Annotated in this window: 50 protein-coding genes, 4 tRNA genes and 2 rRNA genes (2 of these 56 cut by a window edge); 33 read left to right on the top strand and 23 right to left on the bottom strand. The window is 51.0% G+C overall.

Translation table 11 applies throughout. The features are described 5' to 3' along the window. Both N8M53_RS12185 and rrf read left to right on the top strand, forming a co-directional pair. Positions 1–381: ribosomal RNA gene (locus N8M53_RS12185) — 23S ribosomal RNA — on the top strand (it extends 2,506 nt beyond the left edge of the window). Between the two features lie 115 nt (positions 382–496). Next, a 5S ribosomal RNA gene (rrf, locus tag N8M53_RS12180) occupies positions 497–612 on the top strand. 234 nt (positions 613–846) lie between these two features. Here the strand turns inward: rrf and N8M53_RS12175 are convergent. The 4 genes from N8M53_RS12175 to N8M53_RS12160 all read right to left on the bottom strand — a co-directional run bounded on the left by N8M53_RS12175 (position 847) and on the right by N8M53_RS12160 (position 6,134). Then, positions 847–3,432 (bottom strand): family 20 glycosylhydrolase, encoded by a 2,586-nt coding sequence (locus N8M53_RS12175; protein ID WP_269578958.1) that lies wholly within the window; start codon positions 3,430–3,432, stop codon positions 847–849. Positions 3,433–3,631: 199 nt separating this feature from the next. Further along, positions 3,632–4,276, bottom strand: coding sequence for a nicotinamidase (locus tag N8M53_RS12170; RefSeq protein WP_269578957.1), 645 nt, complete (start codon positions 4,274–4,276; stop codon positions 3,632–3,634). 11 nt (positions 4,277–4,287) lie between these two features. Next, complete coding sequence (gene pssA / locus N8M53_RS12165) at positions 4,288–5,637, bottom strand: CDP-diacylglycerol--serine O-phosphatidyltransferase (protein ID WP_077668536.1); 1,350 nt, start codon at positions 5,635–5,637, stop codon at positions 4,288–4,290. Between the two features lie 113 nt (positions 5,638–5,750). Then, the gene (locus N8M53_RS12160) at positions 5,751–6,134 is read right to left on the bottom strand and encodes a GNAT family N-acetyltransferase (RefSeq protein ID WP_332301567.1); all 384 of its coding nucleotides are present in this window, start codon (positions 6,132–6,134) and stop codon (positions 5,751–5,753) included. 124 nt (positions 6,135–6,258) lie between these two features. Here N8M53_RS12160 and murB point away from each other — a divergent pair, with 124 nt between their 5' ends. Further along, a complete protein-coding gene (gene murB, locus N8M53_RS12155) occupies positions 6,259–7,293 on the top strand; it encodes a UDP-N-acetylmuramate dehydrogenase (RefSeq protein WP_269578955.1) in 1,035 nt (344 codons plus the stop codon). Further along, positions 7,290–8,258, top strand: a complete 969-nt coding sequence (birA, locus tag N8M53_RS12150) for a bifunctional biotin--[acetyl-CoA-carboxylase] ligase/biotin operon repressor BirA (RefSeq protein ID WP_269578954.1) — start codon at positions 7,290–7,292, stop codon at positions 8,256–8,258. The genes murB and birA overlap by 4 nt, the downstream gene beginning before the upstream one ends. A 17-nt stretch (positions 8,259–8,275) precedes the next feature. Here the strand turns inward: birA and coaA are convergent, their stop codons facing one another. Beyond that, a complete protein-coding gene (gene coaA, locus N8M53_RS12145; RefSeq protein ID WP_269578953.1) occupies positions 8,276–9,214 on the bottom strand; it encodes a type I pantothenate kinase in 939 nt (312 codons plus the stop codon). A gap of 209 nt (positions 9,215–9,423) precedes the next feature. Here coaA and N8M53_RS12140 point away from each other — a divergent pair. From N8M53_RS12140 to rpoC, 13 genes are all read left to right on the top strand, one after another. Further along, positions 9,424–9,499: transfer RNA gene (locus tag N8M53_RS12140), tRNA-Thr, on the top strand. A gap of 7 nt (positions 9,500–9,506) precedes the next feature. After that, positions 9,507–9,591: transfer RNA gene (locus N8M53_RS12135), tRNA-Tyr, on the top strand. Between the two features lie 37 nt (positions 9,592–9,628). After that, positions 9,629–9,703: transfer RNA gene (locus N8M53_RS12130), tRNA-Gly, on the top strand. A 13-nt stretch (positions 9,704–9,716) separates the two neighbouring features. Further along, a tRNA-Thr gene (locus N8M53_RS12125) sits at positions 9,717–9,792 on the top strand. A gap of 104 nt (positions 9,793–9,896) precedes the next feature. Continuing rightward, on the top strand, positions 9,897–11,081 hold the full coding sequence (tuf, locus tag N8M53_RS12120; protein WP_046074508.1) for an elongation factor Tu: 1,185 nt from the start codon (positions 9,897–9,899) through the stop codon (positions 11,079–11,081). Between the two features lie 226 nt (positions 11,082–11,307). Further along, positions 11,308–11,679 (top strand): preprotein translocase subunit SecE, encoded by a 372-nt coding sequence (gene secE, locus N8M53_RS12115; RefSeq protein ID WP_025674747.1) that lies wholly within the window; start codon positions 11,308–11,310, stop codon positions 11,677–11,679. A gap of 11 nt (positions 11,680–11,690) precedes the next feature. Beyond that, positions 11,691–12,236, top strand: a complete 546-nt coding sequence (nusG, locus tag N8M53_RS12110; protein WP_077668540.1) for a transcription termination/antitermination protein NusG — start codon at positions 11,691–11,693, stop codon at positions 12,234–12,236. A 122-nt stretch (positions 12,237–12,358) separates the two neighbouring features. Then, on the top strand, positions 12,359–12,787 hold the full coding sequence (gene rplK, locus N8M53_RS12105) for a 50S ribosomal protein L11 (RefSeq protein ID WP_046074509.1): 429 nt from the start codon (positions 12,359–12,361) through the stop codon (positions 12,785–12,787). 4 nt (positions 12,788–12,791) lie between these two features. Continuing rightward, positions 12,792–13,496 (top strand): 50S ribosomal protein L1, encoded by a 705-nt coding sequence (rplA, locus tag N8M53_RS12100; RefSeq protein WP_046074510.1) that lies wholly within the window; start codon positions 12,792–12,794, stop codon positions 13,494–13,496. 229 nt (positions 13,497–13,725) lie between these two features. Beyond that, positions 13,726–14,214 carry a 50S ribosomal protein L10 gene (gene rplJ, locus N8M53_RS12095; RefSeq protein WP_046074511.1) on the top strand — a complete coding sequence of 163 codons (489 nt, stop codon included), beginning with the start codon at positions 13,726–13,728 and terminating at the stop codon, positions 14,212–14,214. Positions 14,215–14,271: 57 nt separating this feature from the next. After that, entirely contained in the window at positions 14,272–14,640 is a 369-nt protein-coding gene (gene rplL, locus N8M53_RS12090) for a 50S ribosomal protein L7/L12 (RefSeq protein ID WP_046074512.1), read from the top strand. A gap of 229 nt (positions 14,641–14,869) precedes the next feature. Further along, complete coding sequence (gene rpoB, locus N8M53_RS12085; protein ID WP_269578952.1) at positions 14,870–18,895, top strand: DNA-directed RNA polymerase subunit beta; 4,026 nt, start codon at positions 14,870–14,872, stop codon at positions 18,893–18,895. A gap of 83 nt (positions 18,896–18,978) precedes the next feature. Next, positions 18,979–23,193: a DNA-directed RNA polymerase subunit beta' gene (gene rpoC, locus N8M53_RS12080; RefSeq protein WP_269578951.1), complete on the top strand. Its 4,215-nt coding sequence runs from the start codon at positions 18,979–18,981 to the stop codon at positions 23,191–23,193. Positions 23,194–23,350: 157 nt separating this feature from the next. Here rpoC and N8M53_RS12075 read toward each other — a convergent pair whose 3' ends face one another. Further along, on the bottom strand, positions 23,351–23,836 hold the full coding sequence (locus N8M53_RS12075) for an Rsd/AlgQ family anti-sigma factor (protein ID WP_077668542.1): 486 nt from the start codon (positions 23,834–23,836) through the stop codon (positions 23,351–23,353). A 144-nt stretch (positions 23,837–23,980) separates the two neighbouring features. Here N8M53_RS12075 and nudC point away from each other — a divergent pair, with 144 nt between their 5' ends. Together nudC and hemE are read left to right on the top strand one after the other, a co-directional pair. After that, positions 23,981–24,751 carry an NAD(+) diphosphatase gene (gene nudC / locus N8M53_RS12070; protein WP_269578950.1) on the top strand — a complete coding sequence of 257 codons (771 nt, stop codon included), beginning with the start codon at positions 23,981–23,983 and terminating at the stop codon, positions 24,749–24,751. Between the two features lie 217 nt (positions 24,752–24,968). Continuing rightward, positions 24,969–26,033, top strand: coding sequence for a uroporphyrinogen decarboxylase (gene hemE / locus N8M53_RS12065; protein WP_077668544.1), 1,065 nt, complete (start codon positions 24,969–24,971; stop codon positions 26,031–26,033). 41 nt (positions 26,034–26,074) lie between these two features. Here the strand turns inward: hemE and N8M53_RS12060 are convergent, their stop codons facing one another. Together N8M53_RS12060 and N8M53_RS12055 are read right to left on the bottom strand one after the other, a co-directional pair. Then, complete coding sequence (locus N8M53_RS12060; protein ID WP_269578949.1) at positions 26,075–26,662, bottom strand: uracil-DNA glycosylase family protein; 588 nt, start codon at positions 26,660–26,662, stop codon at positions 26,075–26,077. Then, positions 26,663–27,568, bottom strand: a complete 906-nt coding sequence (locus N8M53_RS12055; RefSeq protein WP_077668546.1) for a D-2-hydroxyacid dehydrogenase — start codon at positions 27,566–27,568, stop codon at positions 26,663–26,665. 91 nt (positions 27,569–27,659) lie between these two features. On the opposite strand from N8M53_RS12055, the gene N8M53_RS12050 reads away from it, so the two are divergent. Then, a complete protein-coding gene (locus tag N8M53_RS12050; RefSeq protein ID WP_077668547.1) occupies positions 27,660–28,250 on the top strand; it encodes a YjaG family protein in 591 nt (196 codons plus the stop codon). A gap of 45 nt (positions 28,251–28,295) precedes the next feature. On the opposite strand, the gene N8M53_RS12045 is transcribed toward N8M53_RS12050, so the two are convergent. After that, entirely contained in the window at positions 28,296–29,384 is a 1,089-nt protein-coding gene (locus N8M53_RS12045; protein WP_077668548.1) for a CNNM domain-containing protein, read from the bottom strand. A gap of 223 nt (positions 29,385–29,607) precedes the next feature. Here N8M53_RS12045 and hupA point away from each other — a divergent pair, with 223 nt between their 5' ends. Continuing rightward, on the top strand, positions 29,608–29,880 hold the full coding sequence (hupA, locus tag N8M53_RS12040; protein ID WP_046074522.1) for a nucleoid-associated protein HU-alpha: 273 nt from the start codon (positions 29,608–29,610) through the stop codon (positions 29,878–29,880). A gap of 59 nt (positions 29,881–29,939) precedes the next feature. Further along, on the top strand, positions 29,940–30,614 hold the full coding sequence (locus N8M53_RS12035; protein WP_269578948.1) for a DUF1481 domain-containing protein: 675 nt from the start codon (positions 29,940–29,942) through the stop codon (positions 30,612–30,614). 45 nt (positions 30,615–30,659) lie between these two features. Here the strand turns inward: N8M53_RS12035 and purD are convergent, their stop codons facing one another. Together purD and purH are read right to left on the bottom strand one after the other, a co-directional pair. Then, positions 30,660–31,946 carry a phosphoribosylamine--glycine ligase gene (purD, locus tag N8M53_RS12030; protein ID WP_269578947.1) on the bottom strand — a complete coding sequence of 429 codons (1,287 nt, stop codon included), beginning with the start codon at positions 31,944–31,946 and terminating at the stop codon, positions 30,660–30,662. A gap of 21 nt (positions 31,947–31,967) precedes the next feature. Further along, positions 31,968–33,557, bottom strand: a complete 1,590-nt coding sequence (gene purH, locus N8M53_RS12025) for a bifunctional phosphoribosylaminoimidazolecarboxamide formyltransferase/IMP cyclohydrolase (protein ID WP_269578946.1) — start codon at positions 33,555–33,557, stop codon at positions 31,968–31,970. Between the two features lie 270 nt (positions 33,558–33,827). Between purH and zntR the strand changes: the two genes are divergently transcribed. The 6 genes from zntR to N8M53_RS11995 all read left to right on the top strand — a co-directional run bounded on the left by zntR (position 33,828) and on the right by N8M53_RS11995 (position 37,983). After that, positions 33,828–34,247, top strand: coding sequence for a Zn(2+)-responsive transcriptional regulator (gene zntR / locus N8M53_RS12020; RefSeq protein ID WP_201247909.1), 420 nt, complete (start codon positions 33,828–33,830; stop codon positions 34,245–34,247). Positions 34,248–34,518: 271 nt separating this feature from the next. Continuing rightward, entirely contained in the window at positions 34,519–35,892 is a 1,374-nt protein-coding gene (locus tag N8M53_RS12015; protein WP_269578945.1) for a tyrosine-type recombinase/integrase, read from the top strand. Further along, entirely contained in the window at positions 35,892–36,449 is a 558-nt protein-coding gene (locus N8M53_RS12010) for a hypothetical protein (RefSeq protein ID WP_077774029.1), read from the top strand. Before N8M53_RS12015 ends, N8M53_RS12010 begins: the two co-directional genes overlap by 1 nt. A gap of 79 nt (positions 36,450–36,528) precedes the next feature. Further along, positions 36,529–36,726, top strand: coding sequence for a helix-turn-helix transcriptional regulator (locus N8M53_RS12005; protein WP_077774028.1), 198 nt, complete (start codon positions 36,529–36,531; stop codon positions 36,724–36,726). Between the two features lie 12 nt (positions 36,727–36,738). After that, positions 36,739–37,200 carry a hypothetical protein gene (locus N8M53_RS12000; RefSeq protein WP_269578944.1) on the top strand — a complete coding sequence of 154 codons (462 nt, stop codon included), beginning with the start codon at positions 36,739–36,741 and terminating at the stop codon, positions 37,198–37,200. A gap of 180 nt (positions 37,201–37,380) precedes the next feature. Further along, the gene (locus tag N8M53_RS11995; RefSeq protein ID WP_077774026.1) at positions 37,381–37,983 is read left to right on the top strand and encodes a YagK/YfjJ domain-containing protein; all 603 of its coding nucleotides are present in this window, start codon (positions 37,381–37,383) and stop codon (positions 37,981–37,983) included. 207 nt (positions 37,984–38,190) lie between these two features. On the opposite strand, the gene N8M53_RS11990 is transcribed toward N8M53_RS11995, so the two are convergent. Continuing rightward, positions 38,191–38,541, bottom strand: a complete 351-nt coding sequence (locus N8M53_RS11990) for a hypothetical protein (protein WP_077774025.1) — start codon at positions 38,539–38,541, stop codon at positions 38,191–38,193. Between the two features lie 66 nt (positions 38,542–38,607). Between N8M53_RS11990 and N8M53_RS15780 the strand changes: the two genes are divergently transcribed. Continuing rightward, on the top strand, positions 38,608–38,844 hold the full coding sequence (locus N8M53_RS15780; protein WP_077774024.1) for a helix-turn-helix domain-containing protein: 237 nt from the start codon (positions 38,608–38,610) through the stop codon (positions 38,842–38,844). Positions 38,845–38,958: 114 nt separating this feature from the next. On the opposite strand, the gene fis is transcribed toward N8M53_RS15780, so the two are convergent. The 3 genes from fis to prmA all read right to left on the bottom strand — a co-directional run bounded on the left by fis (position 38,959) and on the right by prmA (position 41,359). After that, entirely contained in the window at positions 38,959–39,255 is a 297-nt protein-coding gene (gene fis, locus N8M53_RS11985) for a DNA-binding transcriptional regulator Fis (RefSeq protein ID WP_021024113.1), read from the bottom strand. A gap of 22 nt (positions 39,256–39,277) precedes the next feature. Further along, on the bottom strand, positions 39,278–40,243 hold the full coding sequence (dusB, locus tag N8M53_RS11980; RefSeq protein WP_077668553.1) for a tRNA dihydrouridine synthase DusB: 966 nt from the start codon (positions 40,241–40,243) through the stop codon (positions 39,278–39,280). A 228-nt stretch (positions 40,244–40,471) separates the two neighbouring features. After that, a complete protein-coding gene (gene prmA / locus N8M53_RS11975; RefSeq protein WP_269578943.1) occupies positions 40,472–41,359 on the bottom strand; it encodes a 50S ribosomal protein L11 methyltransferase in 888 nt (295 codons plus the stop codon). Between the two features lie 241 nt (positions 41,360–41,600). Here prmA and N8M53_RS11970 point away from each other — a divergent pair, with 241 nt between their 5' ends. Then, positions 41,601–43,232 (top strand): methyl-accepting chemotaxis protein, encoded by a 1,632-nt coding sequence (locus N8M53_RS11970; protein WP_269578942.1) that lies wholly within the window; start codon positions 41,601–41,603, stop codon positions 43,230–43,232. Positions 43,233–43,340: 108 nt separating this feature from the next. Here the strand turns inward: N8M53_RS11970 and accC are convergent, their stop codons facing one another. From accC to N8M53_RS11940, 6 genes are all read right to left on the bottom strand, one after another. Continuing rightward, the gene (gene accC / locus N8M53_RS11965) at positions 43,341–44,684 is read right to left on the bottom strand and encodes an acetyl-CoA carboxylase biotin carboxylase subunit (RefSeq protein WP_269578941.1); all 1,344 of its coding nucleotides are present in this window, start codon (positions 44,682–44,684) and stop codon (positions 43,341–43,343) included. A gap of 10 nt (positions 44,685–44,694) precedes the next feature. Further along, the gene (gene accB / locus N8M53_RS11960) at positions 44,695–45,153 is read right to left on the bottom strand and encodes an acetyl-CoA carboxylase biotin carboxyl carrier protein (RefSeq protein WP_269578940.1); all 459 of its coding nucleotides are present in this window, start codon (positions 45,151–45,153) and stop codon (positions 44,695–44,697) included. A gap of 26 nt (positions 45,154–45,179) precedes the next feature. Further along, on the bottom strand, positions 45,180–45,635 hold the full coding sequence (aroQ, locus tag N8M53_RS11955; protein ID WP_269578939.1) for a type II 3-dehydroquinate dehydratase: 456 nt from the start codon (positions 45,633–45,635) through the stop codon (positions 45,180–45,182). A 340-nt stretch (positions 45,636–45,975) separates the two neighbouring features. After that, the gene (acs, locus tag N8M53_RS11950; RefSeq protein ID WP_269578938.1) at positions 45,976–47,925 is read right to left on the bottom strand and encodes an acetate--CoA ligase; all 1,950 of its coding nucleotides are present in this window, start codon (positions 47,923–47,925) and stop codon (positions 45,976–45,978) included. 243 nt (positions 47,926–48,168) lie between these two features. Next, a complete protein-coding gene (locus N8M53_RS11945) occupies positions 48,169–48,792 on the bottom strand; it encodes a 3'-5' exonuclease (RefSeq protein ID WP_269578937.1) in 624 nt (207 codons plus the stop codon). A 1-nt stretch (position 48,793) separates the two neighbouring features. Continuing rightward, complete coding sequence (locus N8M53_RS11940) at positions 48,794–50,590, bottom strand: DUF294 nucleotidyltransferase-like domain-containing protein (RefSeq protein ID WP_269578936.1); 1,797 nt, start codon at positions 50,588–50,590, stop codon at positions 48,794–48,796. 195 nt (positions 50,591–50,785) lie between these two features. On the opposite strand from N8M53_RS11940, the gene N8M53_RS11935 reads away from it, so the two are divergent. The 3 genes from N8M53_RS11935 (at position 50,786) to N8M53_RS11925 (ending at position 55,779) form a co-directional block, all read left to right on the top strand. Then, positions 50,786–51,961, top strand: a complete 1,176-nt coding sequence (locus tag N8M53_RS11935) for a 3-phenylpropionate MFS transporter (RefSeq protein WP_269578935.1) — start codon at positions 50,786–50,788, stop codon at positions 51,959–51,961. A 150-nt stretch (positions 51,962–52,111) separates the two neighbouring features. Continuing rightward, complete coding sequence (locus N8M53_RS11930) at positions 52,112–55,558, top strand: hybrid sensor histidine kinase/response regulator (RefSeq protein WP_269578934.1); 3,447 nt, start codon at positions 52,112–52,114, stop codon at positions 55,556–55,558. After that, on the top strand, positions 55,555–55,779 hold the full coding sequence (locus tag N8M53_RS11925) for a hypothetical protein (protein ID WP_269578933.1): 225 nt from the start codon (positions 55,555–55,557) through the stop codon (positions 55,777–55,779). Before N8M53_RS11930 ends, N8M53_RS11925 begins: the two co-directional genes overlap by 4 nt. A 17-nt stretch (positions 55,780–55,796) precedes the next feature. Here N8M53_RS11925 and N8M53_RS11920 read toward each other — a convergent pair whose 3' ends face one another. Both N8M53_RS11920 and N8M53_RS11915 read right to left on the bottom strand, forming a co-directional pair. Further along, positions 55,797–56,309, bottom strand: coding sequence for a hypothetical protein (locus tag N8M53_RS11920; RefSeq protein WP_269578932.1), 513 nt, complete (start codon positions 56,307–56,309; stop codon positions 55,797–55,799). Positions 56,310–56,378: 69 nt separating this feature from the next. Beyond that, positions 56,379–57,671, bottom strand: partial view of a sodium:solute symporter family protein gene (locus N8M53_RS11915; protein ID WP_269578931.1) — the 3' portion only. It continues 435 nt past the right edge of the window; 1,293 of the gene's 1,728 nt are visible here — the last part of the coding sequence; its start codon lies beyond the right edge, outside the window — the gene reads right to left on this strand; the stop codon is at positions 56,379–56,381.

The following is a 57,671-nucleotide window of genomic DNA, read 5'->3' as shown; positions in this document are numbered from 1 at the left end:
GGGCTGAAGTCGGTCCCAAGGGTATGGCTGTTCGCCATTTAAAGTGGTACGCGAGCTGGGTTTAGAACGTCGTGAGACAGTTCGGTCCCTATCTGCCGTGGGCGTTGGATGATTGAGGGGAGCTGCTCCTAGTACGAGAGGACCGGAGTGGACGAACCGCTGGTGTTCGGGTTGTGTCGCCAGACGCATTGCCCGGTAGCTAAGTTCGGCACAGATAAGCGCTGAAAGCATCTAAGCGCGAAGCTGGCCCCGAGATGAGTCATCCCTAGAGCTTCGAGCTCTCTAAAGGGTTGTCGTAGACGACGACGTTGATAGGCAGGGTGTGTAAGCGCTGTGAGGCGTTGAGCTAACCTGTACTAATTGCCCGTGAGGCTTAACCATACAACACCCAAGAGGTTTTGGGTTGGACTTGAAATAAGCCAGTTGATTGTGGCGAGAACAAACAGCTTTCTAGATTAAGTGTTTTGACTGAAAAGTGAAGACACACCAAATTTTGCTTGGCGACCATAGCGCTTTGGACCCACCTGACTCCATGCCGAACTCAGTAGTGAAACGAAGCAGCGCCGATGGTAGTGTGGGGTCTCCCCATGTGAGAGTAGGACATCGCCAGGCTTTGAATACAATTAATTAAAGCAGCTACATGTAAGACTTTAATTAGTAGAAACACCAAGCCCTGACCTTACGGTCAGGGCTTTTTTGTATCTTGAGGGTGTATCAGCCCTGAGCGCTTTGCTTTAGACTGCCTGCTAAATAGATAGCATTTCATTTTCTACCTACCCAAGATCTAATAAAAAGCCCCGTCTTGTCGACGGGGCTTTGTCTTTTCTAAGCGGTGTAATCACTCGATTATTGAATTTTACTGACTCGGCTCACACGGTCACCTGAAATGGTACGCAGCTGTACTGGGGCACTGACATGAGGAGCGTTCGCCGCATCATAGGTCTGCCAGCTTGCACCATTATCAGTTGAGTACTCAATGGTGAGTCCAGGGAATGGCGAGTTCGCTTTCAATGTACCACTTTCTATCACCCCACCCGGAACCGGTAAGCGGAAGCCAACACCCTGTTGCTCTAGTTGTGGGAACCAGTAGCTTGCTAACTGATTGGCAAAGAGGTTGTAATCCATGTTGCGCTTGGTTTGATTCGCCTCTTGTCCGGTTTGAGTGCTTGCTTCCCACTCGGCACGGTGCCAAGCTCGCTCAGCCATGGCGAAGAGGCGAGGGAAGGTCATTGATTCAAATTGGCCATCGGAGCGAATGGTTTCACTCCAAATAGAGGCCTGTAAACCGAGCACATTGTCTGGACGCGTCAGAGTTTTCACGGTGGCAGCGTCTAGTACCTCTTGTTTGGTGATAGGTGCACCATTGCGTTTTTCATCTGCGTTAGCGTAGAGGTCATCGGGCATAAAGCTAAACGTCTTACGGGTGTCGGTAAAACGGGGTGCCCAATAATAGCCACGCTCACTTGGGTCTGGCTCATAGGGATGGTCAAAATAGAGGTGTGTGGCTTGGTTATAGATAACCCCATAGCCATTGTTGGCGAGGTTATAGGCACGGTCGGCAACCCCCCACTCCCAGATATTTTGCCACGCGTTGCCATAGACGTGTTCATTGGCAAGTTGTGCGCGTGGATAGACTTTGTTGTTGTGCATGAGGCCATCTTCCCAACCACCGAGATCGAGTTGATGGCGTTGGGTAATATGCGAAATACGTTCGACAAAGTACTGACTCAGATCGTCGACACTGTTCACACCTGCATCGTTGTCTGCAATAAAGGACTGACAGACGGGCGACTCTTTCCAAGCACCTGCAATTTCATCACCGCCAAAGTGGAATGTATCGAGTGGCTGTATGTCTCGGTGAACATCGACTAACGCGGCAACCACTGTATCGACGAAGCGATAACTGGATTCCATACAGACATTCATCGCGTTGTCGGTGAACATTTGTACGGAGAGGTATTGGGTGTCGTCTTCAAAGTCCGTGAGCAAATATTCTTTCGCTTTTTCTTCATCGCCTTGTGCCATGAACTTGTGATAACGCGCTTCCATTGCTTTGATGGCCGCGTGCGCGTGACCTGGCATATCGACTTCAGGAATGACGGTGATATTGAGTGCTTCTGCCTTACGCAAGATCGCTTGATAATCTTCCGTGGTGTAGTACCCATTGGATGCTTCGGTGCCGTCAGGTCCTGCGCCTAAGAAGGGCAACACGCAGTTGGTCTCGGACAAGTCATGACAGCGTTTGCTCCCCACGTCCGCCAGTTCTGGCAGGGCTGGGATCTCAATGCGCCATGCTTCATCATCACTAAGGCGTAAATGGAGCTTGTTGAGCTTCAATGCGGCCATTTGGTCGAGTAACTTAAAGATGGCTTCTTTGCTGCGGAAGTTACGCGCGGCATCCACAGACAGGCCACGGTAAGCAAATCGCGGTGCATCGGTTAGCGTCACCGCCTTGATTGTGTCGCCAGCTTTGAGTTGTAGTAGGCTTTGTGCGGCGTATAAGGCACCCGCTTCATCAGGGGCGTCAATGTCAATACGCTGCTGCTCAGGTTGCACATCTAAGCGATAAGCTTCATGCCACTGGTCGCTTCCATCAAGGGTGACTTTTCCCCACCCCACATGAATGACTTTTTGGTTGGTGGATGCCCAGTCAGTGGCTGAAATGCCAAGCTGATCGGCTAGCCATTGAGCTTGTGCTTGATAGCCGTTGTCGTAGACCACGGTCCATTCGCTATCGAGAGTGACGTGGCCGTTTTTCTCAATGCGACTGGCAGGGGTGGGTAGCACTTGTCCTTGGGTGTCTACCAACGACAGATCGGCATTACGCACATAGCGTTGCTCGGCTGTGAATGGGTCATAATGGTCAGTCAATGCGCCGCCGTAGCGCTTCCACTGTGCGGGAGCGTCAAAGTCACCGACAAAGGTGAGCTCATCATCCGGCTTGGTGGGTACTTGGCCATTTTTGTGGTTACTGGTACTGGTAATCAATGCGGTATGCGTGCCAGTTTCATCGTCGGAGGCTAAATACCAATTCGGCATAATATCGGATTTAGCAACTTGCCAGTCAGAGGCATTGAAGCCAACCACTAACTGCTCACCGGGAGCAAGCGGAGCAAAGCTATCCGTGGGCTCGAGTTTGAAGAGATCCCCGTTGACGTGTGAGACTTTAAGTTGATCGGTATCGATCGAATTGATCATGCGAATGTGGCTGAAATAAATCGCCCAGCCCGTTTTAGGTAGCGTCTGAGCACTGTGGTTAGTAAACGCGACCTTGCCCGTAAAAGAGCGCCAGTCATCTTGCGTATTATCAAGCACTTGGTATTGGACATCGAGACCGTTTCCGAGTGCATCAAGCTGTGATGTAGGCATCGCCCAAGCGGTGCTACATAATGAAGCGCCGATCAGGAGACCCAGTGCGGTAGGTTTGAGCATGCTATCCTCCAAACTTATTTTTTATTGTGAAAATAGTTAACAGGACAGTAGAGGATAGTGCTCAATAAGCCTAGCAATCTTGCTAGTTAAAGCGTATTTATGTCTAAGGAGTCAAACTTATTGATGTGTATGGGCTGTGGGTTTCGCTAAAACAGCGAGGAAGATCGCAGAGGAAATTGGTGATCCACTGCGATACAAATTAACGCGGAAGTAAGCAGCTTAACGCGATTTGGCTATCCACCAGTCGAATCCCGACAGCGATCATTTCGTCACAAGCGGATGATACCGTGTCGGGGGTAATTCCGCGACACGCTGCGAGGTTAACGATGACGTCAAAGCGCCCGCGCTTTTTCAGCTGGATGGCGGTGGTTTTAACGCAATAATCGGTTGCCAGGCCACCGACAATCACGGTTTCAACCTCTTGGCTATGCAGCCACTCAATCAAGCCGGTGCTGAGTTTTTCTTCAATATCATGAAAGCAGGCACCGTAGGGGTGCAGATCAGGCTCGATCCCTTTCCAAACCACATAGTCGTAATCGGTAATGGGGGGCAAGCCATCGACGGTTTCAAACCCTTTGGTGCCAGGCACGGCATGCTTGACCCAAGTAAGGTCAGCGTTTTTGTGTGGCAACGATTGAAACATATCCGCGGGGTCGTCGACTACCCAGATCGCATTGCTGGGGTGTGCATCTTTGGTCAGTATACGTAAATCAGCCAATGCCGCCTGCTGGTTAAGAGCCGGCCCGATGGTATCGCCCTCAGGCACAGGCAATTCATCAGGACAAAGCGGCGTGAATGTGCGTTGCGCATCCACGTCAATCGCGGCAATTTTGGCTTGTTTCATTGCATCATCACCTAGAGTATTTGATTGAGTAAATGATCGGCCTTAACCCGTTTTATCCGTTTAAGCAGACGTTTGACCGGGGCTGGATAGTCTTCCATTTTTTCTATCTGTTTATAGCTGCCGATTAACTGAGTGTGTGCCAGTATCTTGTCTACTTCTTGTTGTTTCTGCGCTTCGAGTTGCTGATGCTTATCATGAATCAAGATGGCGTTTTCTAAGTCTAGCTTCCATGCGCGCGGGTTCAGGTTATTGCCTGTCAGCAGCATGTATTGGCGATCGACCCAAATTCCCTTTAAGTGAAAACTGTTGTCATCATGTTTCCAAATATGGAGGTTTAACTGGCGTTTCGCAATCGCTGCTTCGTTACGGCGTGCAAAGTTGCGCAGATTGACTTCATACAGATAGGGGAGTGCCGAAATGGTCTTAAAGGGGGCCTCTGGCGGCGAGTAAAAGTCATTGGCGGTTTTATCGCCAACAATGATGCTCACCGTCACACCTCGGCGTAGTGCACGACGGATTTCTCTGACTACACTACGCGGTGGATTAAAATAAGGGGTGCAAATCACCAACTCTTTTTGCGCGCTCGCAATTAGGTGGCAGATATAGCGATTGAGCTTGTTCTTACGTTTACCCAGTCCGACCATAGGGGTTAGCCCGACTTGATCCTCGCGGAGAGGCTCATCATCGTAGCGATAGCTTGCACGCTGTAGCTGAGTTCGAAACTCACGAATGCTAGGCTTAAGTGCTTTGCTATTTGGCCGGTCTGGTGAGGTGAGGCAGTTGACCGCACTATCCGCCGTTAGGGTATTAACAATAAAGTCTGCCATGGTATCGGCGAGTGTTTTATTGTCGAGCACATGATAGCGGTCGTATCGATATCTATTATGTTGTGCTAAATAAACATCGTTTAAGCTTGCACCGCTGTAGAGTACCGTGTCATCAAACACAAAGCCTTTTAGGTGCAGGACACCAAACACCTCTCGGTTTCTGACTGGTACACCGAGTACCTCTATTTTATGCGGGTAACGCTCAGCATAAGCGCGGTATAAGCCGGCATTGCCATCAGATTGTTCAGCACCAATCAGCCCTCGTTGTGCTCGATGCCAGTCGACTAATACCTTGATATCAAGATCAGGATTGGCTTGCTTCGCTTCATAAAGTGCATCAAGCACGCTACGTCCAGCCTCATCATCCTGCAAATACAAGGCGACGAGGTAAATCCTGGATTTCGCCTTTTTTATTTCACTAAGCAAGCGTTCTCTAAACGAAACGGCATCTAATAAGGTTTCGAGATTTTCTGGCTGGTGCGCAATGGTGGGCAGGCGGTCGATAAGCTGCCGATTTGCGTTCGCTGAATCCATTGTTACCTCTTATTGTTCGACGGCCAGAGTCGAGCGGTTTGATGCTAAACCCTGAATTATACCAGAAATTAGGTCAAGTCACGGATGACTGCGCGGTGGCTTTGTTGTAAATGTCACGCTTTAGGTGTGTATTGCATCGCCACCAAGTCTTTACCGCTATGGCAGTAGCTTTGATATCGCATCGCCAACTCCTCTGGCAGCGCTTGTGTGTCCACACTGTTGAAACCGTGTTGCACGTATAAAGTAGTCAATGGTCGAAATGCCAAGCAAAAGCTTGGGCGCTGCGCCAGTAAGGGCCGGACGGCGTCGAGCAGTTGATGACTTAACCCCGACCCGCGCAATTGTGGGTGCAGCAACATGCCAGTGAGTAATTGATACTCTTGACGTTGTTGAAAGCGGACTGCGCCACATAAGCCGCTAGGTCCATCCACCACCCAGATATGTTCATCTTTTTTCGGTTTACCCGGTGGATAGTAGGTTTTATAGAATCGCGCCACGAGTGGAAACCGTAATGGCTCGAGTGGGTGAATGTGGTAATTATCCATAGCCTAATAGATGCGCAATACGAGCAGGACAGGTAGTATACCTATCCATGATTTTTTCTGACAGCGTAATGCATTGATGAAGTGGCTATCTGATGTGTCTTTGACACCCCATCACACCTTTGGTCTCCCCGCCCACGCTCATACGATCGTGGAAGCGCACACGGTAGAGGATTTATATGCTATTTGGCAGCACGCTGAGGACCTGACGCTTCCTAAGTTAGTGGTGGGAGAGGGGAGTAATCTGCTTTTTTGCCAAGACTTCCAGGGCGTGGTCGTGCTAAATCGCCTTGCTGGTGTGTCAGTTGATGATGAGAGCGATCACTGGGTATTGCATGTGGGAGCCGGTGAGTCTTGGCACAACTTAGTCGCCTGGAGCATTGATAATGGATTGCCCGGGCTGGAGAATCTTGCGCTTATCCCTGGCTGTGTCGGTGCGGCACCGATTCAAAATATTGGCGCATATGGCGTTGAGTTTTGCGAGCGCTGCATGTATGTGGAGATAGTTAACCCTGAGACAGGGGAGTCTCGCCGCCTGACCCCTGAAGAGTGCCAATTTGGTTATCGTGACTCAATATTTAAAACTGACGTGATGGCAGGGTGGGTGATCACGCAAGTGGGGTTCCGATTAGCGAAAGCGTGGCAGCCAGTACTCAAATATGGTGCGTTGGCAGATCTCGATCCAGAGCGAGTATCAGCGCAAACCATTTTTGAAACGGTATGTGCGATTCGCCGAGCCAAGCTCCCTGATCCCCGGGAGTGTGGCAATGCGGGAAGCTTTTTCAAAAACCCAGTGATTGATGCACACCAGGCGCAAACATTGCAAACCTGTTATCCCGAGATGCCTATGTACTCTGCTGGAGAGGGAAAAAAGAAGCTCGCTGCAGGTTGGCTGATTGACCAATGTGGTTTGAAAGGCAAGCAAGTGGGAGGGGCGCGTGTGCATCCGAAACAAGCCCTAGTGCTGACCAACGCCAATCATGCAACCAGCCAAGACGTCATTCAATTAGCAAAGCAAGTGGTCGAGGAAGTACAGGTGCGGTTTGGTGTGACCTTGCACCATGAGGTGCGCTTTATGGGCGCTAAGGGTGAAACCAGTTTGGAGGCACAATGAGCAGTGCGCATACCGCAAGACTTACCCTTATCGACCGTTTATCCGATGGTGAATTCCACTCTGGCGAGATGCTGGGAGACGCTTTGGGCATGAGCCGAGCCGCGATCAGCAAACACATTAAGGTGTTGCAGTCGTGGGGGCTGGATATTTACCGCGTGCAAGGCAAAGGCTACTGCCTATCGCAACCGATTGAATTGCTGGATGACGTCTGGCTCAGTGAACATACCGACGTGCCCACTTTATCCGTTATCCCAGTTATTGGCTCCACCAACCAGTATTTGATGGAACGTGTTGGAGAGCTGACGTCAGGTAGCGTGTGTTTGGCTGAATATCAGCAGCAAGGACGGGGTCGCCGTGGTCGCGCGTGGCAGTCGCCTTTTGGCAGTAACTTATATTTGTCGATGTATTGGCGTTTAGATGCCGGCCCTGCAGCGGCGATGGGGCTGAGCCTGGTGGTCGGCGTGGCGATGACCAAAGCGCTCCATGAACTGGGCGCACCGGAAGTGAAAGTGAAGTGGCCCAACGACCTGTATTTTAAGGATAGAAAACTCGCTGGCATCTTAGTGGAAATGACGGGACAAACGGGTGATGCAGCTCACCTTGTGATTGGCATGGGGTTGAATATTGGTATGGGGGCGCATTTGCGTCACAGCATCGATCAACCTTGGGCTCGATTAGCGGACGCTTGCCACCCGATGCCATCGCGCAATACATTGGCGGCAACCTTGATTGAGCGTTTAAAAGACGCACTGATTGACTATGAGCAATATGGGCTATCGAGCATCATGGCCGACTGGCCTAAGTTGGATAATTTTATCGACCGCCCCGTTAAATTACTTATGGGAGATCGAGAAGTCCGTGGTATTGAGCGTGGTATCGATGAACACGGTGCCTTATTGCTTGACGTTGAGGGTGACATCACGCCTTATTTAGGTGGAGAGATCTCTCTAAGACGCGATGACTAACCCTGCTCTCGCACGAACTATTTGCGCACACGGATACGTTGAACGGAGTGGTTGGCGCCTTTTTCTAGGATTAAGCTGGCGCGCTCACGGGTTGGTAAAATGTTTTCGGATAAGTTTTTCCCGTTAATGTCATCCCAGATGGTCGCCGCCTTTTGAGTGGCTTCGTCGACCGATAGCCGCGTGTAGTGATGAAAGTAAGCCTGTGGATCGAGAAAGGCACCTCGGCGGAACTTCATAAAGCGCTCGATATACCAATGCTTTAGTAACTCTGGTTCGGCGTCGACATAGATAGAAAAGTCGAGAAAGTCGGAAATAAACACATGATGGGGATCGTGCGGGTAATCCATGCCACTTTGCAGGACATTGAGCCCTTCGAGGATCAAGATGTCGGGTTTCTCCACGTTTTGCACGTCAGAGGTAATGTCGTACACCAAGTGAGAATAAATCGGTGCGGTGACACAGTCTTTTCCTGATTTGACGTCAGCCACAAATTCAACCAGTTTGCGCATGTCATAAGATTGCGGAAACCCTTTCTTATGCATGATGCCACGCGACTCAAGCTCAGCGTTGGGGTATAAAAAGCCGTCAGTGGTCACGAGTGCAACTTTAGGATGATCTGGCCATCGTGTCAGCAAGGCTTTTAAAAGGCGAGCGGTGGTACTTTTACCCACAGCAACGCTGCCCGCGATGCCAATCACATAGGGCACATGATTTGATACCGGTTGGGATAAAAACTCGTCTAGCACTTCCGTCCGGCTTTTGCGCGCTTTCACATAGAGATTAAGCAGCCGGGATAAAGGAAGATAAATATCGCGCACCTCATCCATCGACAAATGCTCGTTAAGGCCGCGCAAGCGGTCAATGTCATCTTCAGTGAGCGTCATGGGCACTGCATCCCTCAGTTCAGCCCATTGTTGACGCTCGAACGACAAATAAGGCGTTAGCGTTGCATTCATGATCCATGTGCCTTAAGCCAGTAAAGAGGGTGACGATACCGCAAACGACAGGGAAGGAAAAGCACCAACGATGAGTGTTGATTGGGCAGGCTGGTTATTTTCGCAACAGTCACGCGGAAAAATGCGCAAAAGACGAAAAAATCACCCATTTTTTTAAAATTCCCTATTGCACCCCTCAAATCCATGGCATAGAATGCGCAGCACTTGTCGCCGGCTTAGCTCAGTTGGTAGAGCAACTGACTTGTAATCAGTAGGTCGCCAGTTCGATTCCGGCAGCCGGCACCAAAATTTAGGTGGAATTCCCGAGCGGTCAAAGGGATCAGACTGTAAATCTGACGGCTCAGCCTTCGAAGGTTCGAATCCTTCTTCCACCACCATTTTCAAATTGTTTGAATAGCTCTACGAGTAACGATTGCGGGCATCGTATAATGGCTATTACCTCAGCCTTCCAAGCTGATGATGCGGGTTCGATTCCCGCTGCCCGCTCCACTCTTTTTAGAGTGCTGATATAGCTCAGTCGGTAGAGCGCACCCTTGGTAAGGGTGAGGTCGGCAGTTCAAATCTGCCTATCAGCACCATCCTCTCCAAGGTAACTTCAAGCCGTTTGATATATACTCAACAAACCTGATTGTTGGTTGTGTGGTCGTAATGCCACCGAAATACCGTGCTTAGAGGGACTGTCATGTCTAAAGAAAAATTTGAACGTACGAAAACGCACGTTAACGTTGGTACTATTGGCCACGTTGACCATGGTAAAACTACGCTGACCGCAGCTATCTGTACTGTACTTGCAAAAGTACACGGCGGTGCTGCTCGTGACTTCGCGTCAATCGATAACGCACCAGAAGAGCGTGATCGTGGTATCACCATCGCAACGTCTCACGTTGAGTACGATACGCCAAACCGTCACTACGCACACGTTGACTGCCCAGGACACGCTGACTATGTGAAAAACATGATCACCGGTGCTGCGCAAATGGATGGTGGTATCCTGGTTGTTGCTGCAACTGATGGCCCAATGCCACAGACGCGTGAGCACATCCTACTAGGCCGTCAGGTTGGTATTCCAAACATCATCGTGTTCATGAACAAATGTGACATGGTTGATGACGAAGAGCTGCTTGAGCTGGTTGAAATGGAAGTACGTGAGCTACTTTCAGAGTACGACTTCCCAGGTGACGACTGCCCAGTAATCCAAGGTTCAGCGCTAGGCGCCCTGAACGGTGAAGAGCAGTGGGAGCAGAAGATCGTTGAGCTATCTGAAGCACTGGATTCTTACATCCCAGAGCCAGAGCGTGCGATCGATAAGCCGTTCATCCTGCCAATCGAAGACGTATTCTCAATCCAAGGCCGTGGTACCGTAGTAACCGGTCGTGTTGAGCAAGGCATCATCACTGTTGGTGACGACGTTGAAATCGTGGGCATGAAAGACACCACCAAGACCACTTGTACCGGTGTTGAGATGTTCCGTAAGCTTCTAGACGAAGGCCGTGCCGGTGAGAACGTTGGTGTTCTTCTGCGTGGTACTAAGCGTGACGAAGTAGAGCGTGGTCAAGTACTGGCTAAGCCTGGTTCAATCACTCCGCACACCAAGTTCGAGTCAGAAGTATACGTACTGGGCAAAGACGAAGGCGGCCGTCATACTCCGTTCTTCAAAGGCTATCGTCCACAGTTCTACTTCCGTACAACTGACGTAACCGGTACTATCGAGCTGCCAGAAGGCGTTGAGATGGTAATGCCTGGTGACAACATCAAGATGGTTGTTACGCTCATCGCTCCTATCGCGATGGACGAAGGCCTACGTTTCGCTATCCGTGAAGGTGGCCGTACTGTAGGCGCTGGTGTTGTTGCCAACATCATTGAATAATGATTTGACGAAACACTAGTAAAAAGGGCATCATTTGATGCCCTTTTTCTGCGTTTGACGCTCCTATTGGTGTGAATTTAGCCAGCAGTCGTTAGCAAGCGCAGAGTTTCGTGATCGTATCGTGCTTGATGGAGGCGTTATGATCACCATGTGCCTTTGCCATACACTGATTGTGGATGGCTGAAAAGGTACTGCCGTCTATGTAGACTTGTTACAGGTAGAATGTATGAAAGCGAACGCTGAGACCCAATCCGGTTCGATGGACATCCTTAAATGGGGTGTTGTTTTTGTCCTATTGGCCGCAGCCGTGATAGGGAATAGCCTGTACAGTGACGTGTCTGTGGTAGTGCGAGCTGCTGCCGTGGTGGTATTGGTTGCCGCTGCCGGTGGTGTCGCTGCACTCACGATGAAAGGAAAAGCTGCGATCACGTTTGCACGCGAATCGCGTATGGAAGTACGTAAAGTGATTTGGCCGACCCGCCAAGAGACTTTACAGACTTCTCTCATCGTTCTGGCTGTTACTGTTGTTATGGCGCTCATCTTGTGGGGCGTTGACGGAATCATGGTCCGTCTAGTCCGCCTAATCACTGGCGTGTGAGGTAAAAGTACATGAGCGAAGCTCCCAAAAAACGTTGGTATGTGGTCCAGGCTTTCTCTGGTTTTGAAAGCCGTGTTGCGCAGTCATTGCGCGAACATATCAAAATGCACGAAATGGAAGACTATTTCGGGGAAGTCTTGGTGCCAACCGAAGAAGTGGTTGAAATGCGCCAAGGGCAACGTCGCAAGAGCGAGCGTAAATTCTTCCCAGGTTATGTGCTCGTCCAAATGGTGATGAACGATGAATCTTGGCACTTGGTACGTGCTGTGCCACGTGTGATGGGTTTCATCGGTGGCACCTCAGATCGCCCAGCACCTATTTCTGATAAAGAAGCGGACTCTATTCTCAATCGCTTAGAAAAAGCGAGTGAGTCTCCGGTTCATAAAACCGTGTTTGAAGCGGGCGAAGTGGTACGTGTGACCGAAGGACCGTTTGCAGACTTTAATGGTGTCGTAGAGCAAGTCGACTACGATAAGAACCGCCTTAAAGTCTCGGTGTCTATATTCGGCCGTGCAACCCCTGTTGAGCTGGAATTCGGTCAGGTAGAAAAAACCTGATCAAAAAAGCACCGCTAATGGTTGGCAAGGGCGCGAAATTTGACTATAATTTCGCGCCCTTTTGTTAAACGGGGAGTTTATCGCAAGATAGACGTCAGTACCCAAAATAAGGTAATTGAATAATGGCAAAGAAAGTAGAAGCTTACATCAAGCTGCAAGTTGCAGCGGGTGCAGCTAACCCATCGCCACCGGTTGGTCCTGCTCTGGGTCAACACGGTGTGAACATCATGGAGTTCTGTAAAGCGTTCAACGCAAAGACCGAATCTATCGAGAAAGGTCTGCCAACTCCTGTTGTTATCACTGTATACAGTGACCGTTCTTTCACCTTCGTAACCAAGACCCCGCCAGCTGCGATTCTTCTTAAGAAAGCTGCAGGCGTGAAATCTGGTTCAGGTCGTCCGAACACTGAAAAAGTGGGTACCGTGACTGACGCGCAGATCCAAGAGATCGCAGAAACCAAAGCGGCAGACATGACCGGTGCGGACATCGAAGCGATGAAACGCTCCATTGCGGGTACCGCCCGTTCAATGGGCCTGAACGTAGAGGGTTAAGACAATGGCTAAAATGACTAAGCGCATGCGCGTAATCCGCGAAAAAGTTGATGTGACCAAAGAGTACGACATCAACGAAGCCGTTGCTCTACTGAAGGAACTGGCGACTGCAAAATTCGTTGAAAGTGTTGATGTTTCTGTCAACCTTGGCATCGATGCTCGTAAATCAGACCAAAACGTTCGTGGCGCGACTGTACTGCCTAACGGTACAGGCCGTGACATCCGTGTTGCTGTGTTCACACAAGGTGCGAACGCTGACGCGGCGAAAGAAGCCGGTGCTGATATCGTAGGTATGGAAGATCTTGCTGAGCAAGTGAAGAAAGGCGAAATGAACTTTGACGTCGTCGTCGCTTCACCAGACGCAATGCGCGTTGTTGGTCAGCTAGGTACCATCCTAGGCCCACGTGGCCTGATGCCAAACCCGAAAGTGGGTACTGTAACCCCTAACGTTGCTGAAGCGGTTAAAAACGCGAAAGCAGGTCAGGTTCGTTACCGTAATGATAAGAACGGCATCGTTCATACCACTATCGGTAAAGTTGACTTTGACGCTGACAGCCTGAAAGAAAACCTGGAAGCGCTGTTGGTGGCACTGAAGAAGGCGAAGCCAACTTCAGCTAAAGGTACTTACATCAAGAAAGTTAGCCTTTCAACAACCATGGGTGCTGGCGTGTCTCTCGACCAGAACTCTTTGGAAGCAAGCGTTAACTAATTGCGACAAGCGAGTGAGTAGTTTATACTCTCTCGCTTGACAATTTTATGGCTGAGTTTGCTTCGGCAAACTTCGTCCAAGACCGTAGGCGTTCATTACGAACTTAATATTTCCTACGTAGACGGTGCCAGAACATGATAGATTTCTCGTCTTTCTTGGATCTGCACCGTACAAGCTCTCTCTGCAAAGCTGTAGAGAGTGGTGTTAAACAATCCAGGAGCAAATCCAAATGGCTTTAAACCTTCAAGACAAAAAAGCAATTGTTGCTGAAGTCAACGAAGCTGCCAGTGGAGCCCTGTCTGCAGTAGTTGCTGATTCTCGCGGTGTTGCCGTTGACGCAATGACTTCTCTACGTAAACAAGCGCGCGAAGCGGGCGTTTACATGAAAGTTGTGCGTAACACACTGGCTCGCCGTGCAGTTGAAGGCACTGAGTATGAGTGTCTGCAAGACACTTTTGTTGGCCCAACTCTGATTGCGTTTTCTAACGAGCACCCAGGTGCCGCTGCGCGTCTTTTCAAAGACTTCGCAAAAGAAAACAAAGAGTTTGAGGTTAAATCTGCTGCATTCGAAGGCGCGATCACTGACCCAGAGGTACTGGCGACACTGCCAACGTACGACGAAGCAATTGCACGCCTAATGATGGGCTTGAAAGAAGCTTCTGCCGGCAAGCTGGTTCGTACTATCGCCGCTGTTCGCGATCAAAAAGACGCGGCCTAATCGCCCGTTTAATTTGGTTGCTTAATCCTTTTATTGTTGACTTTAAAGAGAATTGTTATGTCTATCACTAACGAGCAAATCCTAGACGCAATTGCAGACATGTCTGTAATGCAAGTTGTTGAGCTTATCGAAGCTATGGAAGAAAAATTCGGCGTATCAGCGGCAGCAGCCGTTGTTGCTGGCGGTGCTGCTGAAGGCGGCGCAGCTGAAGAGCAAACCGAGTTTGACGTTATCCTAACTGAAGCGGGTGCGAACAAAGTAGCCGTTATCAAAGCGGTTCGTGGCGCAACTGGTCTAGGCCTGAAAGAAGCGAAAGCGCTTGTTGACGGCGCGCCAGCACCTCTGAAAGAAGGTGTTGAGAAAGAAGAAGCTGACGCGCTTAAAGCTCAGCTAGAAGAAGCTGGTGCTTCTGTTGAAGTTAAGTAATTTATACTTAATTTCCTAGCCTGAAAAGGCATTGGCTGGTGGCTAAAAAGCCACCGGCCTTTTTGCGCTGTAGGGCAGTAGTGAAATTTTCACCCCGTTTTATCACTGCTGACCATGCAAAAAAAATCAAAGCAAGCGCTTTGATTTTCCTACACTAAACGGTGGTTGTTTAGTCACTGTCCCTCGTACTGGACAGTTTGGGTCACTTATCAGCGAGCTGAGGAACCCTATGGTTTACTCTTATACCGAGAAAAAGCGTATCCGTAAGGATTTTGGTAAGCGTCCGCAAGTTCTGGACGTGCCATACTTGCTGTCGATCCAGCTTGAATCTTTTAAGAACTTTATCGAGCAGGATCCAGAAGGGCAATACGGTCTTGAAGCTGCCTTTCGCTCTGTCTTTCCAATTCAGAGCTACAACGGCAATTCCGAGCTGCAATACGTTAGCTATCGTCTCGGTGAGCCAGTTTTCGATGTCAAAGAATGCCAAATTCGCGGCGTAACCTATTCGGCCCCACTACGCGTCAAACTGCGCTTGGTGATGTTTGATAAGGATGCCCCGGCTGGTACCGTTAAAGACATCAAAGAACAAGAAGTCTATATGGGCGAAATTCCGCTCATGACTGAAAATGGTACCTTTGTCATCAATGGTACTGAGAGGGTTATCGTATCCCAGCTGCACCGTAGTCCGGGCGTCTTTTTCGACAGCGATAAGGGTAAAACCCATTCCTCAGGAAAAGTGCTATATAACGCACGCGTGATCCCATACCGTGGTTCATGGTTGGATTTCGAATTCGATCCTAAGGATATCGTATACGTTCGTATCGATCGTCGTCGTAAGCTGCCAGCTTCGATTATTCTGCGTGCGCTGGAATACACCACTGAAGAGATTCTAGACCTGTTCTTCGAAAAAGTTGTGTTCGAAGTAAAAGGCAAATCTCTGGTGATGGAGTTGGTACCTGATCGCCTACGTGGTGAAACCGCAAGCTTTGATATCGAAGCTGATGGCAAAGTCTACGTGGAGCAGGGTCGTCGAATCACTGCGCGTCATATCCGTCAGTTGACGAAAGATAACGTTGATCACATCGAAGTGCCAGTTGAGTACATTGCGGGCAAGATTTCTGCACGTGAGTATGTCAATCAGGACACAGGTGAAGTGATTGTCTCGGCTAACCAAGAGGTGAGCCTGGAGACACTGGCGCAGTTGTCGCAAGCAGGTCACAAACGTATCGAAACCCTGTTTACCAATGATCTGGACCATGGCCCGTACATGTCCGATACCTTGCGTATCGACAACACTACGGACCGTCTGACTGCGCTGGTCGAAATCTATCGCATGATGCGTCCTGGCGAGCCACCAACGCGTGAAGCCGCCGAGCAACTGTTTGAGAGCCTGTTCTTCTCAGACGACCGCTATGATTTATCATCGGTTGGTCGCATGAAGTTCAACAGCTCGTTGGGTCGTGACGACCTCACCGGGCCTGGCGTACTGAGCAAAGAAGACATCATCGAGGTGATGCGTAAACTTATCCATATCCGTAACGGTATTGGTGAAGTGGACGATATCGATCACCTGGGTAACCGCCGTATTCGCTCTGTGGGTGAAATGGCAGAAAACCAGTTCCGTGTTGGTTTGGTACGTGTAGAGCGTGCAGTTAAAGAGCGTTTGAGCTTGGGCGATCTCGATAACGTGATGCCACAAGACTTGATTAACGCCAAGCCTATCTCTGCGGCAGTGAAAGAGTTCTTTGGCTCTTCTCAGCTGTCACAGTTTATGGACCAAAACAACCCATTGTCTGAGGTGACGCACAAGCGTCGTATCTCTGCCTTGGGTCCAGGTGGTCTGACGCGTGAGCGTGCTGGCTTTGAAGTGCGTGACGTTCACGCGACGCACTACGGTCGTCTTTGTCCGATCGAAACACCGGAAGGGCCGAACATCGGTCTGATTAACTCACTGTCTGCGTTTGCGCGTTGCAACGCTTATGGCTTCCTCGAAACACCTTACCGGAAAGTCGTTGACGGTAAAGTGACGGATCAAATCGATTACTTGTCAGCGATCGAAGAAGGTCACTACGTCATTGCGCAGGCAAACGCCGCGTTAAATGAAGATGGCTCATTCACTGACGAACTGATCACGGCGCGTAAGACAGGCGAATCAGGCTTGCACCCACGTGACCATGTCCAGTACATGGACGTTGCGACCAATCAGGTCGTATCGGTGGCCGCTTCTCTGATCCCGTTCCTTGAGCATGACGATGCGAACCGTGCCTTGATGGGCGCGAACATGCAACGTCAGGCTGTGCCAACATTGCGTGCGCAAAAGCCGCTGGTTGGTACGGGTATCGAGCGTAATGTCGCCGTTGACTCTGGTGTGACCGCGGTAGCAAAACGTGGCGGTACCATTCAGTCTGTTGACGCCTCACGTATCGTAGTGAAAGTGAATGAAGATGAATTGGTACCAGGCGAAGCCGGTATCGACATCTACAGCTTGATCAAATACACACGTTCTAACCAGAACACCTGTATTAACCAGCGTCCAACTGTGATGCCGGGCCACGAAGTGGCAAAAGGTGATGTACTGGCTGACGGCCCATCGACTGACTTGGGCGAGCTGGCACTGGGTCAGAACATGCGTATCGCGTTTATGCCGTGGAACGGTTACAACTTTGAGGATTCCATCCTTATCTCTGAGCGTGTTGCTCAGGAAGACCGTTTGACCACTATCCACATTCAAGAGCTGTCTTGTGTGGCGCGTGACACCAAACTGGGTAGCGAAGAAATCACCGCGGATATTCCAAACGTGGGTGAAGCAGCGCTGTCTAAGCTGGATGAATCAGGGGTTGTGTATATCGGTGCCGAAGTGAAAGGCGGCGATATCATGGTCGGCAAAGTAACGCCAAAAGGCGAAACACAACTGACACCAGAAGAGAAACTGCTGCGTGCAATTTTCGGTGAAAAAGCGTCTGACGTGAAAGACTCGTCACTGCGCGTGCCGAACGGTGTATCAGGCACGGTTATCGATGTACAAGTCTTTACTCGCGATGGCGTAGAAAAAGACAAGCGTGCACTCGAAATCGAAGAAATGCAGCTGAAAGAAGCCAAGAAAGACCTGACCGAGGAGTTCTCTATCCTTGAAGGCGGTCTGATGGCGCGTGTTCGCACACTGCTTTCTCAAGCCGGTTATACCGACAGCCAGCTCGACAACATGGATCGTCAGACCATGCTGACGCAAACGCTGGATGATGAAGCACAGCAAACCCAGCTCGAGCAATTGGCTGAGCAATACGACGAAATCAAAGCGGACTTTGATAAGAAATTCGACACCAAGCGTCGCAAGATCACTCAAGGTGATGACCTTGCGCCAGGTGTGCTGAAGATTGTTAAAGTTTACCTCGCGGTGAAACGTCGCATTCAGCCAGGCGATAAAATGGCCGGTCGTCACGGTAACAAAGGTGTTATCTCTAAGATCAACCCGATCGAAGATATGCCTTACGATGAGACAGGCGAGCCTGTTGACTTGGTACTGAACCCACTGGGTGTACCTTCGCGGATGAACATCGGTCAGATCCTAGAAACTCACTTGGGTCTGGCGGCGAAAGGTATTGGTGACAAGATCAACCGCATGCTCAAAGAGCAGCAAGAGTTAGCGAAGTTCCGAGAGTTCTTGCAGAAGGTCTATGATCTGGGTGATACCCGTCAGGAAGTGGACATCAGTAAACTGACTGACGAGGAAGTTCGCACGCTGATCAATAACCTGCGTGATGGTCTGCCAACGGCATCTCCTGTCTTTGATGGTGCACCTGAGCCTGTTGTTAAAGAGCTCTTAAAACTGGGTGATTTGCCAGAGTCAGGTCAGCTTGATCTTTACGATGGCCGTACCGGTGAGAAGTTTGAGCGTCCGGTAACCGTGGGTTACATGTACATGCTGAAACTGAACCACTTGGTTGACGACAAGATGCACGCCCGTTCTACTGGCTCATACAGCCTGGTGACACAGCAGCCGCTGGGTGGTAAGGCACAGTTCGGTGGTCAGCGCTTCGGTGAGATGGAAGTGTGGGCACTGGAAGCATACGGTGCTGCCTATACCCTGCAAGAAATGCTCACCGTGAAGTCGGATGACGTTAATGGCCGTACTAAGATGTATAAAAACATCGTTGATGGCGACCATCGTATGGAGCCGGGCATGCCGGAATCTTTCAACGTATTGCTGAAAGAAATCCGCTCGTTGGGTATCAACATCGAGCTGGAAGACGAGTAAGCCACGCGCTACTCTCTCCGGTAAGAATATGAAGGCGCTGCCTGTCAGCGCCTTTATGGGTCAACTCCTCACAGGAGCCGATTGTGAAAGACTTACTTAAGTTTCTGAAAGCACAACATAAGACCGAAGAATTTGATTCGATCAAAATCGGTCTTGCCTCACCTGACATGATTCGCTCATGGTCATTTGGTGAAGTGAAAAAGCCAGAAACCATTAACTACCGTACCTTTAAGCCTGAACGTGACGGTTTGTTCTGTGCACGTATCTTTGGCCCGGTCAAAGACTATGAGTGTCTTTGCGGTAAGTACAAGCGCCTCAAGCACCGCGGCGTCATTTGTGAAAAATGTGGCGTTGAAGTTACTCAGACCAAAGTACGCCGTGAGCGTATGGGTCACATTGAGCTGGCTTCTCCTGTTGCCCACATTTGGTTCCTGAAGTCGCTGCCATCGCGCATCGGCTTGCTGATGGACATGCCACTGCGTGACATCGAGCGTGTGCTTTACTTTGAGTCGTATATTGTGATTGAACCAGGCATGACCAACCTAGAGCGTGGTCAGATGATGTCTGAGGAACAATACCTAGACGCACTTGAAGAATGGGGCGACGAATTTGACGCGCGTATGGGCGCTGAAGCAGTCAAAGCACTGCTAGCGAACATGGATCTGTCGGTTGAGACAGAACAAATGCGTGAGCAGCTCGAAGAGACCAACTCTGAGACCAAGCGTAAGAAGATCACCAAGCGTTTGAAGCTGGTTGAATCCTTCTTGCAATCAGGTAACAACCCTGAATGGATGATCCTGACCGTGCTGCCCGTGTTGCCGCCGGATCTGCGTCCATTGGTGCCGTTGGATGGTGGCCGCTTTGCGACATCAGATCTTAACGACCTGTATCGCCGCGTGATCAACCGTAACAACCGTTTGAAGCGCCTGCTTGATCTTGCTGCACCAGACATCATCGTGCGCAACGAAAAGCGCATGCTGCAAGAGTCTGTGGATGCGATGCTGGATAACGGTCGTCGTGGCCGTGCGATCACTGGATCGAACAAGCGTCCGCTGAAATCGCTGGCTGACATGATCAAAGGTAAGCAGGGTCGTTTCCGTCAGAACCTGCTGGGTAAACGTGTTGATTACTCTGGCCGTTCGGTAATTACCGTGGGTCCATACTTGCGTCTGCATCAGTGTGGTCTGCCAAAGAAAATGGCACTAGAGCTATTTAAACCGTTTATCTACGGCAAGCTTGAGACTCGTGGTCTCGCGACCACCATTAAAGCGGCCAAGAAGATGGTTGAGCGCGAAGAAGCTGTGGTATGGGATATCTTGGATGAAGTCATCCGTGAACACCCAGTCCTGCTGAACCGTGCACCAACGCTTCACCGTTTGGGTATCCAAGCGTTTGAACCTGTGCTTATCGAAGGTAAAGCGATTCAGTTGCACCCATTGGTGTGTGCGGCCTATAACGCTGACTTCGATGGTGACCAGATGGCTGTTCACGTACCGCTGACGCTGGAAGCCCAGCTCGAAGCGCGTGCGTTGATGATGTCTACTAACAACATCCTATCGCCAGCATCCGGTGATCCTATCATCGTACCGTCTCAGGACGTGGTACTGGGTCTTTATTATATGACCCGTGAGAAGGTGAACGGTAAAGGCGAAGGCATGTACTTGGCTGGCCCAGGTGAAGCTGAAAAAGTTTACCGTACCGGTCATGCTGAACTGCATAGCCGCGTAAAAGTGCGCATCAAGCAAATCGATATCGATGAGATGGGTGCTCGCACTGAGAAAGAAGAGTTAGTCGATACCACAGTTGGCCGTGCCATGCTGTGGACGATTGTCCCAGATGGCCTGCCATACGAGTTGGTTAACCAGCCGCTGGGCAAAAAGCAAATCTCTAACTTGCTCAACACCTGTTACCGTAAGCTGGGTCTGAAAGATACCGTTATCTTTGCTGACCAAATCATGTACACAGGTTTTGCGTACTCAGCGCTGTCGGGCACCTCTGTCGGTATCGACGACATGGTGATCCCACAAGCGAAATACGATCTGATTGAAGCGGCTGAAAGCGAAGTTGCGGAAATCCAAGAGCAATTCCAGTCGGGTCTGGTGACCGCTGGTGAGCGCTATAACAAAGTGATCGATATTTGGGCGGCGGCGAACGAGCAAGTCGCGAAAGCCATGATGGATAACCTGTCTAATGAGACAGTGATTAACCGCGACGGTGAAGAAGAGACACAAAGCTCGTTCAACAGTGTTTACATGATGGCCGATTCAGGCGCACGTGGTTCTGCTGCACAGATTCGTCAGCTCGCCGGTATGCGTGGTCTGATGGCGAAACCGGATGGCTCGATCATCGAAACGCCGATCACCGCGAACTTCCGTGAAGGTTTGAACGTACTTCAGTACTTTATTTCCACGCACGGTGCGCGTAAAGGTCTGGCGGATACGGCATTGAAGACAGCGAACTCAGGTTACCTGACTCGTCGTCTGGTTGACGTTGCCCAAGACGTGGTGGTAACCGAAACCGATTGTGGCACCGAAGGCGGTATCCACATGATGGCGGTTATCGAAGGCGGTGACGTAAAAGAAGCGCTGCGTGAGCGTGTGCTTGGTCGTGTCGTGGCCGAAGATGTGCTCAAACCGGGTACAGAAGAAGTGCTGGCACCACGCAATACTCTGTTGGACGAGAAATGGTGTGACATCCTTGAACACCACTCTGTCGACAAGGTAAAAGTGCGCTCTGTCGTGACCTGTGAAACTGACTTTGGTTGCTGTGCGAACTGTTACGGGCGTGACTTGGCACGTGGTCACTTGGTTAATCACGGTGAATCTGTGGGCGTTATCGCGGCACAGTCTATCGGTGAGCCAGGTACCCAGCTGACCATGCGTACCTTCCACATTGGTGGTGCCGCATCGCGTGCAGCAGCAGAAAACAACATCCAGGTGAAGAACAAAGGTTCTATGCACCTGCACAATGTGAAATCTGTGACCAATAGCGACGGTAAGCTAGTGATTACCTCGCGTGCGTCAGAGATGACCATTGTGGATGAGTTTGGCCGTACCAAAGAGAGCTACAAAGTGCCTTACGGTGCCATGCTGAGCAAGCAAGACGGCGAAGCCGTTGAAGCCGGCGACGTAGTGGCTAACTGGGACCCACACACCATGCCAATCATCACCGAGGTAGAAGGTAGCCTTCGCTTCGTGGATATGATTGATGGTGCGACTATGCAGCGTCAAACGGACGAGCTCACCGGTCTGTCTTCTATCGTGGTCATGGATGCGTCTGAGCGCCCATCATCCGGTAAAGACAAGCGCCCTGCGGTGAAGTTGGTGGATGCGCAAGGCAACGATGTGATGGTACCTGGCACTGATATGCCAGTTCAGTACTTCTTGCCAGGTAAAGCGATCGTTCAACTGGACGACGGTGCAAGCGTTGGTATTGGTGACACCCTTGCTCGTATCCCGCAAGAAAGCGGCGGTACCAAGGATATCACTGGTGGTCTACCACGTGTTGCTGACCTATTTGAAGCACGTAAGCCAAAAGAGCCGGCTATCTTGGCAGAGATCACAGGTACTGTTTCCTTCGGTAAAGAAACCAAAGGTAAGCGCCGCCTGATTATCACGCCAGAAGAGGGTAAAGCTTACGAAGAGATGATTCCAAAATGGCGTCAGCTCAACGTATTCGAAGGTGAAAAAGTCGAGAAAGGTGATGTGATCGCAGACGGTCCTGAATCACCACACGACATTCTGCGCTTGCGTGGCATTCACGCGGTAGCAGAATACATCACTAACGAAGTCCAAGACGTTTACCGTCTGCAGGGCGTTAAGATCAACGATAAGCACATCGAGACCATCGTGCGTCAGATGTTGCGTAAGGTGACCATTAAGTCTGCGGGTGATACCGAGTTCTTGGAAGGCGAGCAGGTGGAATACTCACGTGTGATGATTGCTAACCGCGATCTGGAAGCGGAAGGCAAGCAGCCGGCGACCTTTGGTCGTGATCTGCTGGGTATCACCAAAGCCTCGTTGGCGACTGAGTCATTCATCTCAGCGGCATCGTTCCAGGAAACCACGCGCGTGCTGACTGAAGCAGCCGTGGCAGGTAAACGTGATGACTTGCGTGGTCTCAAAGAGAACGTGATTGTGGGTCGTCTGATCCCAGCCGGTACTGGCTTCGCGTATCACAAAGACCGTCAAGCAAAACGTGCCGAGCCAGAGCAGCCTGTTGCGCCTCAGGTCGATGCAGAGCAAGCATCGCAAGATCTTGCCGCGCTACTGAACGCGGGCCTGAACGACGATAGCTAAGCGTGGAAGCGTTGATAACATCAACGCCCACAGCGAAATAAAAAGGCACCTCTTCGGAGGTGCCTTTTGTTTATCTGGCGTATGGGGTTGTCAGTGACGACAGCAACAAAAAAGCCGCCCAGTTTGGCGGCGTTATACGGCTGACCGGCAGGTTGAGTTATGCACCTGGGGGGTGAGCAAGGCTGTCGGCAATCACGCGAATCAGGGTATCTTCTAACTCAAAACGCTGCTCTAGCCATTCACCAATCGCAGACATATCTTGATCGAAATCCGTGGCGTCATACTCATCGTCGTCGAGGTCGATCGCGCTAAATTTATCGTTGTAGTCCAACAGTGGATCGGTGGTGTCGACAATACGGAAATAGAGGTTGTCGGTCTCTTTGGTGGCAGAGAAGCCTGTCGACTGCCAACGCTCCATGACCATGTTATAAATTTTGAAGTGGCCGGTGGAGATATAATCGACTAGGTAGTCACAAAAACGGTCAAGCTCTGCTTTGGTTGGCAAGGTTTGCTTCTTTTTCGCTGCCACGCCAGCCACATTGTAATACTCCACCAACAGTTGGCGACGTAGCTCGAGCCAGTAATCGATAACCTCGTCGTAACCGCTCCATTGTGCTTTGGTTCGTTCGAGTTGTCTCAGCATGATCGGTATCCTCGTGATCGATCAGCGAATGAATGGCACTATATAAGGCCGGCTGAAAATTAACGGGCTGCTCAATCCTTTGCATCACGTTATAAAGCTAGATTGCCAGTATTCAAGTATAGCTGCAAGGCTAAGGAAGTGACCATGTCTCAGAATCAACAAGCCGTCTATGTGTGCGCGATTATCAAGGGCAAACTTTGGCTACCAGAGGGCCAGTTGCCATGTATGCCCTTGTCGCAGTTACCCTTTTCTGACGGTGAAACCGTGGCAGTCGGTGACTATCAGCAGACGTCCGTCGTGGGGGTATTTAATTGTAACGCCATGCTTCCCGATGATGAGATGGCGGGTTTACGAGCCTTACTTCCCTACCTGTCAGCTGACTTATTTGCGTTAGTGGGGCGTGTGGTTCAGCTCGATTATATGCGCCAGCAGCAAGCCTATTGTGGTCGCTGTGGTCGGCGATCTGAGTTTGACGTGCAGACGGTGGCGATGTGGTGTTCAAACTGTCAGCGCCACGATTATCCGCGTGTATCACCTTGTGTCATTGTAGCGGTGCGCGATGATAAGCGGTTATTACTGGCACAACACCCAAGGCATAAAACGGGGATGTACACCGTGATAGCAGGGTTCGTCGAGCCGGGCGAAACGCTCGAACAGTGTGTGGCGCGCGAGGTCGAGGAGGAGACGGGGGTTCAGGTTAAAAATATCCGTTATATGGATAGTCAGCCTTGGGCGTTTCCCTCTAATTTGATGATGGGCTTTTTGGCAGAGTATGCGGGCGGTGAGTTAAAGCCTGACTACGAAGAGCTCAGTGACGCACAATGGTTTGACTGCGACGCCCTACCGCCGGTGGCGCCAAGGGGGACGATTGCCCGACGCTTGATTGAGGCCAGTTGCACCTTGGCGCAGAAATAAAAAAACCCGGCCGTAGGGGAGCCGGGGTAAGATGCGAACATGTTGTCTTTCGTAGACCTATTGTCGTTATAGATTGTTTGTAACATGTGGTTAAATCATCAGCAATCCTTTGCTGTCCCTAGGTGACAGTTTTATGATCCTGTTAACAAAGCTTGGCTTTTGTTGCGACCGCACAGTGATACAATGAGCGCCATTATTCGCACACAGGTTTAACACAATGACCGAATTGAAAAACGATCGTTATTTACGCGCCCTCTATAAGCAGCCAGTCGATTGCACCCCTGTATGGATGATGCGCCAAGCGGGTCGCTATCTGCCGGAGTATCGTGAATTGCGAGCGCAAGCGGGGGATTTTTTATCATTGTGTAAAAATGCAGAGCTGGCTTGCGAAGTCACCATGCAGCCACTGCGTCGTTTCGATTTAGATGCAGCGATCTTGTTCTCAGACATCCTCACTATTCCCGATGCGATGGGGCTTGGGCTGTACTTTGAAACGGGCGAGGGGCCTAAATTTTCCCGTCCCATCACCTGTAAAGCCGATGTGGATAAAATTGGCATGCCTGATCCCGAAGGGGAATTGCAGTATGTGATGAATGCCGTGCGTACCATCCGTCGCGAGTTAAACGGTGACGTGCCTTTGATTGGTTTTTCGGGGAGCCCGTGGACGCTGGCGACTTACATGGTTGAAGGCGGCACTTCAAAAGCCTTTACCAAGATTAAAAAGATGATGTATGCCGAGCCACAAACGCTGCATGCATTGCTTGATAAGCTTGCCGATAGCGTGACCAGCTATTTGAATGCACAAATTAAAGCCGGTGCTCAGTCGGTCATGGTGTTTGATACCTGGGGTGGCGTTCTCACGCCACGTGACTATAACGATTTTTCTTTGCAGTATATGCAGAAAATCGTGGATGGTCTTATTCGCGAAAACGACGGTCGTCGTGTCCCTGTGACGCTGTTTACCAAAAATGCCGGCATGTGGTTAGAGCGTATTGCAGCCACAGGCTGTGACGGTGTGGGCCTTGATTGGACGATTAACATCGCGGATGCCAAGGCGCGAATTGGCGACAAAGTGGCGCTGCAAGGCAATATGGATCCATCAATGCTCTATGCAAGTCCAGATCGCATTCGCCAAGAGGTCGCCACCATCCTAGAAGGATTTGGGCAAGGCACGGGCCATGTGTTTAACCTTGGGCATGGTATTCATTTGGATGTGCCGCCCGAAAACGCAGGCGCCTTTATTGATGCTGTGCATGAGCTCTCGCGTCCTTACCACGATTAAGAAAAACGCTCGCCAACTGGCGAGCGTTTTTCTTTTTAGCCTCAATCGTATAAAGCCTGTTGAACGTGGTCACGCATAGCGGGCACCACCTGCTCTTCAAACCACGGGTTGCGTCGCAGCCACAAGGTGTTTCTGGGAGAGGGATGAGGCAGCGCAAAGGTGCGAGGAGCCCACTTTTGCCAGTGCTTGACAGTCTCGGTCAATGTTTTCGGTTTATTGGCTAAATAGTACTGCTGTGCATACTGGCCAATGAGCAAGGTAACAGACACTCGTGAGAGGTGTGTTTTGATTGCTTGATGCCACATAGGCGCACAAATACGCGCCGGCGGTAGATCGCCCGATTTACCCTTGCCGGGATAACAAAAGCCCATCGGCATGATGGCAAATAAATCTGGCTGGTAAAACTGCTCACGCGTGACCCCCAGCCATTCACGCAGGCGATCTCCACTGGGGTCATTAAATGGCAGGCCGCTTTCATGTACGCGTCGTCCTGGTGCTTGGCCGATAATCAGTACTCGAGCGTTAGCACTGGCTTGGATAACAGGGCGGGGCCCCTCGGGTAGCCAGTGTTGGCATAACCGACACGATCGGGCCGCGGCTAAAGCCGTGTCTAAATCGTCGAAAAGCATCTAGTAGCCTTTGTCAAAATCGACTTGGTACATGAGAGGGTCGCCTGCGTGCCAGCGGTGATAATTATCGGCAAATAGCGCAAAAACCTGCTCAGGAAAACTGACCGCCGCAATATGGGGCGTCACTTTCACGTTCGGGTGTGTCCAAAAGGGGTGCTGCTCAGGCAGCGGCTCTTGCTGCATCACATCCAAGACCGCCAAGCCGAGTTTTTCGTCATCTAACGCGTGGATCAGTGCTGGCTCGTCCACGGTGGCACCCCGTCCAACGTTGATGAACAAGAGGTTTTGTGCCTGTTGCCAAAAAACCGTATTCAAACATTTATCTGTCTCAGGCGTCGCTGGCAAGGTACTGACCAGCACATCGACCTTCCCAAGTGTTTGCTGTAATTCTGACAGCGTCATGGTTTGATCAAATGCCTCGACGGGCCGGCCGACTTGATTGACGCCAACTACCGTCATGCCGAACGCGTGAGCGACGGTTGCGATATGCTGGCCAATCGCCCCTGTGCCTAAAATGGCGAGCGTTTTCCCGCGCAATGACTGATAGGGCTGAGGCTGCCAGTGACACTGCGCTTGTTGTTTCGCGTACTGACCAATATGTCGGGTTTCCGTCAGTATGTGGCCGAAAACATATTCGGCCATCAATGCGCCGAAAATACCGCGCACATTGGTGAGCTGATAGTCGCGGTAGGGCGCCTGAATCAGGGCATCGGTCCCAGCGAAGGTCGACTGTAGCCAACGCAACGCCTTGGCGTTGGGCAAGAGTGGAGCCGCAAGCGGCGGATCGGCCAACCAGATACTGGCCTTTTCTGCGGATGAGGTGATAGCGAGATCGGGAAGCTGAGCCGCTTCAAGCAGCTGGTGATAAGTCTCGGCATGCTCGCTGATAACGTAGATTTTATCCACAAAGGCTCCTTTTTATGGGTGGGGGAATCAAGTACACTGGCGGCATTCTATGAGGACAACATGCCTTCCCGTTATTAAAGACTAACTGACTATGTTACGAAACCCTTTACAACTGCGTTTGGAAAAATGTGAGAATTGGCAGCATATTAGTTTTATGGCTGCGCTGGTGGAGCGTATGGTTCCTAACTATGCGCTCTACTGTGCCCAAACTGAATTTGCCGACCCTCAAGCGTTTCGCAATATTCTCGATGCGGTATGGGAGTCGCAGACGGTTAAAAGTGCCAAAATTGACTTTGAACGGCAATTGGAAAAGCTAGAGCCATTAATTCCGGTCGCGGATGACGATGCTATCTATCTGACCTATCCAGCGATTGATGCTTGCGTTGCCTTGTCTCAGCTCCTTCACGCTTTGTTGGATCGTGATGAAATACTCCCTATTACCCTGAAAGTCTCTCAGCAATCCATCCACAGCGTGGCGCAGCTGGAAGAGGCACAAACGGGTGAGGCTGTGACGGATGAGAATCAAAAAACGTTTGAAGCAGTATGCGAAGAGTGGGATGCCCAATGGGCCATATTCCGGGTGCTAAAAAGTGCTGAGAGCCGTGATGTAGACATGATCAAAAGTATTCGCCAAGAGCTGCGTGAGGCCGGCGTAAGTAACCTCGGATTACGTGTCGAGTAAGCACGCGTCACCCGATAAAAAGGCGGCTTCAGCCGCCTTTTCTGATCATGACTCATCCGTATGTCGCTGTACCGGCGGTTCGTCGTCATCTTGGCTTTCAATCATGTTGTGCTGCTTTTTCCAAGCGTCCCAACGCTGATAAGCAAGTTGCTGCATATCGGTGACCGTGTCCGCCTCATCGATAATTTCTCGCCCGGTTAAATATTCAAACACATCTTCCAAGGTGATAATACCTTGCACCGTGCCATATTCATCGACAATCATCGCTAACTGAGCGCGGCGGATCATTAAGATATCAAACGCTTGTAAGACACTATTGCCAGGTAAAATAACAGCAAGTGGCCGCATGAGATTGCCTATCCGTGTTTGGCCAGCGCCTTGGGTTTTGGCCTCATAGATATTGGACTTGTGGACAAAGCCTAGAATATCGTCACGATGTTCACCGTAAACCAGCGGACGAGAGAAAGGGCAGTCGCCGTGCTCGTCGAGGAAGGTATTCACATCCATCTCGGCAGGAATACGAAACAGGACCGGACGCGGTGTCATCAGTTGTGTGGCGGGAAGGTCCCTCAGCTTCAGCATGTTATGAAGCATTTGCGTTTCGTCTTCCCCCATTTCTCCACTTTCTGATGCCAGCATTGCCATCGCTGAAATTTCGTCCCTCAGTTTAACATGGGTGGTGTCCGCACTAAGCCGCTTGGTGATCTGCTCAGACAGCCAAACGAATGGCGTCAGCGCCCACACCATCCACTTGAGTACCAGCGCCGCGCCAGGTGCCAATTGCGGCCAGAAGTTCGCCCCAATCGTTTTGGGGATGATTTCTGAGAGAAGCAGAATCGCAAGCGTCAATACGGCAGAGAATACCCCGACCCACGCATCACCAAACACGTGAGCTGCTTGTGCCCCCGCGCCTGCTGCCCCCACCGTATGTGCAATGGTGTTGAGGGTCAGAATCGAGGCCAGAGGGCGATCTATATCCTTTTTGAGCGCATTGAGGCGCTCGGCGGCAGGGTGCTCTTGGTGGCGGAGGTTCGCAATGTAGCTCGGTGTGATACTGAGCAATACCGCCTCAAGTACGGAGCAAATGAAGGACACGCCAATCGAAAGCGAGATAAAAAGAACCAGAATGAGCATAAATTTCCGGAGTTAAAAGCTAATCAACACCCTAAAGATCAGGCTATTGGCGGGGTTTTACAACCATTCAACTGAGAAAAAACGCAACAAATTGTGAGATCGCGCTCAGTTTGTGGTTAAAGAGCCTCCATACAGCCACACTCAGCGCCACAAACCTTTGCCAGCCGGGCTTCTTTTGAATTAGAGTGACTTCGTCTCTAAAAAACCTAGAAGGGAAGACATAATGAACAAGACCCAACTGATCGACCTGATCGCAGAAAAAGCGGACCTTTCAAAAGCACAAGCGAAAACAGCCTTGGAAGCGACTTTGGGCGGTATTGAAGGCGCCTTGAAAGAAGGTGAGCAGGTACAACTGATTGGCTTCGGTACGTTTAAGCTTAACCACCGTGCAGCGCGCACTGGTCGTAACCCACAAACGGGTCAAGAAATTCAAATTGCTGCTGCAAACGTCCCTGCGTTTGTCGCAGGTAAAGCGTTAAAAGACGCTGTTAAGTAAGCACGCATGCTGATGTCGCCATAGCCTCCCGCTATGGCGTTTTTGTCTTTGAGCCCGCCATGCGCTTTCATCTCTGTATACTTGCCTTAGTGATGACACTAACAGGCTGTTCGAGCGGTAAGCCGCCAAAGCCCGTCACTCATACCACCGCATTCGCAGCGGGAGATTATCGCGCCGTTTATTGGCTAGATAGCCAACAAGGACAGGTCATCGGCTTAGCGGAGAAAGCGTGGCAAGGTGACTATGGTCAGTATCGTAGTGAATACGCGTGGCGAGCAGGCAGCCTACGTGCGTTAAAGCGTGAAGGAAAAAAGCTGGTCGACAACCACTTGGTGCCCTTTTCGATGCACGTGCGGTTTGACGCCAATGGTGAGCCGGTTTTCCAGCGCTATCATCAAGGAGATGCGCTGTTGCCTTTAGACAGTGCAACCCTTTCCCGCCTATATCAAGAAGCGAATCACATTGAGCGCCAAGCGCAGGCGCAATTAGCCAACAATGTCTCGGTGCTGCAAGCGCAGCGACAAGGTGAACATTGGGTTGATTGCGATAGCGATCGTCAGCGCTGGGCGTTCTCAGACGCTATCTCGGCGAGTTTGGTGCAACGTATTAACCGGTCTGGCACGTTTGTGATTGCGGGAGGCAGCCCAAGTATCGGTCGCGACCAGATAGACTTTTTGGTGCATGTCGAGGGGGAAAAGCGTTGCTTACAGCGCCCTCGCTTACTGGATGAATAAAAAAATGCGCCAACAGGGCGCATTTTTTATATCATGCTGCGACATTTATGCCATTTGCTCGCGTGAAACGGCGCGGTGGGCAATGTCATTGCGATAGAAGCATCCTGGCCAATGAATCAAGGCAGCGAGCGCATCAGCCCCTTGTTTTGCCGTGGTAACATTCTCACCTAATGCGGTCGCACAGAGTACACGCCCGCCAGCAGTCACGATATCGCCGTCTTTCAGCGCGGTACCGGCATGAAACACTTTGGCGAGATCGCTATCGGTGGGTAAGCCCGTGATGCGATCCCCTTTGCGGTACTCACCCGGATAGCCGCCCGCCGCTAGGACGACACCTACCGCTGCACGCGGATCCCACTTGGACTCAACCTTATCAAGGCGTCCTTCGCTACCTGCCAAGCAAAGCTCAACCAAGTCAGATTGCAAACGCATCATAATTGGTTGGGTTTCCGGATCGCCAAAGCGACAGTTAAACTCAATCACTTTTGGCGTGCCATCGGCGGTAATCATGAGCCCTGCGTACAAAAAGCCGGTGTAGGGGGCGCCATCTTGATGCATTCCCTCTACGGTGGGCATAATCACCTCATCCATCACGCGTTGGTGAATCGCATCGGTGACCACGGGGGCAGGCGAGTATGCGCCCATGCCCCCGGTGTTGAGGCCGGTATCGCCCTCTCCAACCCGTTTGTGGTCTTGGCTGGTGGCCATTGGCAGCACATGCTCGCCATCCACCATAACGATAAAGCTCGCCTCTTCGCCTTGCAGAAACTCTTCGATGACCACGCGGTGACCGGCTTCACCAAACGCATTGCCCGAGAGCATATCGCGCACCGCGTCGGTGGCTTCTTGCTCGGTCATCGCCACAATGACCCCTTTCCCGGCGGCAAGGCCGTCGGCTTTGACCACAATGGGCGCGCCTTTTTCGGCGATGTAGGCTAATGCGGGCTCTACCGTCGAAAAGGTTTGGTAGTCAGCGGTGGGAATGCCGTGACGCGCCAAAAAGTCTTTGCTGAAGGCTTTAGAGCCCTCAAGTTGTGCGGCCGCTTGAGTAGGACCAAAGATGGCCAAGCCGTGCTCGCGGAAGGCATCGACCACGCCTAACACCAAGGGGGCTTCAGGGCCTACGATGGTTAAGCCAATCTGTTGCTCACGGGCAAAGGCCAGTAACCCTTCAACGTCATCAGCTGCGATCGCAATGTTACTCAACTTGTTTTCATGCGCGGTGCCGGCGTTTCCCGGTGCGCAGTAAACGGTATCGACTTTCGGTGACTGAGCTGCTTTCCATGCCAAGGCATGTTCGCGGCCACCGCCACCAATCACTAAAACCTTCATATTCTCTCCTTCCTCAGCCGCTTAGTGGCGGAAATGGCGCATACCGGTAAAGACCATCGCCATGCCATGCTCATTGGCAGCGGCAATTACTTCTTCATCACGCATCGAACCACCTGGTTGGATCACGCAGGTGATCCCAGCGTCGGCTGCGGCATCAATGCCGTCACGGAAAGGGAAGAAGGCATCAGAAGCCATCACGCTACCGGCCACTTCGAGCTGCTCATCGGCCGCTTTAATGCCGGCTATCTTCGCCGAGTAGACGCGACTCATTTGGCCGGCGCCCACGCCGATGGTCATGCTGTCTTTGGCATACACAATCGCGTTTGATTTCACGTATTTTGCCACTTTCCAGCAAAATAGCGCATCGTTCAGCTCTTTGTCTGTGGGCTGGCGCTCAGAGACAATACGCAAATCGTCTAAACCGACCATGCCTTGGTCGCGTGCTTGGACTAACAAACCGCCATTGACGCGCTTGCTATCCCAACCTGTGGTGCGCGCTTGCCATTGGCCACACTCGAGAAGGCGCACGTTTTTCTTTGCCGCAACCGCTGCTTTGGCGGCGTCACTGACGCGCGGCGCGATGATCACTTCAACAAATTGGCGCTCAACAATGGCGCGTGCCGTGTCGCCGTCTAATTCTCGGTTAAAGGCAATAATGCCACCAAACGCTGAGGTCGGATCGGTCTGATAAGCACGCTGATAGGCGCTGAGTAAGTCTTCGCCAATGGCGACGCCACAGGGATTGGCGTGCTTTACAATCACACAGGCGGGCTGTTCGAACTCTTTCACGCACTCTAATGCCGCATCGGTGTCAGCGATATTGTTATAAGACAGTGCCTTGCCCTGTAGTTGGGTGGCCGTTGCCACCGAGGCCTCTTGCGGTTGGGCTTCGGTATAAAACGCACCTGCCTGATGGCTGTTCTCGCCGTAGCGCATGTCTTGCTTTTTAACCCAGTGTTGGGTCAGAGTGCGCGGGAATGGCGAGTCCTGGCTCTCTTCTGCTTGATGGTAGGCTGGCACTTGGGTACCAAAGTAATTCGCAATCATGGCATCGTAGGCCGCGGTGTGCTCAAACGCAGCAATGGCTAAATCAAAGCGTGTGGCATGTGTCAAAGAGTGCTGGTGCTGATCCATCTCGGTGAGCACACGATCATAGTCTTGGTTGTTCACCACAATGGTGACGTCGGCATGGTTTTTCGCCGCTGAACGTACCATGGTTGGGCCGCCGATATCGATATTCTCGATGGCTTGCTCACGTGTGCAATCAGGGTTGGCAACGGTTTGTGCGAACGGGTAGAGATTCACCACCACCATATCAATCGGTGCGATCTGGTGGTGTTCCATCACTGCATCGTCTTGACCGCGTCGGCCCAAAATGCCGCCGTGAATTTTCGGGTGGAGGGTTTTCACTCGACCATCCATCATTTCGGGGAAACCGGTATGATCGGAAACTTCGGTGACCGCAAGGCCGTTTTCTGCGAGTAAACGGGCCGTGCCGCCGGTCGATAGCAGTTCGACACCGCGTTGGGCGAGCGCTTGGGCAAACTCGACCACACCGGTTTTATCAGACACGCTGAGTAACGCGCGACGAATAGGACGCAGATTTTCCATGGCTTAGTTCTCTTCACTGACAGATTGAATGCTTATCAAAGCCCATCGTGTCTATCAACACGGATAAGCTTTATTAAACCGCCAAGTGCCAAAACGGCGCCATTCTATCTGATTTTGTTTGCGCAATCGATTGCTATTTGCTGATAGCGACATTTTTATTGTTTTTACACCACCGCGCTTTCTGGTTCTCATGCAATGCTGGTCATAGGGTCGCGGCTTTGCTACAAAAAGAAGGTTCATCCAACATGAAAAGGAGCGGTGATGACCAAGTTGCTGCAAATCGGTGAGCTTGCCAAGCACTGTGGTGTCTCCACCGATACGCTGCGTTTTTATGAAAAATCAGGCTTGCTAGCACCGAGTGCCCGCACAGAGGGTGGATACCGGCTCTATGCCGATGAGGCCATTAGCCAAGTGATGTTCATTTTACGCGGTAAAGAGATGGGGTTATCGCTTGATGAAATTCACGAATTGTCAGACATTCGCGAAGAAGCGACCTTGCACACCTGTGCAGAAGTGAAAGGGATCACCCAGCGGCGCCTGAATGAGGTCTCAGAGAAGATAGCCGCGCTTGAGCGGGTCAAGCATGCACTGACGCGTTTAAATGCTGCCTGCTGTGGTATGGACGACGATGACGCGACCCATTGCTCGATATTAGAAACCCTGGCGGACAGTGAGGATGCTAACTCATGATGCTAGGGTGGAGCGCTTTGCGCGCTTATAGATAACAAAAACGGGCTAACCGATTGACGGCTAACCCGTTTGATAACAGCCAAACTAATGATTGATTAGTTCATGCCGTATCAGTTTATTTGTTGTTTTTTGAACTTTTCTAAGATTCGCACTTTCTTTTTGAATCCTCCTATATCAGTGTTCTGAGTTAGATTTGTGTTCACTTTAGTTCTTTGTTGTTCCAGGTTAGACTGTTCGTTGTGTGTAACTATGCGTGTAACTGGCAAGGGATATGACAAAGAGAACTTCACTCACAGATACAAAACTAAAAAAGCTCCTGAGAGCCGATTTAAGCAAACCAGAGTCTCACAGCGTTGGAATGGGTTTAAGTGTTCGAGTAACGCCCTCACAGCGGCAATCAAGGAGCGTTAGACCTAATAATAACTTGCTTTGGCTCTATCGCTATCGCTTAGGAGGCAGAACCACCAGCCCCAAAGCGTTAACGCTCGGCAAGTATCCAGAGATTAGTCTGTCTCAAGCTACCGCGCTAAGGGATGAGTGTCGCAAATGGTTGGTAGCAGGCAAAGATCCTAAGAACGAGCTGGCGATTCAAAAGCAAGACACTCTAAAATCTTTAACCGTTAAGCAAGGGCTTGAGCTTTGGCTAAGTGACTTCAACGCCAGAAAGCGCGTTAACGCAGAGAAGCATTTTGCTCAGTTCCGCAAATACGTTCTTCCAACTCTCGCAGATCTTCCTTTAGAGCAAATCACTAAACCGATGTGGATTCGTTGCTTACATCGCTCTGATGATAAGTGGGCGGTGGCTCGCGGTTACACACTTAATAACCTTAAGCAGGCTTTGCGTTTCCTAAAGAAACAGGGACACAAACTTGATGCCGATGTTTTTAACATAGACTTTGACGACATAGGCGCATCCAAGCAGAAAAAATCCAGTCGGGCAGCGGTTGAGGTTCCTGATGGTGAGGGAAACATTGAGTGGGATGAGTTGCGTGATTTGGTGGAGTTCAGCTTTAACGGCAAGATGGTTCCGTACTATCAAAACTTGTTACAGATCTTGTTAGTTATGGGAGCAAGAACCCAAGAAGTAAGGCTTTCCAAGTCTAGCGAGTGGGATTTAAAGCGTAGGGTTTGGGCTTGCCCAGCAGAACACAACAAGGTCAAAGAGAAAGCACAGCAAGCTGGTGGATCTGGGGATATTGTTCGCCCAATCCCACAGTTTATCTATCCGCTTATAGAAAGCCTAGTTACCAATAACCCAGACGGTTATCTGCTTGGTGAGCTAAAGCAAGCGCCAGCGGTTAGCGCATGGGGTGGGAAGCTGTCACAGCGTATTGGTTGGATTAGTGATGATGAGGCTAATCAGTATAAGCGGGCAAAAAAGCCACTCAAAGAACACCCTAAATTCTTTCGATTCCACCACCTGAGGCACACTTTCAGCACCGCGCTCAATGAGCTTCAAACAGACAACTACGCCATTGAAATGATGCTCGGTCATGCGTTACCAAGGATTGAGGGGAACTATAACAACTCTAGCGCAATGAAGCGTAAAGCTAACTTACTCAGAATTTGGTGTTCACACATTGAGAAGCTATTAGAGCGCGGTGAGCAGGCTAGCAACGTGGTGAGCTTTGGAGGGAGTAAGTAATGCTAGAGATCGATGAACAATATCTAGTTAATGAAATATTGAGCGAACTTGTTTCTAATGCTGCTGAAATTGATTTGGCTGAGTTCACTTGGAACAGCCCAGAGGCAATGGAAGCTTGTCGAATTATTCAACATGAGTTGCCTAAGATTGGGTTGAGCGATCCACAACTTGAAGCCGTAGAAGCTTGCTTTCAAGCAATTTCCGCATTGTTTATGAAGGCTGGAGCTGATTGCGCGGTAGATTATTTAGCGCCTTCAGTCGCTTTGGCGGTAAAGAGGGTTAGGCTATCCGAAAAGCAGCGTGATAGTGGACGGCACAATGCTAATCAGTATCGTCAAAAATGTATTGAAATTGCCAAGGATACTTGGGAAAAGCACCCACAGGCCACGTCAGCGAGTTTAGCTAACAAAATAAATGCTGCGTTTGTTCTCAATGGTAAAAAAGCACCGACAGAAAAAACGATTAGAAACTGGTTTTCAGAAGAGGGAAAAAATTTTCAGCCCAAGGTTAAGAGCAAGCGAAACCTGGCTTACGAGCTAGTGATAAAAAATCCCTGACCTAGCTACTTCCACCTAACGGTAATACAAACAAGCAAGCTGAACCCTGAAAGTTAAAGAGCAACTAAAGGGGTTCAATATGTTCAGTTCCAGTCAACGCTTCCTTACCACCAAGCAAGTTTGTGAGTCACTAGGCGTAGGCCGTACATGGCTCTATAACGCAGAGAAGGAAGGCCGCTATCCGAAAGGCCAACGTCTAACTCCTCGTTGTGTTCGCTATCGAGCTGATCTCCATGAGCAATTTGTTCGTGGTGAGTGGCAGCCAGAAGCAGCATAAAGGGGAGGCATTATGAAAAGTAAAAGCGCCACCCAGAATAAACTAAGCAGCGCCAAAACCGGCAATGGCAGCTTAACACGCCAGCCACCAAGCAAGCTAGAAAAGTGCTTGATGACTTTTTTGAGTAAAGGTCTGATGGGGGTTCACACCCTAGATCAGCAGGTTGCTAGCCTCTCTCACGTTAAACGCATGGAAGCTACAGGTAAGTATTGGACTAGTTGCCTTAATACCGATGTATCAGCCATGAAGAAAAAGGGAATTCAAGTTACATCCAAGTTTGAGCCTTACCGGAGTTCTTATGGCTATGTTGCCAATTTCAAGCGCTATTGGTTGGCAGACTCTAAAACTGTTTTGAGCGCGGTTGAGCAAGTTAATTTGCTTCGGCAAAAGCGCAAGGAATCCACTCTACAAATGGATCAGGTTAAGGGGTTTTTGGAGCCGTATTTGAGGAAAGAAAAGGTTAGTACTCGCTAACCTGTCGAGATTTACATACCAAGGGGTGAACGACCTTGAATAACACTACTAGGTTTTTTACCCCTAAATTATCAAGTTTTCTATAGGTCACCCCCATGTGGCGCATATCACTAGGGGTTAGTGGCTACTAACAGGCCGCTAGGTAATTAATAATATCTATCTTCTTAACTAGTCCTATCCATGCCTTATGTATCTAAACAAAAATGGTTTGAGTATCGAGAAAGAATTTGGTCGGTCAATCCATCAAAAAACGGATTAAGAACGGGCATACTTAAAGCAATACTCGGTGAGCTGGATGAAATGCTTTGCCGTCACAGAAAGGTGTTTGTATGGCGCTTTGATCTTCACTTGCCATACCCCACTGACAACAACAAGTTGATCACCGACTTCAACCGCAGACTTAGAAAGCGAGCTGAGCGACACTACCAAAGTGAATTTGGCTTTGCGTGGGCGCGAGAGCAGGAAAAAGCCAAGAGCCAGCATTATCACTTTGTGTTGATTCTCAATGGCAGCAAGGTCAATCACTACCACCAGCTAGCAGAATGGGTTAGAGAGATTTGGGAGTACCACGGTTCTGTATTTATTGGTGATGCTGGTGGACTTCATAGCGGTTCGGCTTATCACAATCTTGAACGTGATGATCATGAGGCAATTGACGCAGCAAGCTACCACATCAGCTATCTAGCCAAGCCTAGGGGTAAGGGCTACCGTCCTAAGCAAACCAAAGACTTTGGTTCTTCAAGGCTACGAAACTCAAAGCACTCAAAGCACCGCAGGTGCTAAGTATTGCTAAGGTCATTTAATGATAAGTATGGTCAAGGTAAGTAATGGTAAGGCTGCCAGATCTTAAGTAATCTAAAGGTTGGATGTTTAGTAATGTTTAGGCTAGCTGAGGTTAAGGTAATCGAGGTTGGCGACTACCTTTGCTGATCCTAAGTAACCTGTCGGTGAAATGTTACCGATATGGTAAATCCTAGCATTCACATGCTCTTATAGTTTTTCAACCGCTTGGTAAAAGAAGTAAGCGCCTATCGGCCAACCTAGAAAGGCACTGGCAGAAACAACAAGTGGATCACGTCTAATGAAGAAGCGAAATACAACCTCATAAAAGAAGCCACCGAGCATAAAGAGTAAAATAGGACTGTACCAGTGCGCTTTTTGGAAAAATATAAACATCAGGTAGAACAATGTGATTGAGCCAAAAAGAGTTGAAAGCATCAAGGCTATTTCATATTTTCGACTACTTCCAGAGAAAGAATCGCTATGTTTTATATGGGCGTACAAGAAGCTAAAAAACATTAGCCAGCCCCCAATGACTCCTGATGTCAGATAATCAAACATATATCCTCTTTGTTCTTGTTTGTTCCTGAATTGGGTACATCGTAACTTGTACCTAATATCGGGACAATGTTTAAGTCCCTTAACACCCCACAAAACCTAAAACTGATTGCCTGGCTGAAACAGCAAAGAAATGATCAGGGTTTGACCATGCGCGATTTAGCCGAAAGGCTCGAGGTCTCACACTCTTTTGTTGGGAAAGTCGAGCAGGGTGAAAGGCGTTTAGATGTAGTCGAGTTCATTCAGTACTGTAAGGCGCTCAATGTTTCTCCCCTGACCGGAATACGGCATATCACTTCTGATTAGATTCTCTTACCTTGTAGCTTTTTCTTGTGTGTAACCATGCGTGTCACTAAAGATAGAAAAGGCCTAATCATTCCTGATTAAGCCTTTTAAATTCAATAGTATGAGTGATTTATATCAGTTCATGCCGTATTTTTTCAGTTTCTTACGCAATGTACCGCGGTTGATGCCCATCATGGTGGCTGCGCGGGTTTGGTTACCGCGGGTGTATTGCATGATGGTATCCAGCAGTGGCTGCTCAACTTCTGCGAGGACAAGCTCATACAGATCGTTGACTTCCTGGCCATTCAATTGCGCGAGGTAGTTCTTCAAGGACGCTTTTACAGAGTCACGAAGTGGCTTTTGCGTAATTTGATCTTGTGAAGTTACAGTCGTTACTGTCAATGTTTCGGAAGTCAGGTTTTGTTCGAACATATTCTGTCAGCTCTTCTCGTATTTATGCAACGTTGTCGAAGTAGCCTTGCAGCGCATCGATCTGCTGTGGTGCATCTTCGATTGCGTTGAAGGTGCGGCGAAAGTCGCCAATTTGGTCATGCTCTTTTAGGTACCAGCCCACGTGTTTACGGGCAATACGTAACCCTTTGAGCTCCCCATAAAACTGATGAAGCTCTTGAACATGACCCAACAAAATTGTCCTAACCTCTTCTAGTGAAGGGGCAGGCAAGTGCTCACCTGTGGTGAGATAGTGGTGGATTTCGCGAAAAATCCACGGGCGTCCCTGAGCAGGGCGACCAATCATTACCGCATCCGCGCCCGTGTAGTCGAGGACATACTGGGCTTTTTCTGGTGAGTCAATGTCGCCATTGGCAATCACCGGAATGGATACTGCTGCTTTCGCAGCCTTAATGCTGTCGTACTCTGCTTCACCTTTGTACATACAGGCCCGCGTGCGGCCATGTAGTGCAAGGGCTTGGATGCCACAATCTTCCGCCATCCGGGCGATCTCAACACAATTCTTATTGTCCGGATCCCAGCCTGTGCGCGTTTTGAGTGTTACGGGAACATCCACCGCGTTTACCGTGGCTTTGAGGATTTGCTCAATGAGATCAGGCCGCGTTAGCAAAGCAGAGCCTGCTAACTTTTTGTTGACCTTCTTCACTGGACAACCCATGTTGATGTCAATTATTTGCGCCCCGTTCTCCACACAAAACTGCGCCGCGTCAGCCATAAGCTCGGGTTCAGCCCCCGCGATTTGCACCGAACGCAGACCGGATTCGTCAATATGAACCATGCGCTTTTGCGACTTGTTCGTCCGCCACAACGCTGGATTTGATGACATCATTTCACTGATAGCCATGCCCGCACCATGTGCAAGGCATAACTCACGAAATGGTCTATCCGTCACGCCAGCCATTGGGGCCACGATCAAGGGGACATCCAGGGTGTAGGGTCCGATACGCAAAAGCTCTAAATCCTCTTCAGCCGCTCTGAGTCAGCAAGGGCGCGCATTTTACGCATTTTTTCAGCATCTGAAAAGGACAATATTTGAGCATTGATGGCTTGATTTTTACAGCACTTTTTGTATCTGTGGCGTTTCGCTGATTAATCAAGCAGTTCGGTATGCTCATTGTATAAGCCTGACGCACTGGTGTGGCGAGCGGGTCAGGCTTTACGGACGTTAGTGAGCGGCTTAAGCGGGCAAATCGCCACTTACGCGGCACCACTCTTCGCGCTCGACGATCGGGTCGATAGTGAGCGTGTCACGGTAATGGTTCGCCACATCATCCGCTTGAGTTTCTAGCACGCCAGACATCGCCAGTTGACCGCCGGGTTTGATGAGGCCTTTGATCACCCCGGAGAGTTCACGAAGCGGCCCGGCAAGAATATTAGCCACCACCACATCGGCTTTGAGATCGGCCGGTTGGTCTTTAGGAAGATAAAGATGAAGTTGGTCTGCCACACCGTTGCGCTCCGCGTTGTCTTTGGACGCCAGTAGCGCTTGGGGGTCGATATCAATACCAATCACGCGCTCGGCGCCCAGTTTGATGGCGGCAATCGCGAGAATGCCGGAACCACAGCCAAAATCAATCACGGTTTTGCCGCTTAGATCTAGGCTATCAAGCCATTCCAAGCACAGTGCAGTGGTTGGGTGTGAACCGGTGCCAAAGGCGAGGCCTGGGTCGAGCATCACATTCACTGCATTGTCATCAGGCACCTCACACCAGGTTGGGCAGATCCACAATCGCTCGCCAAATTGAATGGGCTTAAAGTTATCCATCCATGCCCGGGTCCAGTCTTTGTCTTCCAGTTGCTCTACTTTATACGCAAAGTCATCAGCGAGCAGTGGGCTGGCGCTTATGATGGCTAAAACATCGCTCATGTCAGCCTGTGCATCATACAAGGCCATAATATCTGTCTCGCCCCATAAGCGGGTTTCGCCGGGTAAGGGCTCAAAGACAGGTGTGTCTTTGGCATCTAAGAAAGTGACAGATAGGGCGCCCGTTTCTTCCATTAGCAGGTCGCCAATCGCTTCGGCGTTGTCAGACGTTGCATTCAGTTTGAGTTGGATCCAAGGCATGGTATGTCTCGTGTCGGAAAAGGAATAGGGCGATGTTATCAGATCCATACTGTGCCCGCTGCACAAGATGATGACAGCATGATGAGCATTAAGCATGAGTGGAATTTTTTGCAAGTCAGTGCGGGTTTTATGCAAATAGCCCTTTATTTGTTATGGCTATTGATTACATTATTGCTCCGCAGCGATGAGCAAATAAGGCGGTTTTGCTCCCTATAGTCATGGTTAACAAAGGATTTGGAGAATGAGAGACACAGGCCCAGTGACACAAAAAGAGGTGAGATTTGATGGATTAGGGGAGCTGGTGTCGAAAACCGATCTCAATGGCAAAATACAATACGCCAACGATGCCTTTATCGAAATATGTGGGTATAGCCGCGACGAACTCATTGGCAGCGACCACAATATTGTGCGCCACCCTGATATGCCACCGGCCGCGTTCAAGGACCTTTGGCAGACCATTAAGGCAGGTAAAAATTGGCGTGGCATGGTCAAAAACCGCTGTAAAAACGGTGACCATTATTGGGTGAATGCGTTTGTCTCGCCGGTGGTCAAAGAGGGGGAGATTGTCGGGTATCAATCGGTGCGCAGTGAACCAAGCCGCGATGAGGTGACAGACGCTGAAAAGCTTTATCAAACACTAAGACAAGATCCCTCCCGCCCTTTACCTAACGCGCCTTTGTTGCAGCGTATCCAGTTGCGTTGGTTTTTTCATCTTTGTTGCGGGTTGGTGCTGATGCTGTGCACTTTGGGCATGGGGCTGGCGCTCAATCAGGGGCAACCTTATTTGGTTGGCATGCTGGCCGCCGTGTTGCTTATCACCGTGGGCATGACGTGGACGGTGCAAACGCGTGTGATTGGCGCTATTAAAGACACGAGTGAGGCATTAAAGCATCTGGCCTCCGGTAACCTTGTCTCTGGCGATGAGCCCGTTCGCCATGATGAGCTGGGGGAGCTCAACGACAATTACCGGATGGTTAAAGCACGTTTTGGTGCGATCATTGGGCAAGTGGTAGAGAATACGCAAGTGCTCCTCGCGCATGCGGATCATCTGGCGGCGCGCGGCCGCAGTGTGCAAGACAATATGAGCACACAGTCGTCACAGATCACGCATGTTGCCAGTGCGATGACGCAAATGAGTGCCACGATTGAGCAAGTGGCGCAAAACATGAATCGTACGGCCGACATTATCTCCGTTACCCAAGGACGTGCCAGCGATGGTGCTGATGTGGTCGGCCGTGCGACCACCAGTATGACCGCCTTTATCGATGAGCTTGAGCAGACCATTTCACAGATTCAAGCCAGTGCAGAGGAGAGTCAAAAAATCACCAAAGTGACGCAAACCATCAGTGAGATTGCCGAGCAAACCAACTTACTGGCTTTAAACGCGGCCATTGAGGCAGCAAGAGCAGGTGAGCAAGGGCGAGGCTTTGCTGTGGTTGCTGATGAAGTCAGAAACCTCGCTCAGCGTACACAAGCGGCGACGTGTGACATTAAAGCCATGCTTGAGGGCTTACAGACCGGCATTCATCATTCATCTGAGCGGGTGCTCAGTAACAACCAAATGGCGCAAGAAACCCTAGCGGTGGTGGCGGAGTCTCGCGCGGTGCTGGCCGACATCTTTGAGAAAGTCAATCAAGTGAAATCGATGGGCAGTGAAGTGGCCACCGCGGCGGGCGAGCAGGCCAATGTGACCAAAGACATGAGTGAGTCGGTGGAACAAATAAACGGACAAAGTCACACAGCCAGTGAGCAGGCCACGCAAACGGCAGATATTGCGGCGCAACTGATGAGTCAATCGCTGTATCTAAAAGATACCTTGAATGATTTTAAACTGGCCGGCCAGGTGGGAGATAAAAGGCCTGCCAAGGTTTAAGCTCCCTCGCGTGACAATCTCACTAAAGCAGGGACAAAAAACCGCCGATTAACGGCGGTTTGGTTGCTAGCTTTGGTGGCGTGGCCTTGGTTATAGCCAACGGCATGATTACGACAAGCCGAGCTTTTTCTCGAGATAATGAATGTTGGCACCACCGTGTTGGAAGTGCTCGTCGTTCATAATATCGAGCTGGAGAGGGATGTTGGTTTTAATACCATCAATCACGGTTTCAGCCAAGGCGTTACGCATACGTGCAATCGCGACGTCACGGTTCTCACCGTAACAGATAAGCTTGCCGACCATGGAGTCATAGTGGGGCGGTACTTGATAGCCCGCGTACACGTGTGACTCCCAACGCACGCCCATCCCGCCAGGCGAGTGGAAACGTTCAATCTTGCCTGGGCTGGGGATAAAGCGCTCTGGATCTTCAGCGTTAATCCGGCACTCCACCGCGTGGCCGCGAATTTGAATGTCGTCTTGGGTGAACGATAGTGGCTGACCTGCCGCAATGCGGAGTTGCTCTTTGACCAGGTCAATGCCGGTCACCATTTCGGTGACGGGGTGCTCGACCTGAATGCGGGTGTTCATCTCAATAAAGTAGAACTCGCCGTTTTCATATAAGAACTCAAAGGTGCCCGCTCCGCGATAACCAATCTCAACACACGCGCGACAGCAGCGTTCACCAATGAATTTACGCATTTCAGCAGTGATACCTGGGGCTGGTGCTTCTTCAACGACCTTTTGGTGACGGCGCTGCATCGAGCAGTCGCGTTCACCAAGATGGATCGCACCGCCTTGACCGTCGGCTAAGACCTGCACTTCGACATGGCGAGGGTTCTCAAGGAATTTTTCCATGTAAACCATGTCATTGCTAAATGCAGATTTGGCTTCGGCGCGAGTCATCGCAATCGCATCGATAAGCTCTGCTTCAGAGCGCACCACACGCATACCTCGGCCACCGCCGCCACCGGATGCTTTGATGATCACCGGATAGCCAATACGTTTGGCGATGGTTTTGTTTTTTTCCTGATCGCTACCTAGCGGGCCGTCTGAACCAGGGACGCAGGGGACACCTGCTTTTTTCATCGCTTCAATGGCCGACACCTTATCGCCCATCAAACGGATGGTGTCAGCTTTGGGGCCGACAAAGACAAACCCTGAACGCTCAACCTGCTCGGCAAAGTCAGCGTTTTCGGATAGGAACCCGTAACCTGGGTGGATCGCCACCGCACCGGTGATTTCAGCGGCGCTGATGATGCGAGGAATATTCAGGTAGCTTTGGTTACTTGGTGCAGGGCCGATACATACGGTTTCATCGGCTAACAACACGTGTTTAAGATCGCGGTCAGCGGTCGAGTGCACCGCGACGGTTTTAATCCCCAGCTCTTTGCACGCACGCAAAATGCGCAGTGCAATTTCACCGCGGTTAGCAATAACAATTTTATCTAACATGCGCCCTCGCTTATTCGATGATCACGAGTGGTTCGTCGAATTCAACGGGCTGACCGTCTTCACATAGAATCGCTTTGACCACACCGCTCTTGTCGGCTTGGATTTGATTCATCATCTTCATCGCTTCGACAATACACAGGGCATCGCCTTCATTGACCTGGGTGCCCACTTCAACAAAAGGTGACGACTCTGGGCTTGGTGCACGATAGAAGGTACCGACCATCGGTGAAAGAACCTGATGCCCACTCGGTTTTGGTGCGCTTGCAGGTTCCGCTGCCGATGCTTCAGGGGCGGCTGGCGCTGGTGCAGGCGCTGCTGGTGCCGCGTATTGCGGGGCAACCATTTGCGCAGGCGCAGCAGGGGAAGAGCGACTGATACGAACGGACTCTTCGCCTTCAGCAATCTCTAGCTCGGAGATGCCAGACTCTTCAACAAGCTCGATCAGTTTCTTAATCTTACGGATATCCATGATAGGTCTCTTCTTTATGTTTTGTTTTACTCAGCCGCAAACGCTAAATGACGCGCGGCCGCTGTTAAGGCGAATTCATAACCATCAGCACCAAAGCCGCTGAGCACCCCGACGGCTTTGTCCGAAAAGTACGAGTGATGCCGGAAGGGCTCACGCGCGTACACATTCGACAAATGCACTTCGATAAAAGGGATGTTGACCCCTAATAGAGCGTCACGCAGGGCGACAGAGGTATGGGTCAGTGCTGCTGGGTTGATAATGATAAAGTCCACGGTCTCCATCGCTTGGTGGATTTTATCAATGAGGCTAGCTTCGCTATTGGATTGAAAGTGTTCAAGACTGAGACCCAAGGTAGCGGCTTGTGCCTCTAAGCCCGCCATGATTTGGCTGAGGGTTTGGGCACCGTAATGCTCGGGCTCACGTTTGCCAAGCAAATTAAGGTTTGGGCCATTTAAAACTAAAACTTGGTTTCTTGTAGACATCTTGACGCTTACTTCTCCTATTCGCTGTAATTGTGCAGCTTAATGCGGATTCCAGCCAGTGGGCATGTTATGACGGTGCATACCATGCAAATTTTTCCCTACTGACAGCAATTATAGAGACTTCAGCGCAAATCGCAGCAAAATACTGGTCTAATCAGCACACTTTGTCTTTTTGCTATCACAAAATGGTGGGTGACGGGCGGTTTGAAGCAGGGTAATACTTCATGTCCCTACTTTTTGTGTGATTGCCGGGGATGAAAAGAGTTCCGTTTACCCTGTGTCGGGGATCAAAAAAGCCGCCCGAAGGCGGCAAAGGTTGCTAAGCAATCTTTCGTTAGGGTTAGACCACACTTTCTTTTTCTGCGATAAGCTTATCGACCACACTAGGATCGGCCAAGGTGGAGGTGTCGCCAAGGCTGCCGGTATCACCGGTGGCGATTTTGCGCAGAATACGACGCATGATTTTTCCTGAACGGGTTTTAGGCAGAGCATCCGTCCAGTGGATGAAATCGGGTGTCGCAATCGGGCCAATTTCTTTACGTACCCACTCTTTGACTTCCTTGTGGAGTTCGGCGCTGGGCACTTCACCCGCATTAAGGGTGATGTACGCATAGATCGCTTGGCCTTTGATATCGTGTGGCACACCAACTATCGCTGCTTCGGCAATTTTATCGAATGCGACGAGCGCCGACTCGATCTCTGCCGTCCCCATACGGTGTCCCGAGATATTGAGGACATCATCGACACGGCCGGTTATCCAGTAATACCCATCTTCATCACGACGAGCCCCGTCACCGGTAAAGTACATGCCTTTAAAGGTGGAGAAGTAAGTTTGTTCGAAGCGGTCATGGTCGCCAAATACGGTACGCATCTGTCCGGGCCACGAGTCAAGCATCACGAGGTTACCCTCGGTGGCACCGTCGAGAATATTGCCCATATTGTCGACCAAAGCAGGCTGTACGCCAAAGAAAGGACGGGTTGCTGAGCCTGGCTTCAACGCAGTGGCGCCGGGGAGCGGGGTGATCAAGATCCCGCCGGTTTCTGTTTGCCACCAGGTGTCGACAATCGGACAGGCTTGGTTCCCTATGGTGCTGTGGTACCACTCCCAAGCCTCTGGGTTGATGGGTTCACCCACCGAGCCCATGATCCGCAGTGAATCGCGTTGAGTGCCAGCGACCGCTTCGTTGCCTTTTGCCATCAATGCGCGAATCGCTGTGGGCGCGGTGTAAAGAATATTGACTTGGTGCTTATCGACCACTTCGCTCATTCGTGCCGTGCTTGGATAAGTCGGGACGCCTTCAAATAAGATTGTCTTTGCGCCATTGGCAAGCGGGCCATAGACGAGATAGCTGTGACCGGTAATCCAGCCGACATCGGCGGTACACCAGAATACCTCGCCATCTTGATAATCGAAAACATACTTAAAGGTCATCGCCGCGTAGGCCAAGTACCCACCGGTGGTGTGCAGCACGCCCTTGGGGGTGCCTGTTGACCCCGATGTATACAGGATAAACAAAGGGTCCTCGGCTTTCATCTCTTCGGCGGGGCAGTTGTCTGACACCTTTGCGGCAGCCTCGTGCCACCAAACATCACGATGATTGTGCCAGTCAATGTCTCCCCCTGTACGTTGGTACACCACCACTTTTTCAATCGATTTCACTTTAGGGTTTGCCAGGGCATCATCGACATTTTTCTTCAGGGGAACCGCACGACCACCACGTATCCCTTCATCAGCTGTCACCACCACTTTGGCATTGGAGTCAATAATCCGGCCTGCCAGTGCTTCGGGAGAAAAGCCACCAAACACTACGGTATGCACCGCACCGATACGGGCACAGGCCAGCATCGCGACCGCCGCTTCCATCACCATTGGCATGTACAGGCACACCACATCACCTTTTCTTACGCCGTTGTCTTTTAATACGTTGGCAAACTGGCATACCTGCTGGTGGAGTTGGTTGTAGGTGAGCGTGGCATCGTCTTTTGGATCGTCGCCTTCCCAAATCAAGGCCACCTGATCGCCTCGTGCGTTGAGGTGGCGATCGATGCAGTTGGCTGCGACGTTGAGTGTGCCATCTTCAAACCAGCGAATATCCACGTGGCCGGTATCAAACGAGGTGTGTTTGACTTTGGTATAAGGCTTCATCCAATCAAGAATTTGCCCGTGCTCACGCCAAAAGCCTTCTGGGTCGGTCACTGACTGCTGATAGAGTGCTTGATACTTGGCTTCATCCGCGTGTGCCTTTTGTGCAATTGAAGGCATGACGGGGTATACGTGACTATCGCTCATCCTGTTTCTCCTCGTGTCCGCGATGCTCCACGCGGCGCTTCCATGTCATGAGATGTCAGGCGCTACCGCTGCCTGGCAAACGAAAACCATGCAGTAAAGGTGTGACATATCGGGGCTTCCGACAATTAGACTTTAGGATGACCCCATTGATTTTTAAGCGATTTGTGCAGTTGTCAGGCCAGATAGTGGGGGCTGGATCCCACTTTGTCTTTGCCTTAACGCGCAAGCAGCCGCATCAATGCGTTATTTGGATCGCAGCATTGGCATGTCACCTTGGGTAAGGCGGACATAAATCAATGCTGCGGCGAGTGCATCATCTAATGCATTATGCCGAGCCGGCAAAGGGACATCGAGATGGCGACTAATGGCTTCCATGCTGATGTCGTGATAGGCATTGGGTAGCAGGCGCTCGAGTTTGCGTTGATAAATATCACTGACTTCAATCAGAGGGTTGGGGAGCGGAAAGCCGAGAAAATGGCGTGCGTAGCGATCGAGAATACTTTTATCATAACGGATGTGATAGCCGACCAATGGATGGTTTCCAATAAAGTCGACCAGCGCGGTGATTGCTTGCTCTGCCGTGACACCATGAACCAGATCTTGGTGGCGTAGGTGGTGAATTCTGACCGAACCGGCATTCAGGCTCTCTGGTGCGGCCAGTGTCAAGGTGAGAGCGTGACTGGTGAGGATCCGGTTGCCTTTGATCGGGGTGGCCGCAATCGTAACCAGTTCCGCACGATGCGGATCCAAGCTGGTTGTTTCACAGTCGAGGGAAATCAGTGTGCTTGAATCGGGGGGCAGAAATAAGTCCCGATAGGGTGAATGCCGTAAACGATGACGGTACCAATGCCGAGTGAGCCAATTCAAGTTAGTCCCTCACGTGATAATGGAAAGCGAGTGACTCTTTGAACTTTTTCACCACATGCAGCCCGTGGCGCAGCAAGTCGCGCTCACTCGAGGGGAGGTGAGCCACGTCGAGATAGTTGCTTTGTGGTTCGCCGCTCAATTGTTGCCTTAAACGTAAGCGGATAAATAGCTTCAAGGCTTCGGAGAGGTTTTCTGCCGTTTCTTCCGCAAGCGCCCCCAGGTTGGCAAGCTGCTCCAGCCGCTCAAAGGTGTTGGTGTGGCGCACGCCCTTTTCTAAACTCATGGTTCTCACGCCATGAACGATGGGGAAAATCCCCCCTTTTTTGATATCCAGCCCTTCTTTACTGCTTTTGAGGGAGCCAAACACGGTTAAGGGAACACGAAAGGCTAGCGCAGGCCGGACAAAGGTGTTGAGCGTCAACATATTGTCGGTCAACGTTTCGTTGAGTGGGGTTTGGATCGCATCAATCAAACTCAGATCGCCGGCGATCGGCTGGCTGTCAGCGAGGATCGCCAAGTCCATGACGCTTTGATGGTTGGCGCTTTGTGCTAGATTTCGCACGGTTTGCTGCCATTGTGTGGCGGTTTTCACCCACTTGGGATTACTGACCATCACGTGACCCGGACAAGGCGGATAACCGAGTTGATAGAGCGTGTGTGAAAAGGTTTCCATCACTTGTTGGCAATCGGGCCAGTTGAGATCGTCGGCGAGAATCAAGGCGTTGTCTTGGTCGGTTTTAAGCACTTGCTCGCCGCGGCCTTCTGAGCCCATTACTACGAGGCAGCACTGGCTTTGGTAAGCTTCGGGCACCAGCAACCGGAAGGCTTTTTCCATGATTTGTTCATTCACAGTGGCGATGAGCTGCATCACAAAGCGGGTATGAATGCCATTGTTAAACAAGGTGTGTACCAGCTTGCTCTGGCTGTTTGCAGCGATCACTAGTTCGTCAATGGTTTGTGCGCGGGCAATTTGTAAGTTGAGTACGTGAGAGTGAGTCGAGAACAGGCTCAATACTTGAGGAAGATCGAGCATGCCTGCGGTCTTACCTTCCCCATCGACGACTCGAACACGTTTTACGCGCTGACGTGTCATCTTAATCATGGCGTGAAAGAGAAAATCACCGTGCTCCACACTGATCACTGGGCGTGTGGCTACTTCACCCACCGGAACGGATTGATCATAGCCCTCGAGGACGAGCGCATGGAGCAAGTTGGTGCGCGTAATAATCCCGCATTCGCCATTTTCATAGTCGACCAAGGCGCAGTCGCAGCGCTCGGCTTTCATCTGAGCGGTGGCAACATGCAGTGGTACGTCGGGGGCGACACACAACGCAGGTTGAATATTGCTGTCATCAATCCGAGTGAGCATAAACTCGGCCAAGTTTTGCTGCTGACGAGCTTGCACCATCAGCGTTTGTCGGCGCTGAAGGTTGGTATCAAAGTAGCCTCGAAACGCGTCATTATGATGATAAATGGCGAGGAACACATCGGCGGGTAGCAGATGGCAGAGGGTATCTTCTAGCGCACGGTATCGATGTTTGGCGGTGCCATTAAGCAGTGCTGGCACGTCAAATAAGTCGTCGGTGGTATAATGAGAAAATACTTCCTTACCGTCTTCTGACACTTCTTCTACGCTGCCTTTAATAATGATAAAGAGCTGCTCGCCAGTATCACCGGGCTGGATCAAGGTATCGCCACGGCGAAAGTAGGCGACGTCGAGTGCTTGGCGGCATTGTTTGACTTGTGATGCGGTTAGGCAGTCAAAGGGCGCATGAGAGGTGTCAAAAGGTTCAGGCATAGTCGCACTCCTCACTGTGATAGTCACAGTGTGTCTCACCCTTTTCGATCTCGCTAGCCGACTTTAGTCTAGCCTGGGACGTATACGGATTAGCCGCCACCATGCGTTTGTCGACAATCATGGCGCACGTGTCTTTTTTTCCTCGCACAGAGCTGCGACACTTAGCGGGTATCTATCTTAATGTGAAGTAATGAGATGACCTTAACCCAATGTTCCCCGTTTCGCTGGCTGTCAGAGTACTTTGGCGGTTTCTTTTTTTCCTATGGTGTGTATCTGCCGTTTTGGGCGGTTTGGTTTGAGTATCTTGGTCTCAATTCAGGTGTGATCGGCACCTTGATTGGGCTTGGTTTTGCAACCCGTTGTGTGGCTAACTTAGTGTTCACACCGCGCGTACAACAGGTTGAAGCCTTGCTGCCCGCCCTGAGAGTGTTGACGCTCATGGCGTTAGTGACGTGTGTGTTGCACCCCTTAATGGGGGCCAATGTATGGTGGCTGGCTTTGGTGACCGTGTTATTTAATCTTGCCATTGGGCCCTCCGTCCCGTTGTCAGATGCACTCGCCAACTATTATGCGCGCCATAAAGTTATCGACTATGGTCGAACCCGCCTCTGGGGATCGATAGCCTTTATTGTTGGGTCGAGTTTGACCGGATGGCTGGTGACCGAGCAATCGGCGGCAATTATTCCCTGGGTCGCGATTGGCGGCTTGTCTGCCTGTTTGTTACTGACCTTGCGTCGACCGACATTGATGCCACAAAGCGAGCGCGATATGACTAATAGCAAAGTCTCTATGCGTCAGCTTTTCCGCGACCGTCAGGTGATCGTGTTCTTGTTGATTGCTTCCCTGCTGCAAGGCAGCCACGCAGCGTACTACAGCTTTAGTGCGATCTACTGGAAGCAGGCTGGATATAGCGAGAGCATTGTAGGCTATTTGTGGAGCCTCGGGGTGGTGGCGGAAGTGGCCGTCTTTGCCCTGGGTGCGCGGCTTTTTAATGGCTGGTCATCAAAAGCCTTGTTCCAATTGGCGGCTGTGGGGGTATTGCTGCGCTGGGGGATCACAGGGACAACGACCGCCGCGGTGCCTGTGATACTGGTGCAACTGCTTCATGGTATTACGTTTGCCGGTGCGCACCTTGGCGCGATGCAGTACATTCAGCGCGAGTGTGGGGCGCGATTGGTGGCCACGCAAGCGGCTTATAATGCGTTACCAATGGGCGCAGTGGTGGCGGCGCTGACCACAGCAAGCGGGTGGATTTATGCCGTATCGCCTTCTGGCACTTTCTATACCATGGCACTGCTTGCGTTGCCTGTTTTTGTTTTACCACTGCGTGAACCGGCATTTTGGCGTGCCAAGCAAGCTAAGGTGTCATAAACAGGCCTGAGCTGTAATAAAGCACGTTTCGGCTTGCAGTAAAGTTAGCTAAGGTGCCCACAAAGCGAATACGAGACGATTGAGTGGGCGCCGATACCGTGTTACACCCAGCTCAAGGATTCGGCAAAGGATTGCGTCAGGAAGGGAGCCATGACACAAGGCTGGGTAATTGTCTCTGTTTCACTGCTTTATATGGGCGCACTGTTCGCGATTGCTTGGTATGGTGATCGTCAACCGCGCTGGTTACGCTCATGGCGTCCGTGGATTTATAGCCTTTCTATCGCGGTGTATTGCACCTCTTGGACCTTTTTTGGCACGGTTGGCCAAGCGTCCAGTTCACCATGGTCATTTCTCCCGATTTATCTTGCCCCTATCCTGGTGTTTACCCTTGGGTGGCGTTTTCTTGCCCGAATGATCTTGATCGCCAAGCGCGAGCACATTACCTCTATTGCCGACTTTATTGCGGCGCGATATGGCAAGTCGCAGGGCTTAGCGGTGATGGTGACCTTGATTGCGGTGGTGGGTGTGCTGCCCTATATCGCGCTGCAACTGCGTGGTATCGCCATGGGGCTCGATGTTCTGTCGCCAGAGCTGGGGCAAAGCATTGGTTTGGCACAGCCCCAAATCGCCTGGCTCGTGTGTATCTCCTTGGCCGCATTTACCGTGTTATTTGGTACGCGTCATATCGACAGTACGGAACACCACCGAGGGATGATGATGGCGGTCGCTTTTGAGTCGATCGTCAAGTTGGTCGCGTTTCTTGGGGTGGGGATCTTTGTGGTGTGGCTGTTATTCCAAGCGCCCAGCTTGCCCGTGAGTCTTGAGGACTCTGGCGTGATTGGTCGCCCAGATGTGGGCAGCTTAATCATTCATACCTTGCTCACAGGGGCCGCGATCATTTGCTTGCCGCGCCAGTTTCACACCATGGTGGTGGAGAATACGCGCGCGAGTGATTTGAATACGGCACGTAAAGTCTTCCCGACCTATTTATTGCTGATGTTGATTTTTGTCCTGCCCTTGGCGTATGCCGGCCAAGCTTTGTTACCTGGGGCACCTGCTGATACGTATGTGATTCGGTTGCCGTTATCGGTAGGGGCTGAGGGGATGGCGCTACTGGCTTTCATGGGTGGGGCATCGGCTGCCAGCGGGATGGTGATTGTTTCAACCATTGCGTTGGCGATCATGGTATCTAATGACTTGGTGATGCCGCTTTTATTGCGGCGAATGAAGCTTAAATCCCGAAACTTTGCGCAGTTCTCTGGATTGTTACTTAATGTTCGACGTGCGCTGATCTTTTTGATCTTAATTGCAGCGTGGGGCTTCTATCATCTCATCCTCACTGTGCCCACATTGTCGGAAATCGGCTTTCTCTCCTTCGCGGCCATCGCCCAGTTTGCCCCTGCGATGATTGGTGCCTTGTACTGGCGTCAAGGCAACAAAAAAGGCGTCTATGCTGGCTTGTTGATGGGGTTTTCACTGTGGTTGGTGACCATGATGACCCAAACTGGCATGCTAGCAGGAGACGGGCAGTCTAACCTTTTGATTTGGCTTATCACTCCTCCCGCTTTTTCACCGTTTACCCACCTCAATACCGTGGATTGGGGGCTGGCATTTAGTGTGTTGATGAACGCCCTTAGCTTTGTGGTGGTTTCTTTACTCACGCGACCGTCACTCAGTGAGCGGTTACAGGCCGCTGCGTTTGTGGGTATGCCACTGCCGGAAAACGATGATGCGCGCTTGTATCAAAGCCGTGTCACCGTGGCGGAGCTGGAAATGCTCGCGGCACGCTTTGTAGGTCGCCGGCGCATGCGCCAGGCGTTTAGCCAATTTGCGGAGCAGCGTGGGGAGGAGTTAATGCCCCAGCAACAAGCCAGCGCACCGCTGATCCGTCATACCGAGCGAGTATTGGCTGGGGTATTTGGTTCGTCATCGGCACGCTTAGTCCTTTCATCCGCCCTTCAGGGGCGCAACATGCAATTGGAAGAAATTGCCACCATTGTCGATGAAGCCTCTGAGCTATTTGATTTCTCGCGGGGGTTACTGCAGGGAGCGATTGAGCATATCAACCAAGGGATCTCAGTGGTCGATAAGCAACTGCGGCTGGTGGCGTGGAATCAGCGATATATTGATATGTTTCAATTTCCACCCGGACTCATCCAGGTCGGACGACCAGTCGCCGACTTAATCCGATTCAATGCTCAGCGCGGACTCTGTGGGCCGGGTGATCCGGAGGAGCATGTCAGCAAGCGGGTGATGCACTTAACGCGGCGAAAGCCGCATACATCCTCTCGCGTGCATCCAGACGGACGAGTGATTGAGCTGCAGGGCAACCCGATGCCAGGTGGCGGCTTTGTCATGACCTTTACCGATATCACCGCGTTTCGGGATGCGGAAGCGGCGCTCAAGCAGTCCAATGAAACCCTTGAAGCGCGGGTGACCGAGCGAACACGGGAATTGGAGCGACTAAATAGCCGATTGATTGATGCCACACGCAAGGCTGAATCCGCCTCACAGTCGAAGAGTCGCTTTTTGGCCGCGGTCAGTCACGATTTGATGCAGCCACTTAACGCTGCACGTTTGTTTGCTTCGTCACTCAGTGAGATGGCAGCAAACCGAGAGACTGAAGCCGTTGCTCAGCACATAGAAAGCGCACTAGAAAGTGCGGAAGTGTTGATTGGTGATTTGCTCGATATCTCGCGCCTGGAGTCGGGCAAAATGAAAGCACGTATTGAGACGTTTGCACTTAGTGAGGTGTTTCATGCGCTAGAGGCGGAGTTTGGCGTACTGGCTCGCCGCCAGGGGTTGGACTTTCGCGTTGTGACCAGCCAGGTGTTTGTCCAGTCTGATAAGAACTTGCTGCGCCGGGTACTGCAAAACTTTTTGACCAATGCCTTTCGCTACAATCCTGAGGGCCGAGTGTTGTTAGGTGTGCGACGGGCAGGGCGCGACTACCGCATTGAGGTGTGGGACGATGGCGACGGGATACCTGTCGATCGTCAGCAAGATATCTTTCAAGAGTTCACACGCATTGATCATGAAGGCGCCGAGCAGGGATTGGGCTTAGGGCTGGCGATCGCGAAGGGCATTAGCCAAATCCTTTCTCAGCCTCTGGCGTTGAAATCCTGGCCGGGGCGGGGCACGGTGTTCTCGATGACAGTGAATGCGAGTCAAGCGGAAAAGGTCGAACCAAGTCCTGTGGCGCCTACCACCTCTTCGGCGCGAGAGCTCGAAGGGTGCCGTGTCTTATGTGTGGACAATGAGCAAGACATCTTGGATGGCATGGCACAGCTTTTATCACGATGGGGATGTGACGTTCGCTGCGCCCCCGACGTGAGTGGTGCGATCAAGACGATCGGCGACCAATGGCAGCCTGAGTTTGTACTGAGTGACTATCACTTAGCGAACCAACAAACGGGGTTACAAGTGCTACAACAATGCCAATTGAAATTAGGGTGCTGCTTTCAGGGGGTGATCATCAGTGCTGATCGCAGCACCGAGACACAACAGGCCGTGACTGGACTAGGCTTTATGTATCTCTCTAAACCCGTCAAGCCGCTTAAGTTGCGTGCATTATTACAACAGCGAGGAAAACGATGACCCCTTTTACCCTACCGCGCCTCGAAACAGATGTGGGTATTGTTAAAGTGGCAGGGCACTTTAACCCTGTCGATGGGCATATTGAGGTTGATGAATTGGCACGCCTAGATGGTGATGGGTGGGCGGATGTGAGTCATTGGCTGACAGAACAAGCTTATGAAAACAAAATCGCCACCATCGTGGCGGCGATCCGAACATCGTTGATGTCACTTGACGCTTGAATGCCAGCTGTCTCACGTTATGACGCATCTTGAGCCTGTTGGTGCTCGGTATAAAACGTTTTATGTTCGATAAAGGTCACTGGCGTTTCTGCATAATAGTGGCTCCCCTCCATACTCACGGCCAGGCGGATTTGGCTTTCCTCGCTGCGTGGTACTGGCAGAGAGACCGTCCAGGTCATGCCTTTTTCATCGCGGATTTGCATGGTTTGTGGTGCGATGTCTGTTAGGCCAATTTGTGCGCCTTCCAAAGGCAGTTCGCTGACCAACCTTAGCGTTAGCTGGTTGTTTTGGACGCCTTGCGATTCCAGTTTGAGTTTCATATCGCCATTTTCAAGCTGACAAAAGCCACTGGTATAGCGACAGTTAGAACGGACCGCAAGCGGGTAGCTTTGCCCTGGCTGAGCGGCTTTTGGCGGCTCAGACACACTGGCATCGACGGCAAAATAGGCGATCACTGCTAACACTGGCGCAACCAGCATCGCAATAACCACATGTTTATTGGTGAGTAAACGCGTGACCGTTGACATCATGCCTCTCCTTGGCTGGAAGTAACCAACAGTATAAAAGCCCCCGCAGGGGCTTGATAGATTAACACGGGATTAGTGTGATTGCGCATCACCCGCTCCAGATGGCATGCGAACGTGCTCGACCAAATCTTGTACCTCTTGCGGGGTTTCTTTGGTCAGGCGCGAGACAATGATCGCCACGGCAAAGTTGCACACTGCCCCTACCGCCCCAAAAGCGTTTGGTTCGATGCCCAGTATCCAGTTGCTACCGAGGCTTTCTAAGTATGTCCAGTCAGAGATAAACAAAATCCCCTTGTGTTGGAATACGTAGAACAGGGTGACACTGATCCCCGCGACCATACCGGCAATCGCCCCTTCTTTGTTGATGGTTTTGGTGAAGATCCCCATCATCAGCACCGGGAAAATCGATGATGCGGCCAAGCCGAACGCCAGTGCCACCGTCCCGGCTGCAAAGCCTGGTGGGTTGAGCCCCAAATAGCCTGCGCCAGCAATCGCTAATGCCATGGATATCCGGCTCGCCAGCAGTTCGCCTTTTTCGCTGATATTCGGATTGACGACCCCCTTTATCAAGTCATGGGATATTGCCGACGATATAGCAAGCAACAACCCAGCCGCGGTCGACAAGGCAGCGGCTAAGCCACCGGCAGCCACCAGCGCAATCACCCAATTAGGGAGCTTGGCGATTTCAGGGTTTGCTAGCACCATGATGTCACGGTCAACGCGTAGCTCGTTGGTTTCAGCGTTCGACGTGTATTGGATCTTGTCGTCACCGTTTTTGTCCTCAAAGCCCAGTAGTCCAGTGGTCTCCCAATTTTTAAACCAGTCAGGACGCTGATCGTAGGCAAGGTTGTCACCGTTAGGCAGATTCACCGTGTCCATCAGGTTCAAGCGAGCCATTGCTGCTACCGCGGGGGCTGAGGTGTACAAGATGGCGATAAAGAACAGTGCCCAACCAGCGGATGTACGAGCATCACGCACCTTAGGAACGGTAAAGAAGCGGATAATGACGTGCGGTAAACCGGCCGTACCTATCATCAGTGACATGGTATAGGCAAACATGTTAAGTGTGCTACCCCGCACCGCGGTGGTGTATTCGACAAAGCCGAGTTCGGTCACCACCTGATCAAGTCGGTCGAGCAAGTATTGATCCGTCCCCGCCATGGTGCTACCTAAGCCAAGCTGTGGGAATGGGTTACCCGTCAGTTTGAGGGAGATGAAGATTGCGGGAATAGTGTAAGCCAAAATGAGCACGCAATACTGAGCAATTTGGGTGTAAGTAATGCCCTTCATCCCGCCCATCACGGAATACATAAAGACAATGACCATACCGATTAATAGCCCGGTGGAGTAGTCAACCTCTAAGAA

Origin of the sequence: Salinivibrio kushneri, from assembly GCF_027286325.1 — a bacterium.
GTDB classification, from domain to species: Bacteria; Pseudomonadota; Gammaproteobacteria; order Enterobacterales; family Vibrionaceae; genus Salinivibrio; species Salinivibrio kushneri_A.
Note: the sequence above shows the minus strand (reverse complement) of the source record. Positions and strands in the feature narration are given on the sequence as shown.

Coding starts and splice junctions, on each gene's coding strand:
- N8M53_RS15780 (WP_077774024.1), top strand. CDS start 38,608: ATGTTTAAGTCCCTTAACACCCCACAAAACCTAAAACTGATTGCCTGG.
- N8M53_RS12175 (WP_269578958.1), bottom strand. CDS start 3,432: ATGCTCAAACCTACCGCACTGGGTCTCCTGATCGGCGCTTCATTATGT.
- hemE (WP_077668544.1), top strand. CDS start 24,969: ATGACCGAATTGAAAAACGATCGTTATTTACGCGCCCTCTATAAGCAG.
- N8M53_RS11935 (WP_269578935.1), top strand. CDS start 50,786: ATGACCTTAACCCAATGTTCCCCGTTTCGCTGGCTGTCAGAGTACTTT.
- N8M53_RS11940 (WP_269578936.1), bottom strand. CDS start 50,590: ATGCCTGAACCTTTTGACACCTCTCATGCGCCCTTTGACTGCCTAACC.
- rplL (WP_046074512.1), top strand. CDS start 14,272: ATGTCTATCACTAACGAGCAAATCCTAGACGCAATTGCAGACATGTCT.
- N8M53_RS11920 (WP_269578932.1), bottom strand. CDS start 56,309: ATGATGTCAACGGTCACGCGTTTACTCACCAATAAACATGTGGTTATT.
- N8M53_RS11995 (WP_077774026.1), top strand. CDS start 37,381: ATGCCTTATGTATCTAAACAAAAATGGTTTGAGTATCGAGAAAGAATT.
- tuf (WP_046074508.1), top strand. CDS start 9,897: ATGTCTAAAGAAAAATTTGAACGTACGAAAACGCACGTTAACGTTGGT.
- accC (WP_269578941.1), bottom strand. CDS start 44,684: ATGTTAGATAAAATTGTTATTGCTAACCGCGGTGAAATTGCACTGCGC.
- purH (WP_269578946.1), bottom strand. CDS start 33,557: ATGGAAAATCTGCGTCCTATTCGTCGCGCGTTACTCAGCGTGTCTGAT.
- aroQ (WP_269578939.1), bottom strand. CDS start 45,635: ATGTCTACAAGAAACCAAGTTTTAGTTTTAAATGGCCCAAACCTTAAT.
- N8M53_RS12170 (WP_269578957.1), bottom strand. CDS start 4,276: ATGAAACAAGCCAAAATTGCCGCGATTGACGTGGATGCGCAACGCACA.
- N8M53_RS12045 (WP_077668548.1), bottom strand. CDS start 29,384: ATGCTCATTCTGGTTCTTTTTATCTCGCTTTCGATTGGCGTGTCCTTC.
- nudC (WP_269578950.1), top strand. CDS start 23,981: ATGTCTCAGAATCAACAAGCCGTCTATGTGTGCGCGATTATCAAGGGC.
- N8M53_RS11970 (WP_269578942.1), top strand. CDS start 41,601: ATGAGAGACACAGGCCCAGTGACACAAAAAGAGGTGAGATTTGATGGA.
- N8M53_RS11930 (WP_269578934.1), top strand. CDS start 52,112: ATGACACAAGGCTGGGTAATTGTCTCTGTTTCACTGCTTTATATGGGC.
- murB (WP_269578955.1), top strand. CDS start 6,259: ATGAAGTGGCTATCTGATGTGTCTTTGACACCCCATCACACCTTTGGT.
- N8M53_RS11925 (WP_269578933.1), top strand. CDS start 55,555: ATGACCCCTTTTACCCTACCGCGCCTCGAAACAGATGTGGGTATTGTT.
- rplK (WP_046074509.1), top strand. CDS start 12,359: ATGGCAAAGAAAGTAGAAGCTTACATCAAGCTGCAAGTTGCAGCGGGT.
- pssA (WP_077668536.1), bottom strand. CDS start 5,637: ATGGATTCAGCGAACGCAAATCGGCAGCTTATCGACCGCCTGCCCACC.
- hupA (WP_046074522.1), top strand. CDS start 29,608: ATGAACAAGACCCAACTGATCGACCTGATCGCAGAAAAAGCGGACCTT.
- N8M53_RS12000 (WP_269578944.1), top strand. CDS start 36,739: ATGAAAAGTAAAAGCGCCACCCAGAATAAACTAAGCAGCGCCAAAACC.
- N8M53_RS12015 (WP_269578945.1), top strand. CDS start 34,519: ATGACAAAGAGAACTTCACTCACAGATACAAAACTAAAAAAGCTCCTG.
- accB (WP_269578940.1), bottom strand. CDS start 45,153: ATGGATATCCGTAAGATTAAGAAACTGATCGAGCTTGTTGAAGAGTCT.
- coaA (WP_269578953.1), bottom strand. CDS start 9,214: ATGAATGCAACGCTAACGCCTTATTTGTCGTTCGAGCGTCAACAATGG.
- N8M53_RS12075 (WP_077668542.1), bottom strand. CDS start 23,836: ATGCTGAGACAACTCGAACGAACCAAAGCACAATGGAGCGGTTACGAC.
- secE (WP_025674747.1), top strand. CDS start 11,308: ATGAAAGCGAACGCTGAGACCCAATCCGGTTCGATGGACATCCTTAAA.
- prmA (WP_269578943.1), bottom strand. CDS start 41,359: ATGCCTTGGATCCAACTCAAACTGAATGCAACGTCTGACAACGCCGAA.
- N8M53_RS12005 (WP_077774028.1), top strand. CDS start 36,529: ATGTTCAGTTCCAGTCAACGCTTCCTTACCACCAAGCAAGTTTGTGAG.
- purD (WP_269578947.1), bottom strand. CDS start 31,946: ATGAAGGTTTTAGTGATTGGTGGCGGTGGCCGCGAACATGCCTTGGCA.
- N8M53_RS12010 (WP_077774029.1), top strand. CDS start 35,892: ATGCTAGAGATCGATGAACAATATCTAGTTAATGAAATATTGAGCGAA.
- N8M53_RS12035 (WP_269578948.1), top strand. CDS start 29,940: ATGCGCTTTCATCTCTGTATACTTGCCTTAGTGATGACACTAACAGGC.
- N8M53_RS12060 (WP_269578949.1), bottom strand. CDS start 26,662: ATGCTTTTCGACGATTTAGACACGGCTTTAGCCGCGGCCCGATCGTGT.
- fis (WP_021024113.1), bottom strand. CDS start 39,255: ATGTTCGAACAAAACCTGACTTCCGAAACATTGACAGTAACGACTGTA.
- nusG (WP_077668540.1), top strand. CDS start 11,691: ATGAGCGAAGCTCCCAAAAAACGTTGGTATGTGGTCCAGGCTTTCTCT.
- N8M53_RS11990 (WP_077774025.1), bottom strand. CDS start 38,541: ATGTTTGATTATCTGACATCAGGAGTCATTGGGGGCTGGCTAATGTTT.
- rplJ (WP_046074511.1), top strand. CDS start 13,726: ATGGCTTTAAACCTTCAAGACAAAAAAGCAATTGTTGCTGAAGTCAAC.
- rplA (WP_046074510.1), top strand. CDS start 12,792: ATGGCTAAAATGACTAAGCGCATGCGCGTAATCCGCGAAAAAGTTGAT.
- acs (WP_269578938.1), bottom strand. CDS start 47,925: ATGAGCGATAGTCACGTATACCCCGTCATGCCTTCAATTGCACAAAAG.
- birA (WP_269578954.1), top strand. CDS start 7,290: ATGAGCAGTGCGCATACCGCAAGACTTACCCTTATCGACCGTTTATCC.
- N8M53_RS12050 (WP_077668547.1), top strand. CDS start 27,660: ATGTTACGAAACCCTTTACAACTGCGTTTGGAAAAATGTGAGAATTGG.
- rpoB (WP_269578952.1), top strand. CDS start 14,870: ATGGTTTACTCTTATACCGAGAAAAAGCGTATCCGTAAGGATTTTGGT.